Annotated in this window: 56 protein-coding genes, 2 pseudogenes and 1 riboswitch (1 of these 59 cut by a window edge); of the genes and pseudogenes, 29 read left to right on the top strand and 29 right to left on the bottom strand. The window is 65.2% G+C overall.

Annotated elements, in window-relative coordinates; genetic code table 11:
* On the bottom strand, window positions 1–293 hold the beginning of the coding sequence (locus WBG82_RS12300) for an enoyl-CoA hydratase (protein ID WP_424424813.1). The gene continues 496 nt to the left of window position 1, outside the view; only the first 293 of its 789 coding nucleotides appear in the window; it begins with the start codon at window positions 291–293; its stop codon lies beyond the left edge, outside the window.
* Between the two features lie 155 nt (window positions 294–448).
* Here WBG82_RS12300 and WBG82_RS12295 point away from each other — a divergent pair, with 155 nt between their 5' ends.
* Window positions 449–1,027 carry an HdeD family acid-resistance protein gene (locus tag WBG82_RS12295; protein ID WP_424424812.1) on the top strand — a complete coding sequence of 193 codons (579 nt, stop codon included), beginning with the start codon at window positions 449–451 and terminating at the stop codon, window positions 1,025–1,027.
* 15 nt (window positions 1,028–1,042) lie between these two features.
* Here WBG82_RS12295 and WBG82_RS12290 read toward each other — a convergent pair whose 3' ends face one another.
* The 6 genes and pseudogenes from WBG82_RS12290 to WBG82_RS12265 all read right to left on the bottom strand — a co-directional run.
* On the bottom strand, window positions 1,043–1,693 hold the full coding sequence (locus WBG82_RS12290; protein WP_424424811.1) for a class I SAM-dependent methyltransferase: 651 nt from the start codon (window positions 1,691–1,693) through the stop codon (window positions 1,043–1,045).
* 10 nt (window positions 1,694–1,703) lie between these two features.
* Complete coding sequence (locus WBG82_RS12285; RefSeq protein ID WP_424424810.1) at window positions 1,704–2,648, bottom strand: bifunctional riboflavin kinase/FAD synthetase; 945 nt, start codon at window positions 2,646–2,648, stop codon at window positions 1,704–1,706.
* On the bottom strand, window positions 2,648–2,773 hold the full coding sequence (locus WBG82_RS12280) for a hypothetical protein (RefSeq protein WP_424424809.1): 126 nt from the start codon (window positions 2,771–2,773) through the stop codon (window positions 2,648–2,650). The genes WBG82_RS12285 and WBG82_RS12280 overlap by 1 nt, the downstream gene beginning before the upstream one ends.
* Window positions 2,774–2,876: 103 nt before the next feature.
* Entirely contained in the window at window positions 2,877–3,746 is an 870-nt protein-coding gene (locus WBG82_RS12275) for a TIGR01459 family HAD-type hydrolase (protein WP_424424808.1), read from the bottom strand.
* An 11-nt stretch (window positions 3,747–3,757) separates the two neighbouring features.
* Window positions 3,758–4,330, bottom strand: a complete 573-nt coding sequence (gene rsmD, locus WBG82_RS12270; RefSeq protein ID WP_424424807.1) for a 16S rRNA (guanine(966)-N(2))-methyltransferase RsmD — start codon at window positions 4,328–4,330, stop codon at window positions 3,758–3,760.
* Between the two features lie 148 nt (window positions 4,331–4,478).
* Window positions 4,479–5,243: pseudogene (locus WBG82_RS12265) on the bottom strand (pseudouridine synthase); the annotation flags it as partial.
* An 88-nt stretch (window positions 5,244–5,331) separates the two neighbouring features.
* Between WBG82_RS12265 and WBG82_RS12260 the strand changes: the two are divergent.
* The 3 genes from WBG82_RS12260 to WBG82_RS12250 all read left to right on the top strand — a co-directional run bounded on the left by WBG82_RS12260 (window position 5,332) and on the right by WBG82_RS12250 (window position 7,956).
* The gene (locus WBG82_RS12260) at window positions 5,332–5,811 is read left to right on the top strand and encodes a nucleoside deaminase (RefSeq protein ID WP_424424806.1); all 480 of its coding nucleotides are present in this window, start codon (window positions 5,332–5,334) and stop codon (window positions 5,809–5,811) included.
* A 140-nt stretch (window positions 5,812–5,951) separates the two neighbouring features.
* Window positions 5,952–7,190: an acyl-CoA dehydrogenase family protein gene (locus tag WBG82_RS12255; RefSeq protein ID WP_324297158.1), complete on the top strand. Its 1,239-nt coding sequence runs from the start codon at window positions 5,952–5,954 to the stop codon at window positions 7,188–7,190.
* A gap of 121 nt (window positions 7,191–7,311) precedes the next feature.
* Complete coding sequence (locus WBG82_RS12250) at window positions 7,312–7,956, top strand: glutathione S-transferase family protein (RefSeq protein WP_424424805.1); 645 nt, start codon at window positions 7,312–7,314, stop codon at window positions 7,954–7,956.
* A gap of 8 nt (window positions 7,957–7,964) precedes the next feature.
* Here the strand turns inward: WBG82_RS12250 and WBG82_RS12245 are convergent, their stop codons facing one another.
* The 5 genes from WBG82_RS12245 to WBG82_RS12225 all read right to left on the bottom strand — a co-directional run bounded on the left by WBG82_RS12245 (window position 7,965) and on the right by WBG82_RS12225 (window position 13,256).
* Window positions 7,965–9,914 (bottom strand): PAS domain-containing protein, encoded by a 1,950-nt coding sequence (locus WBG82_RS12245; RefSeq protein ID WP_424424804.1) that lies wholly within the window; start codon window positions 9,912–9,914, stop codon window positions 7,965–7,967.
* A 170-nt stretch (window positions 9,915–10,084) separates the two neighbouring features.
* Window positions 10,085–11,149 carry a phosphotransferase gene (locus tag WBG82_RS12240; RefSeq protein WP_424424803.1) on the bottom strand — a complete coding sequence of 355 codons (1,065 nt, stop codon included), beginning with the start codon at window positions 11,147–11,149 and terminating at the stop codon, window positions 10,085–10,087.
* A gap of 96 nt (window positions 11,150–11,245) precedes the next feature.
* Window positions 11,246–12,268, bottom strand: coding sequence for a fatty acid desaturase family protein (locus WBG82_RS12235; protein ID WP_424424802.1), 1,023 nt, complete (start codon window positions 12,266–12,268; stop codon window positions 11,246–11,248).
* Window positions 12,265–12,918: a TetR/AcrR family transcriptional regulator gene (locus WBG82_RS12230; RefSeq protein ID WP_424424801.1), complete on the bottom strand. Its 654-nt coding sequence runs from the start codon at window positions 12,916–12,918 to the stop codon at window positions 12,265–12,267. Before WBG82_RS12230 ends, WBG82_RS12235 begins: the two co-directional genes overlap by 4 nt.
* Window positions 12,919–13,076: 158 nt before the next feature.
* Window positions 13,077–13,256, bottom strand: a complete 180-nt coding sequence (locus WBG82_RS12225) for a hypothetical protein (RefSeq protein ID WP_424424800.1) — start codon at window positions 13,254–13,256, stop codon at window positions 13,077–13,079.
* A gap of 216 nt (window positions 13,257–13,472) precedes the next feature.
* Between WBG82_RS12225 and WBG82_RS12220 the strand changes: the two genes are divergently transcribed.
* Complete coding sequence (locus tag WBG82_RS12220; RefSeq protein ID WP_424424799.1) at window positions 13,473–14,717, top strand: MFS transporter; 1,245 nt, start codon at window positions 13,473–13,475, stop codon at window positions 14,715–14,717.
* Here WBG82_RS12220 and ubiA read toward each other — a convergent pair.
* Together ubiA and WBG82_RS12210 are read right to left on the bottom strand one after the other, a co-directional pair.
* Window positions 14,714–15,631 carry a 4-hydroxybenzoate octaprenyltransferase gene (ubiA, locus tag WBG82_RS12215; protein WP_424424798.1) on the bottom strand — a complete coding sequence of 306 codons (918 nt, stop codon included), beginning with the start codon at window positions 15,629–15,631 and terminating at the stop codon, window positions 14,714–14,716. The two genes, WBG82_RS12220 and ubiA, sit on opposite strands and share 4 nt — an antisense overlap.
* 4 nt (window positions 15,632–15,635) lie before the next feature.
* Window positions 15,636–16,130, bottom strand: a complete 495-nt coding sequence (locus WBG82_RS12210) for an NUDIX hydrolase (RefSeq protein ID WP_424424797.1) — start codon at window positions 16,128–16,130, stop codon at window positions 15,636–15,638.
* 100 nt (window positions 16,131–16,230) lie between these two features.
* Between WBG82_RS12210 and WBG82_RS12205 the strand changes: the two genes are divergently transcribed.
* The 4 genes from WBG82_RS12205 to WBG82_RS12190 all read left to right on the top strand — a co-directional run bounded on the left by WBG82_RS12205 (window position 16,231) and on the right by WBG82_RS12190 (window position 19,551).
* A complete protein-coding gene (locus WBG82_RS12205; protein WP_424424796.1) occupies window positions 16,231–17,022 on the top strand; it encodes a 16S rRNA (uracil(1498)-N(3))-methyltransferase in 792 nt (263 codons plus the stop codon).
* Window positions 17,023–17,035: 13 nt separating this feature from the next.
* Window positions 17,036–17,626 (top strand): NAD(P)H-dependent oxidoreductase, encoded by a 591-nt coding sequence (locus tag WBG82_RS12200; RefSeq protein WP_424424795.1) that lies wholly within the window; start codon window positions 17,036–17,038, stop codon window positions 17,624–17,626.
* Window positions 17,627–17,769: 143 nt separating this feature from the next.
* Window positions 17,770–19,140 (top strand): glutamate--cysteine ligase, encoded by a 1,371-nt coding sequence (locus tag WBG82_RS12195; RefSeq protein WP_424424794.1) that lies wholly within the window; start codon window positions 17,770–17,772, stop codon window positions 19,138–19,140.
* A gap of 12 nt (window positions 19,141–19,152) precedes the next feature.
* Window positions 19,153–19,551, top strand: coding sequence for a VOC family protein (locus WBG82_RS12190; RefSeq protein WP_424424793.1), 399 nt, complete (start codon window positions 19,153–19,155; stop codon window positions 19,549–19,551).
* A gap of 641 nt (window positions 19,552–20,192) precedes the next feature.
* Here the strand turns inward: WBG82_RS12190 and WBG82_RS12185 are convergent.
* The 3 genes from WBG82_RS12185 to WBG82_RS12175 are packed head-to-tail and all read right to left on the bottom strand — an operon-like array spanning window position 20,193 to window position 22,703.
* Window positions 20,193–20,804, bottom strand: a complete 612-nt coding sequence (locus WBG82_RS12185) for a hypothetical protein (RefSeq protein WP_424424792.1) — start codon at window positions 20,802–20,804, stop codon at window positions 20,193–20,195.
* A gap of 26 nt (window positions 20,805–20,830) precedes the next feature.
* A complete protein-coding gene (gene tldD, locus WBG82_RS12180) occupies window positions 20,831–22,264 on the bottom strand; it encodes a metalloprotease TldD (RefSeq protein WP_424424791.1) in 1,434 nt (477 codons plus the stop codon).
* A 40-nt stretch (window positions 22,265–22,304) separates the two neighbouring features.
* A complete protein-coding gene (locus tag WBG82_RS12175; RefSeq protein WP_424424790.1) occupies window positions 22,305–22,703 on the bottom strand; it encodes a hypothetical protein in 399 nt (132 codons plus the stop codon).
* A gap of 535 nt (window positions 22,704–23,238) precedes the next feature.
* Between WBG82_RS12175 and coxB the strand changes: the two genes are divergently transcribed.
* The 11 genes from coxB (at window position 23,239) to WBG82_RS12120 (ending at window position 36,842) form a co-directional block, all read left to right on the top strand.
* On the top strand, window positions 23,239–24,090 hold the full coding sequence (coxB, locus tag WBG82_RS12170; RefSeq protein ID WP_424424789.1) for a cytochrome c oxidase subunit II: 852 nt from the start codon (window positions 23,239–23,241) through the stop codon (window positions 24,088–24,090).
* A gap of 56 nt (window positions 24,091–24,146) precedes the next feature.
* A complete protein-coding gene (ctaD, locus tag WBG82_RS12165) occupies window positions 24,147–25,754 on the top strand; it encodes a cytochrome c oxidase subunit I (protein WP_424424788.1) in 1,608 nt (535 codons plus the stop codon).
* Window positions 25,755–25,770: 16 nt separating this feature from the next.
* Complete coding sequence (cyoE, locus tag WBG82_RS12160) at window positions 25,771–26,745, top strand: heme o synthase (RefSeq protein ID WP_424424787.1); 975 nt, start codon at window positions 25,771–25,773, stop codon at window positions 26,743–26,745.
* A 2-nt stretch (window positions 26,746–26,747) separates the two neighbouring features.
* Window positions 26,748–26,960, top strand: coding sequence for a hypothetical protein (locus WBG82_RS12155; RefSeq protein WP_424424786.1), 213 nt, complete (start codon window positions 26,748–26,750; stop codon window positions 26,958–26,960).
* 50 nt (window positions 26,961–27,010) lie between these two features.
* On the top strand, window positions 27,011–27,850 hold the full coding sequence (locus WBG82_RS12150; RefSeq protein ID WP_424424785.1) for a cytochrome c oxidase subunit 3: 840 nt from the start codon (window positions 27,011–27,013) through the stop codon (window positions 27,848–27,850).
* A gap of 109 nt (window positions 27,851–27,959) precedes the next feature.
* The gene (locus WBG82_RS12145; protein ID WP_424424784.1) at window positions 27,960–28,703 is read left to right on the top strand and encodes an SURF1 family protein; all 744 of its coding nucleotides are present in this window, start codon (window positions 27,960–27,962) and stop codon (window positions 28,701–28,703) included.
* Between the two features lie 7 nt (window positions 28,704–28,710).
* Window positions 28,711–30,222 (top strand): carboxypeptidase M32, encoded by a 1,512-nt coding sequence (locus WBG82_RS12140; RefSeq protein ID WP_424424783.1) that lies wholly within the window; start codon window positions 28,711–28,713, stop codon window positions 30,220–30,222.
* Window positions 30,223–30,333: 111 nt separating this feature from the next.
* Entirely contained in the window at window positions 30,334–31,737 is a 1,404-nt protein-coding gene (gene thrC / locus WBG82_RS12135) for a threonine synthase (protein WP_424424817.1), read from the top strand.
* Window positions 31,738–31,755: 18 nt separating this feature from the next.
* Window positions 31,756–33,027: a M16 family metallopeptidase gene (locus WBG82_RS12130; protein ID WP_424424782.1), complete on the top strand. Its 1,272-nt coding sequence runs from the start codon at window positions 31,756–31,758 to the stop codon at window positions 33,025–33,027.
* A 97-nt stretch (window positions 33,028–33,124) separates the two neighbouring features.
* Window positions 33,125–33,712 carry a GNAT family N-acetyltransferase gene (locus WBG82_RS12125; RefSeq protein WP_424424781.1) on the top strand — a complete coding sequence of 196 codons (588 nt, stop codon included), beginning with the start codon at window positions 33,125–33,127 and terminating at the stop codon, window positions 33,710–33,712.
* A 112-nt stretch (window positions 33,713–33,824) separates the two neighbouring features.
* Window positions 33,825–36,842, top strand: a complete 3,018-nt coding sequence (locus WBG82_RS12120; RefSeq protein ID WP_424424780.1) for an EAL domain-containing protein — start codon at window positions 33,825–33,827, stop codon at window positions 36,840–36,842.
* Window positions 36,843–36,844: 2 nt separating this feature from the next.
* Here WBG82_RS12120 and WBG82_RS12115 read toward each other — a convergent pair whose 3' ends face one another.
* A complete protein-coding gene (locus WBG82_RS12115; protein ID WP_424424779.1) occupies window positions 36,845–37,465 on the bottom strand; it encodes a YqgE/AlgH family protein in 621 nt (206 codons plus the stop codon).
* Window positions 37,466–37,690: 225 nt separating this feature from the next.
* On the opposite strand from WBG82_RS12115, the gene WBG82_RS12110 reads away from it, so the two are divergent.
* Both WBG82_RS12110 and WBG82_RS12105 read left to right on the top strand, forming a co-directional pair.
* Entirely contained in the window at window positions 37,691–38,518 is an 828-nt protein-coding gene (locus WBG82_RS12110; RefSeq protein WP_424424778.1) for a protein-disulfide reductase DsbD domain-containing protein, read from the top strand.
* A gap of 126 nt (window positions 38,519–38,644) precedes the next feature.
* A complete protein-coding gene (locus WBG82_RS12105) occupies window positions 38,645–39,130 on the top strand; it encodes a peroxiredoxin (protein ID WP_424424777.1) in 486 nt (161 codons plus the stop codon).
* Between the two features lie 88 nt (window positions 39,131–39,218).
* Here the strand turns inward: WBG82_RS12105 and rnhA are convergent, their stop codons facing one another.
* From rnhA to ispH, 3 genes are read right to left on the bottom strand one after another with little or no spacing between them, the layout of a single operon-like run.
* Window positions 39,219–39,698 carry a ribonuclease HI gene (gene rnhA, locus WBG82_RS12100; protein ID WP_424424776.1) on the bottom strand — a complete coding sequence of 160 codons (480 nt, stop codon included), beginning with the start codon at window positions 39,696–39,698 and terminating at the stop codon, window positions 39,219–39,221.
* The gene (locus WBG82_RS12095) at window positions 39,695–40,660 is read right to left on the bottom strand and encodes a homoserine kinase (protein WP_424424775.1); all 966 of its coding nucleotides are present in this window, start codon (window positions 40,658–40,660) and stop codon (window positions 39,695–39,697) included. Before WBG82_RS12095 ends, rnhA begins: the two co-directional genes overlap by 4 nt.
* 12 nt (window positions 40,661–40,672) lie before the next feature.
* Window positions 40,673–41,629, bottom strand: coding sequence for a 4-hydroxy-3-methylbut-2-enyl diphosphate reductase (gene ispH, locus WBG82_RS12090; protein ID WP_424424774.1), 957 nt, complete (start codon window positions 41,627–41,629; stop codon window positions 40,673–40,675).
* A 276-nt stretch (window positions 41,630–41,905) separates the two neighbouring features.
* Between ispH and WBG82_RS12085 the strand changes: the two genes are divergently transcribed.
* The 7 genes from WBG82_RS12085 (at window position 41,906) to WBG82_RS12055 (ending at window position 48,816) form a co-directional block, all read left to right on the top strand.
* Window positions 41,906–42,520: a hypothetical protein gene (locus WBG82_RS12085; RefSeq protein ID WP_424424773.1), complete on the top strand. Its 615-nt coding sequence runs from the start codon at window positions 41,906–41,908 to the stop codon at window positions 42,518–42,520.
* Window positions 42,521–42,659: 139 nt separating this feature from the next.
* Window positions 42,660–42,750: riboswitch (glycine riboswitch) on the top strand.
* Between the two features lie 178 nt (window positions 42,751–42,928).
* Entirely contained in the window at window positions 42,929–44,083 is a 1,155-nt protein-coding gene (gene gcvT / locus WBG82_RS12080; protein WP_424424772.1) for a glycine cleavage system aminomethyltransferase GcvT, read from the top strand.
* Between the two features lie 12 nt (window positions 44,084–44,095).
* Entirely contained in the window at window positions 44,096–44,473 is a 378-nt protein-coding gene (gcvH, locus tag WBG82_RS12075; protein ID WP_424424771.1) for a glycine cleavage system protein GcvH, read from the top strand.
* Window positions 44,474–44,558: 85 nt separating this feature from the next.
* Window positions 44,559–45,905 (top strand): aminomethyl-transferring glycine dehydrogenase subunit GcvPA, encoded by a 1,347-nt coding sequence (gene gcvPA, locus WBG82_RS12070; RefSeq protein WP_424424770.1) that lies wholly within the window; start codon window positions 44,559–44,561, stop codon window positions 45,903–45,905.
* Window positions 45,905–47,482 (top strand): aminomethyl-transferring glycine dehydrogenase subunit GcvPB, encoded by a 1,578-nt coding sequence (gene gcvPB / locus WBG82_RS12065; RefSeq protein WP_424424769.1) that lies wholly within the window; start codon window positions 45,905–45,907, stop codon window positions 47,480–47,482. Before gcvPA ends, gcvPB begins: the two co-directional genes overlap by 1 nt.
* 28 nt (window positions 47,483–47,510) lie before the next feature.
* A complete protein-coding gene (locus WBG82_RS12060; protein WP_424424768.1) occupies window positions 47,511–48,074 on the top strand; it encodes a nucleotidyltransferase family protein in 564 nt (187 codons plus the stop codon).
* A gap of 139 nt (window positions 48,075–48,213) precedes the next feature.
* Entirely contained in the window at window positions 48,214–48,816 is a 603-nt protein-coding gene (locus tag WBG82_RS12055; RefSeq protein ID WP_424424767.1) for a D-sedoheptulose 7-phosphate isomerase, read from the top strand.
* Window positions 48,817–48,825: 9 nt separating this feature from the next.
* On the opposite strand, the gene WBG82_RS12050 is transcribed toward WBG82_RS12055, so the two are convergent.
* The 8 genes and pseudogenes from WBG82_RS12050 to WBG82_RS12015 all read right to left on the bottom strand — a co-directional run.
* Window positions 48,826–49,608 carry a dienelactone hydrolase family protein gene (locus tag WBG82_RS12050; protein WP_424424766.1) on the bottom strand — a complete coding sequence of 261 codons (783 nt, stop codon included), beginning with the start codon at window positions 49,606–49,608 and terminating at the stop codon, window positions 48,826–48,828.
* A 12-nt stretch (window positions 49,609–49,620) separates the two neighbouring features.
* Window positions 49,621–50,352, bottom strand: a complete 732-nt coding sequence (locus WBG82_RS12045; RefSeq protein ID WP_424424765.1) for a class I SAM-dependent methyltransferase — start codon at window positions 50,350–50,352, stop codon at window positions 49,621–49,623.
* Between the two features lie 144 nt (window positions 50,353–50,496).
* Window positions 50,497–50,988, bottom strand: a complete 492-nt coding sequence (locus WBG82_RS12040) for an ATP F0F1 synthase subunit B (RefSeq protein WP_424424764.1) — start codon at window positions 50,986–50,988, stop codon at window positions 50,497–50,499.
* 4 nt (window positions 50,989–50,992) lie between these two features.
* Complete coding sequence (locus WBG82_RS12035) at window positions 50,993–51,610, bottom strand: F0F1 ATP synthase subunit B (RefSeq protein WP_424424763.1); 618 nt, start codon at window positions 51,608–51,610, stop codon at window positions 50,993–50,995.
* A gap of 101 nt (window positions 51,611–51,711) precedes the next feature.
* Window positions 51,712–51,936, bottom strand: a complete 225-nt coding sequence (locus WBG82_RS12030) for a F0F1 ATP synthase subunit C (protein ID WP_324297116.1) — start codon at window positions 51,934–51,936, stop codon at window positions 51,712–51,714.
* Window positions 51,937–52,040: 104 nt separating this feature from the next.
* Window positions 52,041–52,820 carry a F0F1 ATP synthase subunit A gene (locus WBG82_RS12025; protein WP_424424762.1) on the bottom strand — a complete coding sequence of 260 codons (780 nt, stop codon included), beginning with the start codon at window positions 52,818–52,820 and terminating at the stop codon, window positions 52,041–52,043.
* 6 nt (window positions 52,821–52,826) lie between these two features.
* Window positions 52,827–53,069 carry an AtpZ/AtpI family protein gene (locus WBG82_RS12020; RefSeq protein ID WP_424424761.1) on the bottom strand — a complete coding sequence of 81 codons (243 nt, stop codon included), beginning with the start codon at window positions 53,067–53,069 and terminating at the stop codon, window positions 52,827–52,829.
* A 424-nt stretch (window positions 53,070–53,493) separates the two neighbouring features.
* A pseudogene (locus WBG82_RS12015) lies at window positions 53,494–54,934 on the bottom strand (chromosome segregation protein SMC); the annotation flags it as partial.

Genomic DNA, 54,934 nt, shown 5'->3' with positions numbered 1-54,934 from the left:
TCGGCGGTGGCGAGATTTTCGAGAAAGCGCGTGACATGCGGCTTCTCATTGGGCTGCCTGTCGACGGGCGTTGCCCCGGCGGCGGCGAAATCGGCGAGATCGTTTCCGGCCGTGAAAGCATCGCCATTGGCCCTGATGAGCGTGACGCGGATCGAGGCATCGCGCTCCGCCCGCTCCAGCCCGTCCGCAAGCGCGCCATACATGGCGGCGGTCAGAGCATTCTTCTTGTCCGGACGGTTGAGGGTGAGCGTCAGCACGCCCTTGTCCATGGCGGCGAGAACATGGTCGGTCATGGGGACTCCGCTTGGTATTACAGATCCTGGTGTAGCTGGTGGCGAGCCTGCCGGAGGCGTGCCCCATCCGCAAAGCGCAATTTTGAACAGGCCGGTCTTCGATTCCGGGCGGCGGAGGATGTAGACTGGGGCGGCCGGGATCGACGGAGGATGGCATGAGCGATCGAAGCCGTGATGAGGGCCTTGCGGGGACCATCCGCCGCTTCAGGATCGGCTATCTGATAGCGGGCGGCATCCTGATGGCTGGTGGCGTGCTCGCCATCGCCTTTCCCTTCTTCGGCACGCTGGCCACGGCCATATTCGCCGGCTGGATCCTCGTCATGTCCGGCATCGTCGAAATCCTCCACGCGCTGAGCGCCCGGGGCGCGCCTGCCATCGTCCTCAATCTGCTGGCGGGTCTGCTCAGCCTCGGCGTCGGCGTGCTCATCATCATGGATCCGCTCGCCGGCGCGCTCAGCCTGACGCTGCTTCTGGGCGGCTTCCTCGCGGCAGACGGGGTGATCCGCATCCTCTCGGCGGCGCAGATCGGCCGCGTGCCGGGGCAGGGTCTCGTAATAATGAACGGGATTTCAAGCCTTGCGCTTGCGGCGGTGCTGCTCTGGCTGCTGCCGGGTGCATCGCTCTATGCGCTCGGCATCCTGCTCGGGGTCGACCTGCTGGTCGCGGGCGCCACGCTGATGCTTCTGTCGAGCGCGGCAGGGGTCATCGAGGACACGCTTCACCAGAAGAAGTGAATTGGGGTTCCGTTTTTAAAAGACCCGCCAGACGCTCGTGTTGCGGACATCCGTGTCCTCAAGCTCGCGCGTGGTCTTCACGGCATAGGAGACGAGCTTCTCCAGACCGGATTTCGGCAGATAGGTTCGGCCGGGATCGCCGATCAGCGCCAGCGCCCCGTCAGCGACCAAATCATGAACCCATATTTCTATTCTTTCCGCCAGCGGGCGCTCATAGCACATATCGCCGACAAGGATCACGTCCCAGCCGCCATCGGGCGCGCCGACAATATCCTCGGTCTCGATAAGAAGTGAAACATTGTTCACTTCTGCGTTGAGTTCGATGGCGGCGGCGGCGAAAAGGTCGATATCGGCGGCGAGTGCCGAGCTTGCCCCGGCCTTCATCGCCGCGATGGCGATGAGCCCCGAACCCGAGCCGAAATCGAGCACGCGCTTGCCGCGTACTGTTTCCGGATGGTCGAGAATGTAGCGCGCGAGCGCCTGGCCGCCCGCCCAGGCAAAGGCCCAGAAGGGCGGCGGCAGGCCCGTCTTCTCCAGCTCCTCCTCGGTCATCTGCCATATGGGCACGACCTCTGTGGCGAGATGGAGCCGGACTTCCGGGACGAGGGGCGGCTCGTGAAGCGCGGTATTGGCCCGGATGAAGGCGCGCGCCTCCTGCCTGTTCATGGCGCCCCGTTCATGGCACGAGAGCGGCCAGAACCTGCCGGGCCTTCTCGCTGTCTCTGGCGATCTGCGCCTTCAGGCTTTCGAGCCCGTCGAATTTCATTTCCGGCCGGATGAATTCGATGAAGGAGACGGCGGCGTGGCAGCCATAAATGTCGCCCGCGAAATCGAGGATATGGACTTCGAGCAGGACTTCCTTCTTGTCGAAGGTCGGTCGGCGGCCGAGATTGGCGACCCCGTCATAGACGCCCTTGTGCGGCCCGTCCTCGATCTCGATCCGCACCGCATAAACACCGAGCGCGGGCTCGACATGATCCTCGAGCGCGAGATTGGCGGTCGGAAAGCCGATGGTCCGCCCGCGCTGGTCGCCGCCGCGCACATGCGTTTCGACCGTCCACCAGCGGCCGAGAAGCCGCGCCGCGCCGCGCGGGTCGCCAGCACCGAGAAGTTCGCGGATGCGCGTCGAGGAAAACGCCTCGCCATCCTGCGCCACCTCATCGACGATCGAAACGCCGAAGCCTTCCATCTCGCCCATATAGGAGAGGACAGCCGCATCGCCCGCGCGCCCCTTGCCGAAGCGGAAATTGTAGCCCGCAACGACATGGATCGCGTGGAGGCCGTTCACGAGCACATCGAGCACGAATTCCGGCGCGAGCTTCTTCGACATGGCCGCGTCGAAGGGAAGCGCGGCGAGAATGTCGACGCCGAGCCGCTCCAGCGCGCGCGCCTTGGAGCGGAAGGGCGTGAGGCGGAAGAACGGCTTGTCGGGAAAGAAGAACTGCTTGGGATGCGGCTCGAAGACGAGCACGCCGAGCGGCGCGCCGAGCTCTTGCGCGATGCTGCGCGCCTTCGCGATCACCTGCTGGTGGCCTAGATGCACACCGTCGAAATTGCCGAGCGCATAGACGCCGCCCTGAAGCGGGGCCGGCACATTGGCGTAATGGCGGAGGATCTGCATCAGCGGCCGAGGCTCATCGCGCCGCGCATGGCGGAGGCGAGATCGAAGGCGGCACGAAGCGCCATCCCGGCGAAGGGGGCTTCCATGCTCCTGGCGGATTTCTCGAAGCGGCTTCTGCTGAACACGGCCATGACTGCTCTGTGCGCTGGGGGTACGGGCAACAAGCGGGCGCACTCTATCGCGTGCGCCAGCGAAATCACAAGATGTGAAGCCCGGTTCATTCGCCTGTCACCAGACGAGGCGGGGGAGCGCCGCGACGGGCCGTATGCCGGCCTCCTCGCAGAGGCGCGCCACGAGATCGGCCTGCGGCTTTTCCGGATCGGGTCCGCACTTTGCCGCCGCGATGCCGCCGGTCACGAAGAGCGCGTCGATGCCCTGCGTATCGGCGCCCTTCATGTCGGTCGCCATGCCGTCGCCGATGGCGAGAATATGCGTATCGGGAATGGCCTTGCCCGAGATCTCGATCAGATGCTGGCGCGCGACCGAATAGATCGGCCCGTGCGGCTTGCCGAAATAGGTGACGGCGCCGCCCAGCTCCTCATAAAGCGCCGCCAGCGCGCCCGCGCAGTAGATATGCTTCGGCCCGCGCTCGACCACGATGTCGGGATTGGCGCAGATGAGCGGCAGCCGCCGCTCGACGAGCCGCGTGAACTGCTCGCGGTAGTCCTCCGGTCCCTCGACCTCGTCGTTGAACGGGCCGGTGACGAGGATGAAGGCCGCGCGATCTTCCTCGACCCGCGTGACATTGGTTCCATCGAAAAGGGCAAGGTCGCGGTCAGGTCCGATGTGATAGCAGTCGCGCCCGAATGTGTGCCTGGTGAGGCATTCGCGCGTCGCATCGCCAGAGGTCAGGATGCCGTCATAGGCCGTATCGGGGATGCCGAGCCTTCCGAGCATTGCCGGAAGCTCCGTCGAAGGGCGGGGCGCGTTCGAGAGCAGCAGCACATGGCCGCCCCTGTCGCGGAAGGTGCGGAGCGCCGCCGCGACGCCCGGATAGGCGTCCCTGCCATTATGCAGCACGCCCCAGACATCGCAGATGAGCGCCTCATAGCGATCGGCAATGGCGGAAAGTCCGGCAATGAGGGGCACGGATCTCATGTCACCTCGATTCATGATTTCGCGGGTTTCAGGAAGATGATTTCGGCGATGCCGTATTTGCGGCGGTCGATTTCCTCGAAGCCCTCCGGCGCCGCGAACTTCGCATCCGCCGCCTCCTCGACGACGCAGAGCGCATCATCGCCGAGCCAGCCTCCTTCCAGCGCCGAGACGAGCGCGAGCAGGGCGAGGCCCTTGCCATAGGGCGGGTCGATCAGGACGAGGCCGAAGGCGGGGCCGACGCTTCCCGGCCGGGGGCCGAGCTTCGTCGCATCGCGCTTGTAGATCTTGGCGTTGCCGGTCAGATGCAGCGTCTCGATGTTTTCGCGAATGGCGGCGCGCGCATCGGCATCCTCTTCCACGAAGAGCGCGAAGGAGGCGCCGCGCGAAAGCGCTTCGAGGCCGAGCGCGCCCGTGCCCGCGAAGAGATCGAGCACGCGCACGCCCTCAAGCTCGAAGGCGCCGAAATCGGCATGGGCGAGGATGTTGAAAAGGGCCTCGCGCGCGCGGTCGCTGGTCGGGCGCACCTGGAGGCCGGTGGGCGCCGCTATGGCGCGGCCTCTATGGGCGCCGCCGACGATTCTCATTTGGTCTGTTCACCTTTTGCGGGGTCTGTTTCTTCGGGTTCGCGCCGGGCTTTTTCGGCAGATGGAGCTTGCCGCGCCGGGGGCTCGTGGGCGAGGAGGGGCCTGCGGGCGCGGCGGGCTCGATCCGGCTCTTGAAGCGCTCGCCATGCGGCCCGAGCTGGTCCATCAGCACGCGGTTCGGCACCTGCGCCACTTCGCCTTCCGCGAGATCGCCGATCTGGAAGGGGCCGAAGGAAAGGCGGATGAGCCGGTTCACGGAGAGGCCGAGCGCGCCGAGCACGCGCTTTACCTCGCGGTTCTTGCCTTCCTTCAGGGCGACGGTGAGCCACACATTCGAGCCCTGGACCTTGTCGAGCTTCGCCTCGATGGGGCCGTAGAGGACGCCCTCGACCTCGATGCCGTCCCTGAGCCTGTCGAGTTCTTCCTGCGTGATCTCGCCCCAGGCGCGCACGCGGTAGCGCCGCGTCCAGCCCGTCGAGGGCAGTTCGAGCAGGCGAGCAAGCTCGCCGTCATTGGTAAGAAGGAGAAGCCCCTCCGTGTTGATGTCGAGGCGGCCGACGGAGACGACGCGGGGCATATGCTCCGGCAGGCGCTCGAAGACGGTGGGGCGGCCTTCCGGGTCCTTCGCCGTGGTGACGAGGCCGGCGGGCTTGTGATAGCGCCAGAGCCGCGTCGGCTCGGTCTGCGGCAGCGCCTCGCCATTGACGGCGATCCTGTCGCGGGGGGTCACGTTGAAGGCAGGGCTCTTGAGCACCTTGCCGTTGACGGTGACCTTCCCTTCCTCGATGAGGCGCTCGGCATCGCGCCGCGAGCAGATGCCTGCCCGCGCGATGACTTTGGCAATACGTTCGCCCTCCCTCGTGCCGGAGGCAGGGGGCGTGGGGGTGCGGCCTTGGCCGGATCTGGCATTCATGGCCCCCTCTTTAGCAGGGGTGCGGCAAAGCCGAAAGGCCGCTCCGCCGATCTTGACGGATGGCGATGGGCGCGGGCAGGGTCGGCCCATGACCGAGAGCGCCCCAGACGGGAAAATCATTCAGCCGACCTTCATGGACCTCGCGCTTGCCGAGGCCGAGGCGGCGGCCGCGCGGGGCGAGGTGCCCATCGGCGCCGTCATCGTCGACGGGACGGGCGCGGTCATTGCCGCGGCGGGCAACAGGACGATCGAACTCCGGGACCCGACTGCCCATGCCGAATTGCTGGCGATCCGCGAGGCATGCGCGAAGCTCGGCTCGGAGCGGCTGACGGGCTGCGACATCCATGTGACGCTCGAGCCCTGTCCCATGTGCGCGACGGCCATTTCCTTCGCCCGGATCAGGCGGCTCTATTTCGCGGCGTCCGACGAGAAGGGCGGCGGCGTCGAGCACGGGCCTCGCATCTTCGCGCAGCCGACCTGCCATCATGCGCCGGAGGTCTATGGCGGCATCGGCGAGCGGCGCGCGGCGGAGATGCTTCGCGGCTTTTTTGCGCTGCGGCGAAACTGAACGCGCCGGCCCGGTCAATTTGTCCCGCGATTTGGCGGGTGATTTAGCCCGTGCAACCGGCTACAGTCCTCGCATTCGCCATTGAATGGGGGGGACGCCATGGCGTTTCCCCCGGTCACACGCAATCGGAAGGAATGCACATGGATTTTGAATATTCCGACAAGACGAAGGAGCTCATGGCCCGCCTGCAGCGGTTCATGGACGAGCACATCTATCCCAACGAAAAGACCTATAACGACCAGATGGACGCCTTCCGCAAGGCGGGCAATCCCTGGCAGGTGCCGCAGATCCTCGAGGATCTGAAGCCGAAGGCGAAGGCCGAGGGTCTCTGGAACCTGTTCCTGCCCGAATCCGAGCGTGGCGGCGGCCTGACCAACATGGAATATGCGCCGCTCTGCGAGATCATGGGCCGCGTTGGCTGGGCCTCGGAGGTCTTCAACTGCTCCGCGCCCGACACCGGCAACATGGAAGTGCTGGAGCGCTATGGCAACGAGCGCCACAAGCGCGAATATCTGGAGCCGCTGCTCGAAGGCACGATCCGCTCGGCCTTCCTCATGACGGAGCCCGACGTCGCCTCCTCCGACGCGACCAACATCTCGACCCGCATCGAGCGCGACGGCAACGAATACGTCATCAACGGCCGCAAGTGGTGGTCGTCGGGCGTCGGCGATCCGCGCTGCAAGATCGCCATCGTGATGGGCAAGACCGACCCCAAGGCCGATACCTATCGCCAGCAGTCGCAGATTCTCGTGCCGCTCGATGCGCCGGGCGTCAAGGTCGTGCGCATGCTGCCCGTGTTCGGCTATGACGACGCGCCGCATGGTCATGCGGAAGTGATTCTCGAGAACGTCCGCGTCCCGGCCGAGAACCTGCTTCTCGGTGAAGGCCGCGGCTTCGAGATCAGCCAGGGCCGCCTCGGGCCAGGTCGCATCCATCACTGCATGCGCACAATCGGCGTCGCCGAGCGCGCGCTCGAACTGATGGTGAAGCGTCTGCTCACGCGCGAGGCCTTCGGCAAGAAGGTCGCCGAGCACTCCGTGTGGGAAGAGCGCGTCGCGCGCGCCCGTATCGACATCGAGATGGCGCGCCTGCTGACGCTCAAGGCCGCCTACATGATGGACACGGTGGGCAACAAGATCGCTCGCGCGGAAATCGCCATGATCAAGGTTGCGGCGCCGAATGTCGCGCTCAAGATCATCGACGACGCCATCCAGGCGCATGGCGGCGGCGGCGTGACGACCGATTTCGGTCTTGCCCGCATGTATTCCGGCATGCGCACGCTGCGTCTCGCCGACGGGCCGGATGAGGTCCACGCCCGCACCATCGCCAAGCTCGAGTTCAAGAAGTACTCGAACAAGGTGCGCGCGGCGGCCGAATAAGGTCCGCGAGAGCTAGTCTTGAACGGCCGGCCCGATCGAAAGGCCGGCCGTTCTGCCTTCCGGCGGTGGTTTCGGCTCGCCGGGGTGGCCCGAAAACTGAGTTGGCAGGGGGAGAGGGGGAATGAGGCTTTTCAACTCGCAGCTATCGCCGTATTCGGCGCGGGTAAGGCTCGCTATCTATGCCAAGGGCCTCGACGTCGAGATCGTAGACGGTTTCGGCACGCCGGAACTCGAGCGCGAGCTTGAAGGGCTCAATCCCATGCACAAGGTGCCGACGCTCGTTTGCGACGGCGAGGCGCTGCCCGAATCTGAAATCATCTGCGAATATCTGGACGATGCGGGCCTCGGCGAGCCGCTGCGCCCCGAAGATCCGAAGGCGCGCGCGCGGATGCGCCTCCTTTCGCGCATCGGCGATCTCTATGTCATGGAGCCGATGAACAGGCTCTTCGGCCAGATCAATCCCAAAGGCCGCGACCTGGCGCTGGTCGAGCGCGAGCTTGCCGAACTCGACAAGGGCATGAAGTGGCTCGCCCATTATCTCGACGGGTCGCCCTATGCCGTTGGCGGAAAGCTCTCGCTCGCGGATTGCACGCTCGCGCCGATCCTCTTTTTCTATGAGCAGATCGGGCCGATGTTCGGCTACGCCGATCCCTTCGCGGCGCTGCCGCAGGTCAGGTCCTATTGGGAGGGATTGAAGCGCGATCCGCATTCGGCCCGCGTCCTTGCGGAACTTGGCGCGGCTCTTCAGCGGGTGATGGGACGCTGACGGGGCCGCTACTGCGCGGCGATCGTCGTATGGCGGCGCGGCTCCAGCGGCAGCACTACTTCCACGGTCGTTCCCTGGCCAAGCTCGCTTTCGATCCTGAACGCGCCGCCATGAAGCTCGGCGAGCGAGCGCACAAGCGCAAGCCCGAGCCCCGTTCCCTGCTTGCTGAGGCTCGCATCGCTCGATGCCTGCTCGAAGGGCTGGCCGAGCCTTGATATATCCTCCGCCGGAATGCCCTGGCCGGTGTCGGTCACGCTCATCGAGACGGCGCCGTCGAGCCGCCTGACGGCGACGATGACACGCCCGCCCGCCGGCGTGAACTTGATCGCGTTGGACAGCAGGTTGAGCAGGATCTGCTTCAGCGCGCGCGTATCGGCCTCCAGCGGCAGAGCCGCCGCGTCGGCGGCGATGTCCACATCGAGGAGCAGGCCGCCATCTTCGGCGCGCCCCTGCACGAGCCTTGCCGCGCCCTGCACCACTTCGCGAATGTCGATCCGCTCGTGATGGAGTTCGTATTTGCCCGCCTCGATCTTCGACATGTCGAGAATGTCGTTGATGAGGTCGAGAAGCAGCGCGCCGCTCTCATTGATGAGCTGCGCGTATTCCCGATAGCGCGAGTGGCCAAGCTCGCCGAACATCTGCAGCTTGAGCATTTCCGAAAAGCCGATAATGGCGTTGAGCGGCGTACGCAGCTCATGGCTCATATTGGCGAGGAAGCGCGATTTGGTGTGGCTCGCCGTCTCGGCGCGTTCGCGCGCTTCCATCAGCTCGATCTCGTTGCGCTTGCGCTCGCTCACATCGCGCGTGATGCCGACGATCTCGCTCACCGATCCGTCGGGCCCGCGCACGCCCCGCAAGGTCGACTCGAGCCAGACATAGCTTCCCGCCTTGTGACGCAGGCGGAATTCGACGCGCAGCGTCTCCCGGCTCGTGGAGAGTTCCCTGTAGGTGTTGACCATGCGGTCCCGGTCTTCCGGGTGCAGGATCTCGCCCATATTCGTCATCCGCAGAAGCTCGTCGAGCGGGTAGCCGAGAATTCCTTCCACCGATGGCGAAATGAAGATGATCTCACCCGCAGGCGTCGCATGGTGGACGATGTCGGATGCCTGCTCGGCAAGGAGCCTGTAGCGCGCCTCGCTCTGGCGGAGCGCTTCCTCCGCGTGAACCTGCTCGGTCACATCCTCGACCAGCCCGAACAACGCACCGATTTCCTCGCTCGCGTCGAATTCGGCATAGGCATAGGTCTTGATGTGGCGATAGCCGCCATCGCCCGAGCGGTAGCGCGACACCGCAATGACGGATTCCTTCGTATCGAAGACCTCGAGAAGCTTCGAGAGAAGGGCCTCCTGATCCTCGGGGTGAACGAGATCGCGGTACCAGTCACCGTCCATGGGCATGGATTGGGCCGGCCGGTCCAGGATCTTCGCCGCGCCGTCGGACCAGCGCGGGGCGGGCTCGTTCTTCGCCCAGCGCCAGTGCCCGAAGCGCGCGAGCTGTTCGGCCTCGCGCAATTGCTGCTCGAGCCGCCGCGTCTGCGTGACGTCGCGCGAAATGCAGAGGATGGCGCCGACCTCGGGGTCGTCGAGCATGTTCTTCGCGCGCGCTTCCATCCAGCGCCAGCTTCCGTCGCGGTGCCGGAGGCGGAACGTCTCCATCGACATCCAGTCGGGCGTCCTGGCGCAGATGGCGATGCGTTCGCGCATGCGCTCGCGGTCTTCGGGATGCACGCTGTCGAGAACGGAATGGCCGACCGGCGGAACGACGTCATGGCCCAGAACTTCCATGACGGCGGAACTCTGATAGAGAACGGTGCCTTTGCGGTCGAGCAGGGCAACGATGTCGCCCACATTCTCGATCAGTGTACGGAAGAAATTGCCGCCGCCGGTTGCGGGCACGCGATCGTAGCGCCAGTCAGGCACTGCGTCCGTCGTCGGTTTCGCATTGTTGCGATCGACCATGTCCCACCCCGGTGCCGGTCCCAAGCCGGCCGTCGGCGAGCAACGGCACTTCCTGTGCGCTCGCCGGACGGGGGTTACCTTAGAAGGATTGGATTTAAGATATCTTGAACTGCAGTCGCCGTTCACCGGGCATTAACCATGCCGGCGGACGGACCTGCCCGGAAGCGGCCTCACTCGCCGCGCTGGATGATCTGCCAGGAATGGTCGGCAAGTTGGCGGCAGGCATCGCCGAGCGTCATCGCCCGCTCCGAACTGGCATTGCCGTCGAGCCCGCGCTTGTAGACGCCCTGGCTGATCGAGGCGAGGCGGAACATCGAGAAGGCGAGATAGAAATTCCAGTTCTCGATGCGGTCGCGGCCGGAAAAGCGGCAATAGGCGGCGGCATATTCCGCTTCCGTCGGCACGCCCGGCGTCTTTGTCCGGTCGACCGGGCCGAAACCGCCCGCCACGCCGAGAAGATCGTACATGCAGTTATAGGCAACGTCCGCGAGCGGATGGCCGATGGTGCAGAGTTCCCAGTCGAGGACCGCGATCATGCGGGGCTCGGTCGGGTGGAACATGGTGTTGCCGAGCCGGTAATCGCCATGCGCGATCGTCACCGACTGCTCGTCGGGAATATGGTTCGGCAGATATTTGATGAGTTCTTCCATCGACGGAATGTCCGCCGTCTGTGCGCCGCGATACTGCTTGATCCAGCGCCCGATCTGGCGCTCGAAATAATTGCCCGGCTTGCCGAAGTCGCCGAGCCCCACCTTCTCGTAATCGACCTTGTGAAGTTTCGCAAGATTCTCGGCGAGGTTCGTATAGACCGCACGGCGTTCGGCTTCCGTGGAGCCCGGCATCGTCGGGTCGCGGAAGACGCGACCCTCGAGATATTCCATGACATAGAAAGCCGTGCCGATGACGCTGTCATCCTCGCACAGCGCATACATGTGCGGCACCGGCACGTCGGTTTCCGCCAGCGCCTTCATCACGCGATATTCGCGGTCGATCTGGTGCGCGCTGGCAAGCAGCACGCCGGGCGGCTTCTTGCGCATGACATAGCGCCGCGTCGGCGTGATGAGAAGAAAGGTCGGGTTCGACTGGCCGCCCTCGAACTGGCGAACGGTGAGCGGGCCCGCAAATCCCTCGACGGCATCGTGGCAATAGGCTTCCAGCCGCTTCACATCGAAGCGATGGGCCTCGCGAATTTCGGTGGTTTCCGCGTCGGCGCCGCTCTGCGCTCCATCGGCCATGACCTTCTCTCCCTCGGAATTTCTTGTTGAGCGAGATTTAGCATGGCCGACCGGAGGCGCAAAGCGACGAGCCTTGACGCAAGGGCGGGGCCCGCCTCAGGCGGCCGTTCCGTCGGTCGGCTGGAAGCCTTCGTTCATGGTTCCGGTGACGCGCTGGCGGCGCGCATTGTGAACGAGCTTGCCACGCTGATCCTCGTCGTCGGGGCGCGAAGTCGCCATGCGCAGCACTTCGGCGTAGCTCCCCTTCGTCTCCATGCGGGGGCCGAAGCCATTGGCGATGAGAAAGGCCCGGGTCTTGGGCAGGTTGTAGCAGGGCACCCACATGAGCAGATGGTGCTCGACATGGTAGTTGACCCAGTAGGGCGCGATCAGCGCGCGCTCGATGAAATTGGCCTTGGTCGTGCGCGCATTGCGGAAGTCGTCGCTATTGTCCGGCACCATGGCGTGCTCGGCGATGTTGCGAATGCGCGTGATCGCCTGCTGCCAGGTGAGGAAGGGCAGGAGCCAGAGCACGAAATAGAGATACCAGTGACCGCTGGCCGCAAGGATCGCGAAGATGACGGCCTGGGCGATGGTGGGGCGGCCGAGCTTGTTCCAGTAATTCTCGAGGCGGCGCGAAAGCGTCCAGTCCGATGGGCCGAGCGCGTTCAGGATCTGCGCCCTGCGCTGCTGGTAGCCCGTCTGACCCGTCAGGTCACGGATCATCTTGCGGCGGAAGCTCTTCCTCGTGATGGGGAAGGGCGCCGAGAGAATGAGATCCGGGTCTTCGGGCTGTTGCGTGTTTGCGTGGTGCTTGAGGTGATAGCGCCGATAGGCGCCCGTCTCGGCAAGCATTGGGTAGGCGCAGAGCCACTGGCTCAGGAACATGTTGAGCCTTGGATTGTGGCAAAGAATGCCATGCGCGCCGTCATGCATGAGGATGGCGAGGCCGAGCTGGCGCGCGCCGATCACCGCCACGGCGACGAGAAAGGTGATGGGATTGGGAAACCATACGAAAACCGCCATGGCGCCGAAAATCACGGCCCAGGCGTGAAACACCACCCAGAGCCCGCGCAGGTCCGAGCGCTTGCGCACTTCGGCAAGCTGCTGGGGGGTCAGAAGTTCGCTGGCGCCGATCATGCCGTCATCCTCCGAAGATCATTATTCTTGTTATGGGGCTGGCCCGCGCCGACGGCTGCAAGGCAGAAATGCACGATTTCATCGACCACCCTGTCGGCGTTCTCCTCGAGCTCGTGCGACTGGGGGGCGAGCGGGCCGATAAGGGCGGTGGGAATCGCGCCTGCAATGCAGGCGGCCGCGATCTTCACGTCGAGCGGCGCGATCTCGCCGCTCGCGATGCCCTCTTCGAGAATGCCCGCGAAAATCTCGCCATGGGTGCGGCGGAAGCGGCCCCGCTCCTCGGCAAGGCCGACATCGACCGGCTCGGCGAGCAGCGCATAGGCGAGCCGGCGTCCGCGCACGGCGCGGGTGGCGAAGGTCCGCAGAGCCTTGTCCAGCCGCTCGCGCGCGGAGCCCTCGCCCTGCGCGATGCCGACAAGCAGGTTCATCTCGCGGGCCGACACCTCGCGAAAGACCTGGCGGCAGAGTTCTTCCTTGGAAGGAAAATATCGATAGAGGGTGCCGGTCGCGACGGCGGCCTTGCGCGCCACCTCGGTCATCTGGGCGGCGCTGAATCCGCCTTCAGCCACAAGCTCGCGAGCGGCGTTCAGAATGCGCCGGCGCGTGTCGGCGAGGCGGGCGGAGACATGATCGGTGCGTCGATAGGCCAAGACGTGAACCTCCATTCCATTTGAGGAATGAACCACTGTTCACGCCGAGTCGTCAAGCCGCAATGAAGGCTAGGCTGAATGGCGATTTCGCAATGCAGCATAATCGCCATTCATTTATGCGTTATAGAAGTGAATAAACATTCACTATTGTGAGCGCGTCAGGCCGCGGCGCGGGAAATCGCCGATCCACGGGGGGCGGAGGCCTCGATCGGCTTCGATACCGCCTTCCTGGCCGGGAGTTTCCGGCGCTGCTCCTCCATGATCACATCCGCCCAGGCAGACATGCCGCAGAAGGCCGCCGTCGTGATGGCCGCTGCATGAAGCCATTGTCTGAACATGGATTTCTCCTTCCGATGTGATTGCCATGCTGCAACGCAACATATTTAGGTGTTGCAGCACAACATCTCAAGCCCTGAACACTGCGTCATATTTGCACGGGGGGCGGGGGCCCCCGCTGGTGCCGCCCGCAAGCGCAGGCGACTTCGGCCCGTGTTTCGGTCATAAATGTCGCCCGCAGGGGCTCCGCCCGGCGCTTCGGAGGCCCGTTGCAAAATATGTCCTCAGTTTCCCCGACTTCCCTTCAAGGCGTTCTGCGCGTCCGGGATTTCAGGCTGTTCCTGTCGGGGCGGTTTCTCGGCACGCTCGGCGCGCAGGTGCAATCGGTCGCCGTCGGCTGGCAGATCTACGACATCACGTCGAGCCCGATGGCGCTGGGTTTTGCCGGGCTCGCGCAGTTTCTCCCCATGGTGCTGCTCATGCTGCCGGCTGGCGACATTGCCGACCGCGTGGACCGGCGCATCATCGTGGCGACGAGCTACGGTCTTCAGACGCTCGCCATCGCGCTTCTCATGGCGCTCACGCATATCGAGGCGCACACGGCCTGGCCCTTCTATGTGGTGCTGGTGCTGACGGGCGTTTCTCGCGCCTTTGCCGGGCCTGCGCTTCGCGCCTTCGTGCCGCTTCTCGTGTCATCGGCGCAGCTTCCGCGCGCCATTGCGATCTCGTCGTCCTCGTTTCAGGTCGCCGTCATAGGCGGCCCGGCGCTTGGCGGCCTCCTCTATATTTTCGGCCCCGAAGCGGCCTATGGCGCCTGCCTTGTCTTTTTCTTCGCCGTCACCCTCATCTTCATCGCCGTCCGCACGCGCCATGAACAGGTGCCGGTCGATCCTGCGCTTTCAGCTTTCGGGCGGCTCACGGCGGGCATCGCCTATATCCGCACCCGGCCGATCATTCTCGGCGCGATCTCGCTCGATCTCTTCGCCGTTCTTTTCGGCGGGGCGGTGGCGCTGCTGCCGATCTATGCGCGCGACATCCTGCATGTGGGGCCCGAGGGCCTCGGCCTCATGCGCTCGGCGCCTGCCATAGGCGCGGTGCTCGTGAACTTTCTTCTCATCTGGATGCCGCTCAATCGCCGCACGGGGCTTGCCATGTTCGGCTGCGTGGCGATCTTCGGCATGGCGACGATCGTCTTCGGCCTGTCGGAGAATTTCGCGCTGTCGCTTGCCGCGCTCGTCATCATGGGTGGGTCGGACATGATAAGCGTCTATGTGCGCTCGACGCTCATTCCGCTGGCGACGCCCGCCGACAAGCTCGGGCGGGTGAGCGCCGTCGACCTCCTCTTCATCAGCGCCTCGAACGAGCTTGGCGAGTTCGAGAGCGGCGTCACGGCCGGATGGTTCGGCACCGTGCCCGCCGTCGTCATTGGCGGCGTCGGCACGCTGGGCGTCGTGGCGCTCTGGATGTGGCTTTTCCCCGATCTTCGCAAGATCGACCGGCTGAGCGATGTGAAGCCCGTCTAGATGAGCCGCCCGGCGACGATCGCCGCCAGAACGATGAAGCCGAAATCGCGGTTGGAGCGGAAGAGGGCGAGGCAGCGCGCCGGGTCGTCAATGTCGAGCCGGAGGATCTGCGAGACGAGATGCGCGGCGGCGAGCGCGACGCCGGCATAATAGGCAAGGCCGAGATCGGCGACGGCCCCGGCCGCGACGAGCCCAAGCGTCATCGCGCCGTAGAAGCCCCACATCCAGCGATGCGTCATGGGGCCGAAGCGCAGCGCCGTCGACTTGACGCCAATGAGCGCGTCATCGTCCTTGTCCTGATGGGCGTAGATCGTGTCGTAGCCGATGGTCCAGGCGATCGAGGCGAGATAGAGAAGCACCGGCGCGAGCGTGAGCCGGTTCGCCGCCGCCGCATAGCCCATGAGCGCGCCCCAGTTGAAGGCGAGGCCGAGCACGAACTGGGGCCAGTAGGTGACGCGCTTCATGAAGGGATAGATGGCGACGAGACCGAGCGAGGCGAAGCCGAGCAGGATGGCGAGGGGCGAGAGCATCAGCAGGATGCCGAGCCCGGCAAGAAGCTGCACGGCGAGAAAGACCCATGCCGCGCGCAGGCTGACCGCGCCGCTCGGAATGGGGCGGAGCCTCGTGCGCTCGACCTTCGCGTCGAAATCGCGGTCGACGATGTCGTTGAAGGTGCAGCCAGCCCCGCGCATGACGAGCGCGCCGATGGCGAAGAGGAGCATGAGGAGCGGGTCGGGCCAGCCTTCCGCGGCAAGCGCGATCGACCACCAGCAGGGCAGGAGAAGCAGCCAAGTGCCGATGGGGCGGTCGAGCCGCATCAGCCGCATATAGGGCCGCGCAAAGGCGGGCGCCCATCGGTCGACCCAGTTCTGAGGCGGCGCGTCGGCGACGCGGAATTGGCTGGCGGTGGTCATGGCTTCACGTTTCGATGCGGAGCGGGCTCTCAGGGTAGCGCCCTTCGAGGAGGGGCGGCAGATGCTCTCTGAGCGAGGTGGGAAAGACGAGCGCGTCGCTTCGCAGGAGCGCTTCGGGCTCCCACCATTTCAATTCCTTCACGACGGCGCGTTCCGTATCGGTCCAGTTCGCGCCCGAAATCTTGTCGTCCCCGGTGAAGGCGACGAAATATGTCTCCTGAAGGAGACGCGGCTCGCCTCTTATCACAAGCACATGCTCGCCATACCAGATGGCGGGCCCGAGCTTCACATCGCTCTGGCCCGTTTCCTCCGCGATCTCGCGCCGCGCGCCCTCGGCCAGTTCCTCGCCGGGTTCCACCTCGCCGCCGATCGTGACCCAATAGGAGCGCTTCAGCACCCGGCCGTCCGCGCCCGCCACATCCGGGTCGTGCATATGCATGAGAAGGAGCCGCCGCGCCTTGTCGAAAAGCAATATGCGGGCCGTGCGTCTGATGTGCATGGAGCCGATGTTTTGGTTTGTCGTCCCTTCGTTCCTACCATACATCTGTTGCGTCCGGTGCAATCAATCCGCGCCGGATCATGAAGGGCCGGGAGTGGCGATGGAGCACGATGTCGAAGACGAGGGCGGCCCCGCGCATTGCGCCACCGGCAAGACGCGCCTCCATGTCGATGCGCCGCTGGGCGAGGGCGGCGAAGTCGCGCTCGGCAAGGATCAGTCGCACTATCTTCTCCATGTGCTGCGCATGGGCGAGGGCGAGCGCGTTCTTCTCTTCAACGGGCGCGACGGCGAATGGGCAGCCGAGATCGCGGAGGCAACGAAGAAGAGCTGCCTTCTTCGCGTGACCGGGCGGACGCGGCCTCACATCGCGCTGCCGGACATCTGGCTTCTTTTCGCGCCGGTGAAGCGCGCGCGTCTCGATTTCATCGCCCAGAAGGCGACCGAAATGGGAGCGGGCCTCATCCAGCCCGTCATCACGCGGCGCACAATCGTTTCGCGCGTCAAGGATGCGCGCCTTCAGGCCAATGTCATCGAGGCGGCCGAGCAATGCGGGCTCGTGGCGCTGCCCGAAGTGCGCGAAGCGGAAAGCCTCGATCGCCTGCTCGACAGATGGAGCGAGGAAGCAGGCGGGCGCCGCATTCTCTTCTGCGACGAGGCGGCGGCGCCGGGCGGCGCGAAGGCGGCGCTCGAACGTCTCGCGGGAGAAATCGGGCGGGGCGCGCCGCTCGCGCTTCTCATCGGTCCCGAAGGCGGTTTCGACGCGGGCGAGCGTGCGCGCCTCCATGCGCGCGCCGATACGCTGGCGCTTTCCCTCGGTCCGCGTATCATGCGCGCCGATACGGCCGCGATCGCGGCGCTCGCCGCCGTGCAGCTTTTCCTTGGCGATTGGTAGGAGGCGATGAAGGATGAAAGTGCTCGTCGTCTATTGCCATCCGGTGGCGGAGAGTTTCTGCGCCGCCATGCGCGATGCGGCGCTTCGTGGCCTTGCGCGCGCGGGCCACGAAACGCGACTGCTCGATCTCTATGCCGAGGAATTCGAGCCGCGTCTCAGCCGCGCTGAACGCATCGTCTATCAGGACGAGGTGAGGAACGCGGCGAGCGTCGCCGATCACGTCGCGCATCTCCAATGGGCGGAAGGGCTCGTCTTCGTCTTTCCGACCTGGTGGTACGGGCTCCCGGCCATGCTCAAGGGCTGGTTCGATCGCGTCTGGCTGCCCGGCGTCGCCTTCCACATGCCCGAGAGCGGCAAGGTCATCCGCCCCGGCATGACGCATATCCGGGCGCTTGCCGGCATTACGAGTTGCGGCTCGCCCTGGTGGTGGGCGAAATGGGTGGGCGAGCCCCATCGCCGCATCATCATGCGGGGGCTCGGCGCGCTCTGCCGCCGCGGCTGCACCAGGGTCTGGATGACGCTTTACGAGATGGATACGGCGAGCGCGAGCAAGCGCGAGCGCCACCTGCGTCGGATCGAGGCCCGCATGGCCCGTTTTGCGTGACGTTCGCAACTTCTTAGTGCTTGTCAGGGGAGAAACGCGCCCCTACATGTTTCCGACGCCAGATCAAAAGACCGGACGGGGACGGCACGGCAAGCGGCTCGACCGGAAACGGCACGGTCTTAAAGTAATGCCAGGGGGCTCTCATGAGCGTACTCGTTGCAGGGCCCGAGCCCATCACGAGCCGGAACGATCTCGTCGCCGCGCTGGAGCGCGGCTCGAAGCCGCGCGAGGAATGGCGCATCGGCACCGAGCACGAGAAATTTCCCTTCTTCATCGCCGACAGATCGCCGGTTCCCTATGAGGGGCCGCACGGCATCCGCGCGCTGCTCGAGGGGCTGATGCGTTTCGGCTGGCTCGGCGTCTATGAAGGCGAGACGCTGATCGGCCTCGAGAGCCCGAAGGGCGGCGGCAATATTTCGCTGGAGCCGGGCGGCCAGTTCGAGCTTTCGGGCGCACCGCTCGAGACGCTGCACCAGACCTGCGCCGAGCTTCACGATCATCTGGCACAGGTGAAGGAAGTGGGCGGCGAGCACGGCGTCGGCTTTCTCGGCCTCGGCTTCACGCCGAGCTGGCGGCGCGACGAAATTCCGGTCATGCCCAAGGGCCGCTACAAGATCATGACCGAGTACATGCAGAAGGTCGGGACCATGGGGCTCGACATGATGTACCGCTCATGCACCGTGCAGGTGAACCTCGATTTCGCGTCCGAGGCCGATATGGTGAAGAAGCTGCGCGTCGCCGTCGCCCTGCAGCCTGTCGCCACCGCGATCTTCGCAAATTCTCCGTTCACGGAAGGAAAGCCGAACGGCTATCTCTCCTACCGCTCGCATGTCTGGACCGACACAGATCGCGCGCGCACGGGCATGATCCCCTTCATCTTCGAGGATGGCTTCAGCTTCGAGCGCTATGTCGACTATGCGCTCGATGTGCCGATGTATTTCATCTTCCGCAATGGCCGCTATATCGACGTGACGGGCCAGTCCTTCCGAGACTTCATGGAAGGAAAGCTCAAGGGCGCCGAGGGCGAGACGCCGACGCGCGGCGACTGGATCAATCATCTGACGACGATCTTCCCCGAGGCGCGGCTCAAGAACTATATCGAGATGCGCGGCGCCGATGGCGGCCCGTGGGCGCGCATCTGCGCGCTGCCTGCCTTCTGGGTCGGCCTCACCTATGACCAGTCCTCGCTTGATGCCGCCTGGGATCTCGTCAAGGACTGGAGCGCGGAGGAGCGCCAGCAGCTTCGCGACGACGTTCCGCGTCTCGGCTTCGCGACGCCCTTCCGCAAGGGCACGCTGCTCGATGTCGCGCGCCAGGCGGTCGAGATTTCGCGCGCCGGACTGCGCGCGCGCGCTAGAGGCGACGGCGCGGGCACGGCGAACGAAACCGTCTTTCTCTCCGCCGTCGAGGACATTGTCGGCAAGGGCAAGTCGCCCGCCGAGGAAATGCTCGAGGCCTATCACGGCCGCTGGGGAGGCAAGGTCGATCCTGCCTATACGGAATATGCGTTCTGACCGGCGCAGCTCATGAGCGGAGGAGAGATGTTCAGCCACGTCACCATAGGGGCGGACGATCCGCAGAAGCTCGAAGCCTTCTATGACGCGGTTCTGGCGACGCTCGGCATCGCGCCTTTCTTCAAGATCGAGGGCACGCTGAGCTATGGCACGGCGACCGGCCCCAAGGTGTTCGTTCTGAAGCCCTTCGATGGCAAGCCGCATGTGCCGGGCAATGGCGGGCACGTCGCCTTTCTCGCGCCGAGCCGCGCCGCGGTCGATGCCTTCCACGAGGCGGCGCTGAAATTCGGCGGCACGAGCGAGGGCGCGCCGGGCCTGAGGCCCCAGTACCACCCGAACTATTACGGCGCCTATGTGCGCGATCCGGCGGGCAACAAGCTGCAGGCCGTCTGCCACAGCAAGAATGGCTGAGGCGAGGGCGGCGGCCGCTGGACCCCGGGACAAGCCCGGGGTGACAGCTTTGTGCTGGGGCGTTTGCCCCGTGATTGCCACCCCGGCTTTCATGCCGGGGGACACAGAAGCTGTGAACCGGAATTCACCCCGCCGTCATGCCGGGCTCGACCCGGCATCCATCTTCTCCTGCACCGTGGCCTAAAGGTGGACCCCTGGACAAGCCCGGGGTGACAGCATTGCGTTGGGGCCGGGTGCATCACGATTGTCACCCTGGCTTTCATGCCGGGGGGCACAGAAGTTGTGAAGTGACATTCACTCCAACGTCATGCCGGGCTCGACCCGGCATCCATCTTCTCCTGCGCCGTGGCCTAAAGGTGGACCCCGGGACAAGCCCCGGGCTGACAGCTTTGTGCTGTGGCGCTTGCCCCGTGATTGCCACCCCGGCTTTCATGCCGGGGGACACAGAAGCTGTGAACTGGAATTCACCCCGCCGTCATGCCGGGCTCGTCCCGGCATCCATCTTCTCCTGCGCCGTGGCCTAAATGTGGACCCCGGGACGAGCCCAGGGTGACAGCATTGCGTTGGGGCCGGATGCCCCATGATTGTCACCCCCGGCTTCATGCCGGGGTCCAGGGCCGCGAAGACGGAGCGCGGGCGCTTCATCGGCGCTCTGCCGTCTGGTCTTTCCGGTAGCCGGCTGCGCCCCTCATGCGCCTGACATCGGGGAGGATCGGCACGCCGAGCCGCGCGGCATAGAGCTCAAGCTCCGCCTGTCCGGCCCATGCGCCGCGACGCACATAAAGGGGCAGCGTCCTCGTTCCCTCGCGGTTCACGAGTTCGATGATCTGATGAAGCGTCGTTCCGTTGCGCGCCGCTTGCGCGATTTCGAGGCGGCGGACGCCCGCCATGTCCTGATATCTGGCGCGCCACTCTTCGCCATCGGCTTCCGTCACCCGCACGTCGAGCGGGCCGAAAAGCACAATTCGGCGCGTGGCAAGAACGCTCCACGCCTGAAGCAGAAGGAGCGCGACGGGAAGCAGCGCCGCAAGCGCCGCGTAGAGCGCGGCGCCTTCGAGCGGCCGGTTCCGAATGACGAAGAGGGCAAGCCCCGCAGCGAAGAGGCCGGCGCCCGCCAGCGATGCATAGCCCGCCATGCGCGACGGCGAAAGATCGACCTCAACCGGCAGCGCGGCGAGATCGGCCTGAAACGGCCTGAGCCCCGCGAGCAGCGTCGGATCGCCCGACCGCATTCTGAAGCGGCGCCAGCTCATGTCTTCCCTCGCGGCTCCGCGCCCGGTCAGGCCGCCTGCGCGGTGCCGCCGACCGTCAGCCCCTTTACGAGCAGCGTCGGTTGGCCGACGCCGACGGGCACGCCCTGTCCCGCCTTGCCGCAGGTTCCGATTCCGGGATCGAGCCGCATGTCGTTGCCGATCATGGCCACGCGGGTGAGGACATCGGGGCCGTTGCCGATGAGCGTCGCGCCCTTGACCGGCGCGCCGATGCGGCCGTTCTCGATGAGATAGGCCTCGGTGCAGGTGAAGACGAACTTGCCGCTGGTGATGTCGACCTGCCCGCCGCCGAAATTGACGGCGTAAAGGCCCTTCTTCACCGAGCGGAGGATTTCGTCGGGCTCGTGGCGGCCGGAGAGCATGTAGGTGTTCGTCATGCGCGGCATGGGCTGGTGGGCGTAGGATTCGCGCCGCCCGTTACCGGTCGCGGCCATGCCCATGAGGCGCGCATTGAGCCGGTCCTGCATGTAGCCCTTGAGGATGCCGTCTTCGATGAGCACCGTGCGCGAGGTCGGCGTGCCTTCGTCATCGACGGTGAGCGAGCCGCGCCGGTCGGCGAGCGTGCCATCGTCGACGACAGTGACGCCGGGCGCCGCGACGCGCTGGCCGAGCAGGCCCGAAAAGGCGGAGGTTTTCTTGCGGTTGAAATCGCCTTCGAGCCCGTGGCCGATCGCTTCATGGAGCAGGATGCCGGGCCAGCCCGGCCCGAGCACCACATCCATTTCGCCCGCGGGCGCGGGCACCGATTCCAGATTGACGAGCGCCTGGCGCAGCGCTTCGTCGACCTGTGCCTGCCATTGCATCGGGTCGATATAGACCTCATAGCCCGTGCGCCCGCCGACGCCATAGCTGCCGGCCTCCTGCCGGTCGCCCTGGCCCGCGATGATCGAAACATTGAGGCGGACGAGGGGGCGGATGTCCCGCACGACATTGCCGTCGGGCCGCATGATCTCGACGGCCTGCCATTCGCCGACAAGCGAGGCCGAAACCTGGCGCACGCGCTCGTCCTTCGCGCGCGCATAGGCGTCTATATCGGCGAGAAGTTTCACCTTCTCCTCGAAGCTCTGGGCGCCGAGCGGGTTTTCGTCCGTATAAAGATGGATGTTGGTGCGCTTCGGCCCTTCGGCGAGGCTGAAGCTGCGGCCCTGCTTCACCGCCTGCACGGCCTCGCCAGCGCGCCGGATCGCCTCTTCCGAGAGGTCCGAGGCGTGCGCATAGCCCGTCGATTCGCCTGCGACGCAACGAAGCCCGAAGCCTTGCGTCGTGTCGAAGCTCGCCATCTTCAGCCGCCCGTCATCGAAGGCGAGGGCTTCCGATTGCCTGTATTCGAGAAAGAGTTCTCCGTCCTCGGCGCCATGCAGCGCCTCGCCGACAAGGCTTTCCACGCGCGACCGGTCGAGGCCGCTGGCGGAGAAGAAGAGATCGTCTGCGGAGCTGCTCATCTGGTCCTGGCTTTCGTCAAACGCGGGCGTCAAACGCGGGTTACTTCTGGCCGAGCCATTCTTCCACCGGCACGAGCCGGCGCGGCAAGCCCGAAAGATCGCAGCGCACCACCTGCGAGCCGCAGCTATAGAGCGGAAACTGCACGACGCGAAGGAGCTTCAGGTCCACCAGGAACACGCCGTTGATCCGGCCGAACCAGTCGTCCCACTGCGCAAAGCGCCAGCTCTGCCAGCCGGGCGGAGGAGGGGCGACGATGTCGTCGACCATATCCGGGTGGCAGACGCAGAACCCGACCGCCGAGCGGCCGGGATTGCGCGGATTGAGATAGGGCGCGGCCTCGCTGATGAGTTCGGGCGCCGCCGATCCGTTGGCCGTCAGCACGAGACCGGCCGAGATCTGCGAACCGTAATGAAAGTGGATGAGGGCCTCGTCGCGCATCGCTTTTTCCCGCCTTCCGGCTCCAAGCCTCCGGTTTGAGATTAAGTCTTACTCTAGGCTTTTTTGCCGCCGTGAGAAGTGGCGGCCGTCTGACGTCGCGGAATCCGGTAAAATCATGGCGGCTGCGTGATCCTGCCGGGATTGTCCTTGTGGCAAAACGTCGCAAAAGGCCCTGAACATCTGTGGCCGATGGCCGCAAGGTGTCTATACTCAATCCCGCGAGTCGTGCCGGGTCTCCGATGGTCCCCGGAAGGCGGTTCGTGCCGAGGGGATGCGGCTTGAGCGGGGATTTTCCGCCGTCTGGATGCTTGCGGCGGATTACGGATTATGATTTTTGACGCCCGAGATTGATTTTCATGTGCTCCGCCGGAATGCGGGGCGCTGACCCCGACCGGGTTGAACGCGGCCGGGAAAACGGCGGGAGGGGAGCTGCGACGCCCTTGCGGCGCAAGCGGACCTTCCTACGGACAAGAACTCTGCGTCGGCAGGAAGACACTCTGCGTCGGCGGGAAGACACTGGGAGCTGGGAACAAGCATGCGGTTTCTGATCGGTATGGGGCTCTTCGCGATTGCTTTCGCGATCGGGCACTTTGATGGCGGCCTCGTCGCCTCGGCATGGGCGGATGGCATGGCTGTGGACGGCCAGCTCGGCTTGCAGGCGGCGGCGACGCCAGTGATGGAAGACATCCGCGCCTTCCATGATCTGCTTCTCGCCGTAACCGGCGGCATCGTGATCTTCGTGACGCTGCTGCTGCTGATCGTGATGGTTCGCTTCCGTCACAAGAAGAACCCGACCCCCTCCAAGACGACCCACAACACCCTCGTCGAGGTCGCATGGACGGTCATTCCGGTGATCCTTCTGGTCGTCATCTCCATCCCCTCCTTCCGGCTCCTCTACAAGCAGGTCGTCATTCCCGAGGCCGAGCTGACCATCAAGGCGACCGGCTATCAGTGGTACTGGGGCTATGAATATCCCGACCATGGCGACATTTCCTTCGACGCCAACATCGTCGCCGATGCCGATCTGAAGCCGGGCCAGCCCCGCCTTCTCGCCACCGACAACGCCATGGTCGTTCCCGTGGGCACCACCGTCCGCGTGATCGTGACGGCGGCCGACGTGATCCATTCCTGGGCGGTGCCCTCCTTCGGCGTCAAGATCGATGCCGTGCCGGGCCGCCTCAACGAGACCTGGTTCCGCGCCGAGAAGACAGGCAGCTACTATGGCCAGTGCTCCGAACTTTGCGGCCCCAGCCACGCCTTCATGCCCATCGACATCAAGGTCGTGACGAAGGAGGAATTCGCTGCATGGATCGCCGAGCAGCAGAAATCGGCCGATGCAGGGCAGTCGAACCTTGTGAAGACCGCCGCGGTTTCTGTCGCCCGCTGAGCGGACGGCCGGATCAATTACAGAATATTTGAAAGACAGAGCGAAGGGTTAGACAGATGGCAGGGCAAGCTCAGACTGCGCACGCCGGTCACGCAGACCACCCGACCGGATGGAGGCGCTATCTCTATTCGACCAACCACAAAGACATCGGGACGATGTATTTCATCTTCTCCATCGTGGCCGGCCTGATCGGCGGCACGATGTCGGTGATGATCCGCATGAACCTGATGTATCCGGGCGGCGGAATCCTCCATCTCGATCACAACCTCTATAATGTGCTCGTCACCGCCCACGGCCTGATCATGATCTTCTTCGTGGTCATGCCCGCGATGATGGGCGGGTTCGGCAACTGGTTCGTGCCGCTCATGGTCGGCGCGCCGGACATGGCCTTCCCGCGCATGAACAACATCTCGTTCTGGCTGCTGCCCGTCGCCTTCGCGCTCTTCATCATTTCGATGTTCGTTCCCGGCCAGCCGGGCGGCGATGGCGTCGCAGGCGGCTGGACGATCTATCCGCCGCTCTCGACGACCGGCACGCCCGGACCGGCGATGGACTTCGCGATCCTCTCGATCCACATCGCGGGCGTCTCGTCGATCCTCGGCTCGATCAACTTCATCACCACCATCTTCAACATGCGCGCCCCGGGCATGACGCTGCACAAGATGCCGCTCTTCGTGTGGTCCGTGCTCGTGACCGCGTTCCTGCTGCTGCTCTCGCTCCCGGTTCTCGCCGGCGCGATCACCATGCTGCTCACGGACCGCAACTTCGGCACCACCTTCTTCAAGCCTGAAGGCGGCGGCGACCCGATCCTCTACCAACACCTCTTCTGGTTCTTCGGCCACCCCGAAGTCTACATCATGATCCTGCCCGGCTTCGGCATCGTCAGCCAGGTGGTGTCCACCTTCTCGCGCAAGCCCGTCTTCGGCTATCTCGGCATGGCCTATGCCATGGTCGCGATCGGCGTCGTCGGCTTCGTCGTCTGGGCGCACCACATGTACACGGTGGGCCTCTCGGTCAACACGCAGGCCTATTTCGTCGCCGCGACGATGGTCATCGCCGTGCCGACGGGCGTGAAGGTCTTCTCGTGGATCGCGACCATGTGGGGCGGCTCGCTCGAGTTCAAGACGCCGATGCTCTGGGCGATCGGCTTCATCTTCCTGTTCACGATCGGCGGCGTCACGGGCGTCGTGCTCGCCAATGCGGGCGTCGACCGGGTGCTTCAGGACACCTACTACGTGGTGGCGCATTTCCACTACGTGCTCTCGCTCGGTGCCGTCTTCGCCATCTTCGCGGGCTGGTACTACTGGTTCCCGAAGATCACGGGCTACATGTACAGCGAGCTGATCGGCAAGCTGCACTTCTGGGTCATGTTCATCGGTGTGAACATCGTCTTCTTCCCGCAGCACTTCCTCGGCCTTGCCGGCATGCCGCGCCGCTATGCGGACTATCCGGACGTCTATACGTTCTGGAACCACATCTCCTCGATCGGTTCCTACATCTCGGCCTTTGGCGTGCTGATCTTCCTCGTGGGCGTCGTTCACGCCTTCGCGAAGAAGCAGAAGGCGGCGGACAATCCGTGGGGTGAGGGCGCGACGACGCTCGAATGGACGCTCTCGTCGCCGCCTCCGTTCCACCAGTTCAACGAACTGCCGCGCATCAGGTAAGCGGCCAGGACCGGATATGTCTGACACTTCGATCGCAGATCGCCATCTCGGAAACGAGGCCATGCCGCAAATCGGCATGGCCTCGCCCGGAGACTATTTCGAGCTTCTGAAGCCGCGGGTGATGTCGCTCGTGATCTTCACGGCGCTCGTCGGTCTCGTGGTCGCGCCAGGCGAGATCAATCCGGTCATCGCCTTCACGGCGCTTCTCTGCATCGCGGTCGGCGCCGGTGCCTCGGGCGCGCTCAATATGTGGTACGACGCCGACATCGACGCGAAGATGGCGCGGACAATCAACCGGCCCGTGCCGGCCGGCCGCATCACCTCGCGCGAGGCTCTCGGCTTCGGGTTGACGCTTTCGGTGGGCTCCGTGCTGATGATGGCGCTTGCCGTCAACTACACGGCGGCCTTCCTTCTCGCCTTCACCATCTTCTTCTATGCCGTCATCTACACGATGGGTCTGAAGCGCCGCACGCCGCAGAACATCGTGATCGGCGGCGCGGCCGGCGCCTTCCCTCCGATGATCGGCTGGGCGGCGGTGACGGGCACGGTATCCGTCCCCTCGGTCATTCTCTTTCTCATCATCTTCATGTGGACGCCGCCGCATTTCTGGGCCCTGGCGCTCTTCCGTTCTGACGACTACGAGCATGCAGGCGTGCCGATGCTGCCGGTCGTCGCGGGCGAGGCGGAGACGCGCCGCCAGATCCTCATCTATTCGGTGCTTCTCGTGCCGGTGACGCTGGCGCCGGGCTTCCTCGGCTTTGCGGGCGTCTTCTACACGGTGTTCGCGGCCATTCTCGGCGCTCTTTTCCTCGTCTTCGCCTACCGCGTGTTCAGGACGCGGGCGGATACGGCGGATGAGAAGAAGGCGCAGGACAAGGCGGCCAAGCAGCTTTTCGCCTATTCCATCCTCTACCTCTTTCTCGTGTTCAGCACGCTGCTCGTCGAGCAGGGCTTCGGCCTTGCGCGGCCGCTGCTGGAGCTGTGGGGATAGGCATGGCGGAAGGCAACAACCATGGCGGGCAGGAACAGCCGCGCCAGTGGAGCGAAGAACAGTTGAAACGCCGCCGTCAGCGCAGTGTGGCGCTGGCCCTGGTACTCGGTGCGCTGGTGACGCTCTTTTTCATCGTCACCATCGCCAAACTCGGCGGCAATGTCGCCAAGCGGCCCGTCGTTGGCGCCGTGCTTGGCATGGAGCAGGTTGTATAAGAAATATTCCGGCGCAGTGACTGCCGGATTGGAAGCGGAGAAGAGGGGACATGGCTGACGCTCACGCCAAACATCACGATTATCATCTCGTAGACCCGAGCCCCTGGCCCATCGTCGGCTCGGTGGGTGCGTTCGTTCTCTGCGTCGGCGCGGTGATGTATTTCCACGGCTCGCCGATCTGGTACATGGCGCCCGGCTTCGCCATCGTGATCTACACGATGATCGGCTGGTGGAGCGATGTCGTGCGCGAGGCCAATCGCGGCGACCACACGCCGGTCGTGCAGCTTCACCTGCGCTACGGCATGCTGCTCTTCATCAGCTCCGAGGTGATGTTCTTCGTCGCCTGGTTCTGGGCCTTCTTCGATGCGAGCCTCTTCACCGGCGAGCCCATTCAGGCCGCCCGCGCCGCCTTCACCGGCGGGCATTGGCCGCCCCAGGGCGTCGAGGTCTTCGATCCCTGGCACATTCCGCTGCTGAACACGCTGATCCTGCTCACCTCGGGCACGACCGTCACCTGGGCGCACCACGCGCTTCAGCATGGCGATCGCAAGGGCCTCGTTCAGGGTCTCGTTCTGACGGTGGTGCTGGGCATCATCTTCAGCGCGCTTCAGGCCTATGAGTACGTCCACGCGGAGTTCTCCTTCGCCGGCAACATCTATGGCGCGACTTTCTACATGGCGACCGGCTTCCACGGCTTCCATGTGTTCGTCGGCACCATCTTCCTCGCAGTCTGCCTCGGCCGCGCGATTGCCGGGCAGTTCACGCCGAAGCAGCATTTCGGCTTCGAGGCTGCCGCCTGGTACTGGCACTTCGTCGACGTGGTGTGGCTCTTCCTCTTTGCCTGCATCTATGTCTGGGGCTCTCACGGCGCCGTCATTCATGCGGGCTGATCGAAGAAGCTCTTCGAATTGAATGGAGGAGGGCGGGTTCGCGAGCGCGGTCCCGCCCTTCGTTTTTGACAATGGAGAAGCCGGCGCTGCGCCGCCGGTTCGGCATGGAATGCTCGCTAGCAACCGTTTTTTCCGCCCGCTTCTGTGGCCGACCGTCGCCACGGCCGCGATGTTCGCGCTGCTGGTCGGGCTCGGCGTCTGGCAGCTTCACAGGCTCGACTGGAAGCTCGCTCTCATCGCGAAGATCGACGAGCGCATGTCGGCACCCGCCGCCGATGTGCCGCCAGCGGCGAGCTGGCCGGCGCTCGATGTCGCCGCGCTCGAATATCGCCATCTCCGCCTGACCGGCACGTTCCGCCACGACAGCGAATTCCACTACTTCACGCAAGCCGACAAGGGAACGCCGGGCTACGATGTCATCACGCCCATGGTGCTTTCATCGGGCGGCATCGTGCTCGTCGATCGGGGCTTCGTGCCGGAGGAGCGCAAGGACCCGGCGACGAGAGAGGCAGGCCAGATCGCGGGTGAGGCGACGGTCGTCGGCATCGTCCGCATGCCGCAAAGGCGCGACACCTTCACGCCGCCGGACGACATCGAGAAGAACCTCTGGTTCACGCGCGATCCGCAGGCGATGGCCGCGGCATCGCATCTCGGCCCGGTCGCGCCCTTCTTCGTCGAGGCGGACGCGACGCCCAATCCCGGCGGCTTGCCGAAGGGCGGGCGCACGCATGTGGATATACGCAACGAGCACCTGCAATATGCGCTCACCTGGTTCAGCCTCGCGGCGGCGCTGCTCGTCATCTACTATTTCTATCATCGCGGCCGCGGGCGCGTCGGCCGCCCGAAGTCCTGATCCGATCATGAGTGAAAGCAATTCGATCTCGGCCTATGAGGCGCTGAAGGCGCGCTTCCACCGCCTTTCCGCGCTTCAGGGCGCGCAGGCGGTCTTGCATTGGGACCGCGCCACAATGATGCCGGAGGGTGGCGCGCGGGCGCGCGCGGAGCAGCAGGCAGCGCTCGCGCTCGTCGCGCATGAACTCATCACCGCGCCGCAAATGGCCGACCTTCTGGCGAGCGCGCGGGAAACGGCCGCCTCGCTTACCGAATGGGATCGCGCCAATCTTGAGGAGATGGCGCGCATCCACGCCCATGCGACGGCAACGCCCGCCGATCTCGTCGAGAAGCTGTCGCACCAGAAATCCGAAACCGAGATGATCTGGCGCGGCGCCCGCGCGGCGAACGATTATGCGCGCCTCGCGCCCGCGCTCGACGCGCTGATCGCGCTCATCCGCGAGCAGGCCGCCGCCAAGGCCGACGCGCTCGGCCTCTCGCCATATGATGTGCTGCTCGACAGCTACGATCCCGGCCGCCGTTCCGGCGAGATCGACCGTCTTTTCGACGAGATCGAGAGCTTCCTGCCGGACCTCCTCCGGCGCGTCATGGACGCGCAGGGCGCGCGTCCCGCGCATCTGCCCATTTCCGGCCCCTTTCCCGTCGCGCTTCAGGAGAGACTCGGCCGGGAGGTGATGGATGCGCTCGGCTTTGATTTCAGGCATGGCCGGCTCGATGTGAGCCACCATCCCTTCACCGGCGGCGTGCCGGAGGACAGCCGCATCACCACCCGCTATGACGAGGCGGACTTCACCGAAAGTCTGATGGCCGTCATCCACGAGACGGGACATTCGCTCTATGAGCGCGGGCTTCCGGCCGAATGGCGCGGCCAGCCGGTCGGGCGCTCGCGCGGCATGACGATCCATGAAAGCCAGTCGCTGCTCTTCGAGATGCAGGCGGGCCGCTCCGCGCCCTTCATCGCCTTTCTGAGCCCGCGTCTGAAGTCGATCTTCGGCGGCGAGGGGCCCGAATGGTCGCCGGAGAACCTGCTTGCCCATTATCGCCGGGTGCGGCTGAGCCTCATCCGCGTGCAGGCCGACGAGGTGACCTATCCGCTCCACGTCATCCTGCGCTATCGCCTCGAGCGCGCGATGATCGCCGGCGATCTCGGTGCCGCCGATCTCCCCGCCGCGTGGAACGAGGGCATGGAAAAGGCGCTCGGCATCCGCCCGCCGGACGACGCCTCGGGCTGCATGCAGGACATTCACTGGCCGTCCGGGTCGTTCGGTTATTTTCCCACTTATACGCTCGGCGCGCTCGCGGCCGCGCAGCTCTTTGCCGCGGCGAAAAGGGCCGATCCGGCCATTGAGCCGGCGCTGGGGAAGGGCGATTTTTCGCTTCTTCTTCAGTGGGTTAGAGGCAATGTCCACGGCCATGGCTCGCGCCTTTCGCCTGATGGCATTGTCCTTGCGGCGACCGGCGAACCCCTTGGCACGGCGGCCTTCCGGCGCCATATAGAGGAGCGATATCTCGGCTGTTAGGCCGGTCCGGCGCGCTCTTCGCTCAATTCGAATCGCATGTTTGCCTCGTCCCCTCGCCGGGGTTAGGTTACCCCGACCGGCCGCATGGACCCGGCTATCCTGGAGATTATGGTGAAATACGTCAGCACAAGGGGCCAATCCCCGGCGCTTGAATTCGAAGAAGTATTGCTCGCCGGCCTCGCCCGCGATGGCGGGCTCTACGTGCCCGCGGAGTGGCCGCAGCTGAGCGAGCGCAAGATCAAGGCGCTGGCGGGGCTCTCCTATCAGGAAGTCGCGCTCCGGGTCATGAGCCCCTTCATCGGCGGCGCAATCGCCGAGGCGGACCTTGCGCGGATGATCGGCGAGGCCTATCGGGGCTTCGGCCACAAGGCGGTGGCGCCCCTGAAGCAGATCGACGTGAACGACTGGCTGCTGGAGCTCTTCCACGGGCCGACGCTCGCCTTCAAGGACGTGGCGATGCAGATCCTCGCCCGGCTCTTCGATCATGTGCTGGCGAAGCGGGGCGCGCGCATTACCGTGGTCGGGGCGACCTCGGGCGACACCGGCTCGGCGGCGATCGAGGCTTTTCGGGGCCGCGAGACGAGCGACATCTTCATCCTGCATCCGAAGGGCCGCGTCTCCGACGTGCAGCGCCGCCAGATGACAACGGTGCCCGACACCAACGTCCATAACATCGCCATCGAAGGCTCCTTCGACGATTGTCAGGCGCTGGTGAAGGCGATGTTCAACGACCACGGTTTCCGCGACGAGGTGGCGCTTGCGGGCGTCAACTCGATCAACTGGGGCCGGGTCATGGCCCAGATCGTCTATTTCTTCACGAGCGCGGTGGCGCTCGGAAGCCCGGCGCGGCCGGTGTCCTTCTCGGTGCCGACCGGCAATTTCGGCGATATTTTCGCCGGCTATGCGGCGAGCCGCATGGGCCTCCCGGTCGGAAAGCTCATCGTGGCGACGAACCAGAACGACATTCTCGCGCGCACGCTCGCCAGCGGGCGCTACGAGGTCGGCGAGGTCGTGCCGACCATGAGCCCGAGCATGGACATTCAGGTCTCGTCGAATTTCGAGCGCCTCGTTTACGACGCCTATTCGCGCGACGGCGCGGCGGTGAGCCGCCTGATGCAGAGCCTCGCCCAGGCGGGCTCCTTCACCATCGAGCCCTTGCGGCTCGAGGCGATCCGCACGCTCTTTTCCGCCCGCCGTGTCGATGAGGCGGAAACGGCCGAGACGATAGCAAGGACGCTTGCCGAGACGGGCGAACTCGTCGATCCGCATACGGCCGTCGGTCTCGCGGCGGCGCGCGCGCAGCGCGGCGACGGCGCGACGCCCATGGTGACATTGGCGACCGCGCATCCGGCGAAATTCCCGGACGCTGTGAAGAAGGCTTCCGGCATCCATCCCGAATTGCCGCCTCGCATGCGTGATCTTTTCGAGCGGGAGGAGCGCCTGAGCGTGCTCCCCAATGACCTTCACGCGGTCGAGTCCTTCATCAGGGAGCGGGCGCGAGCAGTAGTGGCGTAAGCAAGTCAGGAGATTTCCATGTCCGTCAACGTGACAAGGCTCGGCAACGGCCTCACCGTGGTGAGCGATCACATGCCGCATCTGGAAACCACGTCTGTCGGCGTCTGGGTCAATACCGGCGCGCGAAACGAAAGCGCGCGCCAGCACGGCGTGTCGCATCTTCTCGAGCATATGGCCTTCAAGGGCACGGAGCGGCGCTCGGCGCGTGCCATCGCGGAGGAAATCGAATCCGCCGGCGGCCACCTCAATGCGCATACGACGCATGAGGCGACGGCCTATTATGCGCGCGTCCTGAAGAACGACCTGCCGCTCGCCGTCGATCTCCTTGCCGACATTCTTCAGAACTCGGTCTTCGAGCCCTCCGAACTCGAGCGCGAACGCGGCGTCGTGATCCAGGAAATCGGCCAGTCGCTCGACACGCCCGACGATCTCGTCTTCGACCATCTGCTCGAAGCCGCCTATGTGGACCAGCCGCTCGGCCGCTCCATTCTGGGCACGGTCGATACGGTCAGGGCCTTCGGCCGCGAGGCGCTGAGGGGCTATATGGAGGAGCGCTATCACGCGCCGAGCATGGTGCTCGCGGCGGCTGGCGCCGTCGATCACGAGCGCCTTGTCGGTCTTGCCGAAGAGAGTTTCGGCGAGCTGCCGCGCCGCCTGAACAATGGCGCCGAGCCTGCGAATTTCAGCGGCGGCGAGAAGCGCGAGACGCGCGATCTCGAGCAGGCGCATGTGGCGCTGGCCTTCGAGGGCCCCGCTTACGGCGATCCCGACTACTACACGGCCCAGATCTACTCGAGCATGCTCGGCGGCGGCATGTCGTCGCGCCTCTTCCAGGAGGTGCGCGAGAAGCGCGGCCTTTGCTATTCGGTCTTCTCCTATGCCTGGTCCTTCGTCGATACGGGGCTCCTCGGCGTCTATGCCGGCACCTCTCCCGACGATCTGGCCGAACTCATGCCCGTCATCGCAGGCGAGATCGGCCGCATGGCCGAAGATGCCAGCGAGGAGGAAACGGCCCGCGCCCGCGCGCAGATGAAGGCGGGGCTGATGATGAACCTCGAATCCTCTTCTTCGCGCGCCGAGCAGATCGCGCGGCAATATTCGGTTCACGGCCGCATCCTGCCGATCGACGAGATCATCGCGAAGGTCGACGAGGTCGATGCCGCGGCCGTCCGGCGCTTCGCCGGCCGCATATTGTCGAAGCCGCGGCCTGCGGTTGCGGCGGTGGGCCCGCTCGATGGGGCGGGCGGCGGACTTGAATCCTACGACCGTCTCGCGGCAAGATTTGTCTGACGACGTGTGAGATACGCCGGCGGTCCGGTGTACCGCCCTCGCGGGGTTCCGGCAGAAGGCCCGGCGGAATGGCTTGCGCGTAGGGAGCCGCGCATCCATGGCCTTTCTCAGATCCATATCCAGACCCGAGCCCGCCCCCCTCATCATCGGCGACGGGGTGCGCCTGCGCAGCCCGCAGATGGGCGACTACGAGGAATGGGCGGCCTTGCGCGAGAAGAGCAGGGCCTTTCTCACGCCCTGGGAGCCGACCTGGCCCGAGGACGATCTCAGCAAGGCATCCTATCGCCGCCGAATTCGCCGCTACCTGCGCGAGATCAGGGCCGACCGCGCCTACCCATTTTTTATCTTTCGCGAGCAAGATGGGGCTCTTGTCGGCGGATGTACGCTGTCGAACGTCCAGCGCGGGGTTCAGCAATCATGCGCACTCGGCTATTGGGCGGGGGAGATCCATGCGGGGCGGGGCTATGTTACCCGGGCGGTGCGAGCGCTGATTCCCTATGTGTTCGAGGAATTGAAACTTCATCGCCTGCAGGCGGCCTGTCTGCCGGAGAATGAGCGCTCCAAGGCCGTGCTTCGCAAATGCGGCTTCCGCGAGGAAGGATATGCGCGGGGCTATTTGAGGATAAATGGGGTGTGGCGCGATCATCTCGTCTTTGCCATTCTGCGCGACGACCCGCGGCCGTGAGATTTTGAGAAGGGGGACCGATGCGGCAAGTAGGCCTTGGGGCATGAACTGGAAAGTCGGGGGCTTTCCGGGCACGTCATGCCCCGGAAGTTTCATTCAGCCGGGCGCGATCTTGTCGCAATTTCGTCTGCTCCGCCGCGTGCCACGCATGAGGGCCATGCGCGCGGTCGGCGCCTTCATGGTGCTGCTGTCCTGCGTCGTCTTCATGCCGTCCGCCGCGCGCGCTCTCGACGCGGTGGTGCTCGACGATCATCGTCCGGTCGTCAATCTGACGCCCTTCATGGAGCGCTATGAGGAGAAGGGCCGCAAGCTCACCATAGAAGCGCCAGAAGCCGCGCCCGTCGAGGAGGAGCCCGGCGCCGCGCAGAAGGTGCCCCTGCCGGCCGCGCCCGCCGAAAAGGAGGCGGCGCCCGACGCCGATGGCGGCGACGCGGTGGACGACGGCCGGATCACGCTCTCGGATGGTTCCGAAGAGGCGAACGGCATCTGGCTTGCCGCCGCGCTCCGCAATCGCGGCGAGGAACCCGCGACCCGCTATCTCATCGCCGATACGCGCGGCAAGGGGCTTCTCAACTTCCTCTGGCCCGTGCCCGCGCCGGGCGTCGACCGGGCCTATACGGCGGGTGCGGAAGATCCTCTTCGCATGCCCTCGGACGAGCGGCCGGGCTTTGCCGTTTTCTCGCTGACGGTCGATCCCGCAACGAGCGTCACCGTTGCGCTTCATTCCGACCGCCCGGAGCCGTCCTCGCTCTATATGTGGAGCCCGGATGCCTGGCAGTCCTTCAACCGGCGCCTGTCGCTCATCGAAGGCGGCATGCTCGGCGTCATCGCCGCGCTCGCCATCTATCTCGCGGCGCTCGCCGTTCTGACGCAGACGCCCGCGACGCGCGCGACCGCGCTTCTGCTTGGGGCGGGTTTTCTCGTCGAACTGGCGGAATTCGGCTATCTGGCGACCATGACGGGCGCATCGGCGCGCTGGGATTCGGTGATGCGAACGGGCGCGCTCGCACTCTTTGCGAGCGCCGTCTTCTCACTCGAACGCCATTTCCTCGATCTAGAGCGCCATGCCCGCTGGCAGTCGCAGCTTGCGCGCCTCCTCGCGCTCGCCGCGCCAGTGACGATCCTCATCGCCATGCTGAGCCCGCCTGCCGGCGCGCTCGTCGTCAGGCTCGGGCTCATGCTCGCTCTCTTCGGCGGCGGGCCGCTTCTCGTCCTCGCGGCGCTTCGCGGCGTTCGCCCGGCCCAGCTTCTCATTCCGGGTACGGCTCTTTTTGGCGTTTCGGGATTGGTCGCGGCCTTCAATGCCTTCGGCTGGCTGCCGGGCTCCTTCATCGGCACGCCGCTCGCCATCGGCCTCTTCACCATTGCGCTCATTCTCTTCGCCTTCGCCGCCGCCTATCAGGCGCAGGGCGGCAGGCGTCGCGCCGATGTGGGCGCCGTCCGCAGCGAGCAGCGCAATGCCTTTGCGCTTTCGGGCGCGCGGCAGGGCGTCTGGGACTGGGATATCACCGCCGACACGCTCTATGTCTCGCCGTCGGTCGAGGCGCTTCTCGGGCTCGATCCGGGCGCGCTTGGCGGCACGGAGGTCGCCTGGCGCGAGCACATGCATCCGGCGGACCGCGAATCCTACAGAAACGCGCTCAACAGCTATATCGGGCGCGGCAATGTCGCTTTCACTCTCGAATTCCGCATGCGCCATTCCGATGGCGCGTTCCGCTGGATCGCGCTCAATGCGAGCTGCGTTGCCGGCCCCGAAGGCTTCGCCAATCGCTGCGTCGGCACGGCAAGCGACATCACCGCGCGCAAGCTCGCGGAAGAGCGGCTCTTCCACGACGCCGTACATGACAGCCTGACCGGCCTTCCCAATCGCGCGCTCTTCATGGACCGGCTCGACCGCGCGATCCGCCGGACGAGCATGATGGATCGCCCGCGCGCGGCGCTTCTTCTCGTCGATCTCGACCGCTTCAAGACGGTGAATGACAGCCTCGGCCATTCCGGCGGCGATGCGCTTCTGATCGCGGTGGCGCGGCGGATCGAATCCCTCGTCACCCAGGAGGACACGGTCGCCCGCATAGACGGGGACGAATTCGCAATTCTCCTCACAACGCGAACGCATCGGGACGATGCGTTTGCCTTTGCCGAGGCGCTGGCCGAGTTCCTTTCCCAGCCGATCGAGATCGCGGGCCATGAGGTTTTCCCGACCTCCTCCATCGGCGTCGCCATTTGCGAGGACAGCCACGAACGGCCCGAGGAACTGCTGAACGAGGCCGAGATCGCCATGTTCCGCGCCAAGCGGGCGGGCAAGGCGCGCATCGAATTCTACGAAACGGGCATGCGCGGCGAATCCGAGGACCGGCTCGGATTCGAGACGGATCTTCGCCATGCGCTCGAGCGGCGGGAACTCGAAATCTATTACCAGCCCATCGTTTCGCTGATGGATGGCAGCGTGCGCGGCTTCGAGGCGCTGGTGCGCTGGAACCATCCCCAGCAGGGCGTGCTCACGCCGGATCTCTTCGTGCCGCTCGCCGAGGAGCTTGGCCTCATCCACGATATCGGCCGTTTCGCGCTGCGCGCCGCGAGCGAGGAGCTTGCAACCTGGCAGCGGCTCTTCCCTCTGGAGCGCCCCCTCTTTGCGAGCGTGAACGTGTCGAGCCGCCAGCTTCTCCGCCACGATCTCATCGAGGATGTGAAGCGCGTGCTGCGCCGCATCGACATCGTGCCGGGATCGCTGAAGCTCGAGGTCACGGAATCGCTCGTGATGGAAAACCCGGAATTCGCCGCGCAGGTTCTTGCCCGCGTGAAGGGACTCGGCGCGGGTCTGTCGCTCGACGATTTCGGAACCGGCTATTCGAGCCTGTCCTATCTCCAGCGCTTCCCCTTCGACACGCTGAAGGTCGATCGCTCCTTCGTCGCCGGCATGGCGGCGGATCGCGAGACGCCGATGATCATCCGTTCCATGGTCACGCTGGCGCATGACCTCGGCATGGAGGTCGTGGCGGAGGGAACCGAAAGCGAGGAGCAGGCGCGCGATCTCGCCGCCATGGGCTGCGACTATGGGCAGGGCTATTATTTCGGCCAGCCGATGCGCGCCGCCGAGGCGCTCGACTTCATCGCCCGCAATTCACGCTGATCTCAGGCGTGCCCGGCCTCGCCGGAGAGAAGCGACAGGTCGATGCCGAGCTTCGCCAGCGCGCGGTGATATTTGTCATCGAGGTCGGGGCCGAAGAGCAATTCCGTGTCGGGATCGCAATGGAGCCAGCCATTGGCCTGAATTTCGGCTTCGAGCTGGCCGGGGGCCCAGCCCGCATAGCCGAGCGCGAGAATGGCATGGCGCGGCCCGCGCCCATGGGCGATGGCGCGCAATATGTCGACGCTTGCGGTGAGGCCCACATCCTCATCGACGGGCAGGGTCGAATCCTCGGAGAAATAGTCCTGCGTGTGGAGCACGAAGCCACGTCCCGCCTCGACCGGCCCGCCGACGAGAACAGGGCAGTCGCTGCGGCCAGGACGGCGCAGCGGGCTCTCATTCGGCAGCGGAATGGAAAGCTGATCGAGAAGTTCGGGAAGCGTGATGTTCGGCGCGGGCTTGTTGACGACGATGCCCATCGCGCCTTCGGCATTGTGCACGCACATATAGATCACCGTGCGCTCAAACCGGGCGTCGCCGATCGAGGGCATTGCGATGAGCATCTTGCCTTCGAGGAAGCCGTCCTCTCCGGCCTTATAGCTCAGGTCTGACGACAATGGGCTCATGAAGAATATGTAGCTCCCGCCGTGCTGCGCTCAAGGACCTTGCGAACATTTATATTTTCGCCTCTTGCGGCGTCCCTGTCACGTCCCAATAGGAGGAGAAACGCTCCATTCCGAGTAAGATGAAAAATGCGCGCATCCTCATTTTTGGTGAGAAGCGCGAAGCGATATCCCTCTCCGGCAATGCCGAAGGTGACGAAGATGCTCGAAGCGTGTGATCGGCCCGCAATGCTACGCACGATCCTTTCCCGTTTCTTTTTTGCGGGCCTCATTCTCGCCGCATTGTCGGCGCCTGCCCGTGCGGCTAATGGCGCGACAGGCGGCGCGGATGGCGTGGCGCTGCTCCGCCTCGTCGCGGCCGAAACGGGCCATGCGGGCCAGCCCTTCCTTGCCGGTATCGAGATGCGGCTTGCCGATGGATGGAAGACCTATTGGCGCCGGCCCGGAGATTCAGGAATCGCGCCGCGCTTCGACTGGTCGAAATCGGAAAATGTCGGCGCGGTGGAAATCGGCTGGCCCGCGCCGCAACGCTTCGACGTGCCGGGCGACATCACCTTCGGCTATGAGCACGAAGTCGTCTGGCCGCTGCTGGTGACGCCGAAGGACGCCGCGAAGCCCGTAACGCTCGCGCTCTCCATGAGCTATGGCGTGTGCAGGGAGGTATGCCTGCCGGGCGAAGCCGGGCTTTGGCTGACATTGCCGGCCGCATCGAAGCCGCGGCCATCGGCTGAAGGCGAGCGTATTCGCGCCGCGCTTCGGCGCGTGCCGGTGGTGGAAGCGGCCGCGAAGCCCGCGGCGATTTCCGTGCGCTTCGAGGCGGAGCCGTCGCCCCGTCTTCTCGTCGATTACGGGGTTGAGGGTGCGGTGCCGCAGCTCATCGTCGAAGGGCCGGACGGCTTCTGGTTCGGAACGCCTGAAACCGCGCGGAGCGGCGGAACGGTCGCCTATGCCGTTCCGGTCGAACTCGAAAAGGGCGCCGTGCCTCATGGCGCCAGCGTCACGCTCACATTTTCGACGCCGGATATGGCATTGGAGGCGAAGCGCCGGATCCCCTGACCGGGGCTCACGAGCGCGTGAATTATGGAAGGCAGGCTGGCGGCTGGCTGTGATTGGCGCTTTAATGCCCGCGAATACGCGCCGCTCCCGAGCTTCGGGAGCGCATCACAAAAATTGGAGGCAAGAATGGCGATCAATGTCGGAGACCGGATTCCGGATGCCACGCTGATGAAGCTCGGCGACAAGGGCCCCGTGCCCGTCAAGGCGTCGGATTTTTTCAAGGGCCGCAAGGTCGTCGTCTTCGCGCTGCCCGGTGCTTTCACGCCGACCTGCTCGAACCAGCATCTGCCGGGCTTCATTCAGAAAGCCGGTGATATCAAGTCGAAAGGCGTCGATGAGATCGCCTGCATCTCCGTCAACGACGCCTTCGTGATGGGCGCCTGGGGCAAGCAGCAGGGTGCCGAGGGCAAGGTGACGATGCTCGGCGACGGCAATGGCGAGTTCACGAAGAAGCTCGGCCTCGACTTCGACGGTTCGGGCTTTGGCATGGGCACGCGCAGCCTGCGTTACTCGATGCTCGTCGAGGATGGCGTGGTGAAGAGCCTGAACAAGGAAGCGAATCCCGGCGAAGCGAAAATCTCCGGCGCGGAAAACATGCTTTCGCAGCTTTGATCGCCGCACGCAGCACCTGAGAAGAATTGCGCCCCGGATGTTCGATCCGGGGCGTTTTCGTATCCGGGCCGAGGCGCTGCCGGGGCGGCTATTTTTCCGCCGCGCGTTTCTGGAACGGCTCCATGCCGCGCCGCGCCAGCTCATCCGCGCGCTCGTTCTCCGCATGACCGGAATGGCCCTTGATCCAGTGCCAGCTTATGTCATGCGTCTCGATAGCAAGCTCCAGCCGCTTCCAGAGTTCGGCGTTCTTCACCGGCTTCTTGTCCGCCGTGCGCCAGCCATTGCGCTTCCAGTTGTGGATCCATTTCGTGATCCCGTCGCGCAGATAGATGGAATCTGTATGGAGCCGCACATGGGAGGAGCGCTTCAGCGCCTCGAGCGCCATGATCGCCGCCATGAGTTCCATCCGGTTGTTCGTGGTCTGAGCTTCGCCGCCGCAGATTTCCTTCTCATTGCCCTTGTAGCGGAGCACGGCGCCCCAGCCGCCGGGGCCCGGATTTCCCGAGCAGGCGCCATCGGTGAAAATGTCGATCGTGTTGGCGTGCGGCGTGTCGGCGTGCGGCGTCATGCATCGAGCCCGTAGGAGGCAGGCGAGGTGACGCCGCGATGGAAGCGCAGCCGTTTGAGATATTCGAGCGGGTCCTTGGGCTTCACGAAGGCGCCCGCCGGATGGTTGAGCCAGTCATAGAGGCGGGTGAGGAGAAAGCGCATGGCGCTGCCGCGCGCAAGCAGGGGCAGGGCGGCAAGCTCCGCCGCATCGAGCGGCCGCACGGCGTTATAGGCCTGAAGCAGCGCCCGCGCCTTGGTGATGTTGAACGAGCCGTCGGCCTCGAAGCACCACGCATTGAGGCAGATGGCGAGGTCGTAGGCGAGCGCATCGTTGCAGGCGAAATAGAAGTCGAAGACGCCGGAGAGCTTTTCGCCGATGAAGAACACATTGTCGGGAAAGAGATCGGCGTGAATGACGCCTTGCGGCAGTGCGCCCGGCCATTTGCGCTCGAGGATTTCGAGTTCCGCTTCAAGCTCCGCGCCGAGCCCTTTCGCCACCTCATCGGCCCTGGCGCCGCAGGCTTCGAGGAGCGGCCGCCAGCCGGAAACGCCGAGAGCATTCTCCCGCGTAAGCGAGAAATCACGGCCCCCGATGTGAAAGGCGGCGAGCGCTCCACCAAGCTCGGTGCAATGGCGCGGCTGCGGGCGGCGGATCGAAACGCCTTCGAGATAGCTGATGAGCGCGGCCGGCCGGCCCGCAAGCTCGCCGAGCATTTCGCCGTGCCGGTCGCGCAGCGGCACCGGGCAGGCGATGCCCTTGGCCGCGAGATGGTTCATGAGCCCCAGAAAGAAGGGAAGGTCCTGCCTCGCCACACGCTTTTCGTAGAGCGTCAGAAAGTAGATGCCCTTGTCGGTGTGGAGCATGAAGTTCGAGTTTTCGACGCCCTCGGCGATGCCCTTGTAGGAGAGCAGCCGGCCAAGGCCATAAGGTTCGAGAAAGGCTTCGAGTTCGTCGTCCGCGACTTCCGTATAGACCGCCATCCCGAAACCCCGTCAGCCCGCGAGCGAGCGTGGCAGCTTGAACTGCATGGACTCGCGGGCCACCGCGACATCCTCGATGGTCACATCGAAACGGTCGTGAAAGGCGGCGATGACCTCCCTGACGAGAATGTCGGGCGCGCTCGCGCCTGCCGTGAGGCCGACGGCGCGCGGTTCGCCGAGCGCCTGCCAGTCGATATCGGCCGCGCGCTGCACCAGAAACGAGCGGGGGCAGCCTGCGCGCTCCGCCACTTCGACGAGTCGCATCGAATTCGATGAATTGGGCGCGCCGATGACGATGAGCGCGTCCGCGCGCGGCGCGATCGCCTTCACAGCGTCCTGGCGGTTGGTCGTCGCGTAGCAGATATCTTCCTTGTGCGGACCGACGATGCTGGGGAAGCGGCGCTGGAGCACGGCGACGATCTCGGCCGTGTCGTCGACCGAAAGGGTCGTCTGGGTGACGAAAGCGAGCTTCTCCACGTCGCGCGGGCGATAGGCTTCGGCGTCCGCCACCGTTTCGATGAGCCTCACCGCGCCCTCGGGAAGCTGGCCCATCGTGCCGATCACCTCCGGGTGCCCCTGATGCCCGATAAGGATGATCTCGAGGCCGCGTGCATGAAGCCTCTCCGCCTCGATATGGACCTTGGAGACGAGCGGACAGGTCGCGTCGAAATAGATGAGTTCGCGCCTCTTTGCTTCTTCGGGCACGGATTTCGGCACGCCATGCGCCGAGAAGATGACGCGCGCCCCCTCGGGCACCTCGTTCAGTTCCTCGATGAAGATCGCTCCCTTGCGTTCCAGCGCCTCGACGACGAAGCGGTTATGCACGATCTCATGACGCACATAGACCGGCGGGCCGAATTTCTCGAGCGCCATTTCGACGATCTGGATGGCCCGGTCCACGCCCGCGCAGAAGCCGCGGGGGCTCGCCAGGATCAGCGTGAGCTTCGGCTTCGGGGAAGGGTCGGTCATGGGCAACTCGTGCGGGTGTTCATCTCTGCCCCTTGAGGCCGCAAGGGCCGGGCGCCTCGCGGGGAGGCCGCCAGCTTGTGGCCCGGCGGACACTCCGATAAAGTGCCCGCGCCGCGTCGAGCGGCCCTGCTGCCATGCCTAACCGCATGAAAAGCAAGGCTTTCAGGGGGCCAATTCTGATCGGTAATAGAGGGGGCCTCACAATGAAAGTCAAGAAACCAGGGCCGGGCGGCATCGGGGAGATTGCAACTCTTAATCGAGGCGAGTGACACGACGATGGCGTTTCCGATCGAACCGGCCGGCCAGGCGCGCCGCCTTGGCATTCCCTCTCCCCGGCGCATCGGCCTTGCCGCGCTGCTCATCGCGCCGCTGGCGCTGGGCGGTTGCAGCTGGCTCGGCATGGGCAGCGACGATGAGGCAGACGTGCTGGCGGCCGCGCCGAAGCCCTGCCCGACCATAGGCGTGCTCGACGGGGCCGACCGCATCACCATGTTCAACGGCAGGGGGCTCGACCTCACCGATGTCGTCGTCCGCGGCGAAATCCGCAAGGCCGTGAGCAAATGCGAATATGACGATGGCGAAATCGCGGTCGATGTCGCCTTTGACGGCCAGGCCGATCTCGGGCCCGCCGCGACCTCGCGTGAGCTCAATCTCAAGGGCTTCATGACGGTCGTTCGCAATGGCCGCATCAGCGACAAGCAGGTCTTTGACATTCCGGTCGTCTTCGAGGGCGCGGCGCGCACCGTGCGTTTCCTCAAGACGATCGAGGACACGAAGCTCGCCACTGACGGCAGGCTGGATGGCTCGGCCTATGAGCTTCTCGTCGGCTTCCAGCTCTCGCCCGAGGAGCTTGAATACAACCGCAAGGTGCCCTCCACGCCCCTGAAATAAGGGCTAAGGCGGGGAAGCGCCGATTTCCGTGGAAAACGCCCGATTCGGCCCTGGACCCTGTCAGGCCGAGATTGACTCCCTTGGGCCCCTCCATATGATCTGCGCTGGCTTCACGGGTCGAAGCCTGGACGTCATACAGATGAACCCTGCGGGAGAGACCGGAGAAAGCCTCCGGCGCCGAAGGAGCAACCGCCCCGGAAACTCTCAGGCAACCGGACCGCAGGGGGATGAAACTCTGGAAAGCAGGCGCCCGCCATATGGGGCGCCTCACCGAAGGGCGTAAGCGGACGGGTTGAACCCGAACCCGCGAAATCTCTCAGGTTCCGCGACAGAGGGGGCGCCGACGGCGAATTTCGTCGTGCAGCAGCCTTTGATGATTCGCGCGTTGAACCGAGAGACCGGAGCCCGATGACTACCCAACAGGACCATACCGAAGCCTTGAAGGTCACGCCCCTGCATGCGCTCCATGTCGAGCTGGGGGCGAAGATGGTGCCCTTCGCCGGCTACGACATGCCGGTGCAATACAAGGACGGCGTCCTTGCCGAGCATCTTCACACGCGCGCGGCGGCCGGCCTTTTCGACGTGTCGCATATGGGTCAGGCCTGGATCGAGGGGCCGGATTTCGAGACGGTCGCCCGCGCGCTCGAGGCGCTGGTTCCGGGCGATCTTCTGGGCCTTGCGCCCGGCGCCATGCGCTACACGCTGCTCCTGAACGACGAGGGCGGCATTCGCGACGATCTCATGGTGACGCGCCCCATCGAGCCCGAGCGCGCCAATGCGCTCTTCGTCATCGTGAATGCGGCCTGCAAGGAGCGGGACTTCGCCCATATCGCGGCGAACCTCGCCCCCGGCATCGCGCTGAAGCCTGTCACGGACCGCGCGCTTCTCGCCTTGCAGGGGCCGAAGGCGGAGGAGGTGCTGACGCGCTTCGCGCCGGCCGCTCCCGCGCTCGATTTCATGCATGCGCGCGTGATCGAGGTCGCAGGCATTCCCTGCTATGTCAGCCGCTCGGGCTATACGGGCGAGGACGGATTTGAAATCTCCCTGCCCGAGAAGGACGCCGTGGCGCTGACGCGAAAGCTGCTCGCGGAACCGGAGGTGAAACCCATCGGGCTTGGCGCGCGCGATTCGCTGCGCCTCGAGGCGGGCCTCTGCCTCTATGGCCATGACATCGACGAGACGACGACGCCCATCGAGGCGGGCCTTGGCTGGACCATCGGCAAGCGCCGCCGCGAGGAAGCGAATTTCCCGGGCGCGAAGATCATTCTCGATCAGATCGCGAACGGCGCAGGCAGGAAGCGCGTCGGCCTTCTGCCCGAAGGCAAGGCGCCCGCGCGCGAAGGCACCGAGATCGTCGACAAGAGCGGCGGGAAGATCGGCACGATCACCAGCGGCGGCTATGGGCCGACCGTCGGCGGCCCCATCGCCATGGGTTACGTCGACACGGCAGAGGCGAAAACCGGCACAGAAGTCGAATTGATGGTGAGAGGAAAGGGACGTCCGGCAAGGATCGTCGCCATGCCTTTCATAGCGAAGCGTTTCCATCGAACGGAAAAGAAATAACAGGGGATAGTGATGAGCGAGATCCGCTTTACCGATCAGCATGAGTGGGTGCGTGTCGACGGCGACATCGCCACGATCGGGATCACAGACTACGCGCAGGAACAACTCGGCGACGTCGTCTATGTCGAGCTGCCGGAAGTCGGCAAGTCCATCGCACAGGGCGACGAGGCGGCCGTCGTCGAGAGCGTCAAGGCGGCGAGCGAGGTCTATGCGCCCGTCTCCGGCGAGATCGTCGAGGTGAATGCCGAGCTCGAAGCCGCGCCCGGCGGCGTCAATGAAGACGCGATGGGCAAGGGCTGGTTCGTGAAGCTCCGGCTTGCCGACAAGGCCGAATTCGAAAAGCTCATGGATGAAGACGCTTACAAGAGCTTCATCGAAGGGCTCGCCTGACACATCAATTTCGCCGTCATGGCCCGCTCGAACCGGGCCGTGGCGGAACGGGAAACGGTGAACTCCGAACGATTGGTCTGAACCCATGCGTTACCTGCCACTGACCGATGCCGATCGCCGCGACATGCTTGGCGTCATCGGCGTGAAGAGTGTCGATGATCTTTTCCGCGACGTGCCCGAACGCGCGCGGCGCGACGGCCTTGTCGATCTGCCGCGCCGGCAGGGCGAACTCGAGGTCGAGCGCGCGCTGTCGAAAATGGCGGCGAAGAATATTGCGGCAGGCTCCGTTCCCTTCTTCATCGGCGGCGGCGCCTATCGCCATCATGTGCCCGCGACCGTCGATCATCTGATCCAGCGTTCGGAGTTCCTCACCTCCTACACGCCCTATCAGCCCGAGATCACGCAAGGCACGCTGCAATATCTTTTCGAGTTCCAGACGCAGGTGGCGATGCTGACCGGCATGGATGTAGCAAACGCCTCCATGTATGACGGCTCGACGGCCTGCGCCGAGGCGGTGCTGATGGCGCATCGCGTGACGAAGCGCAAGAAGGCGGTGCTGTCGGGCACGCTTCATCCGCACTACCGCGCCGTTGTCGAGAATCTCTGCGAGGCGGGCGGCGATCCCGTCGAGGCGCTCGGCGCGGCGCTTCCCGATCGCGCGGAAGACATCATCGCGCGCATTTGCGACGACACGAGCTGCGTCGTTGTGCAGTCGCCGTCCTTCTTCGGCGAGCTGATCGATCTGGCGCCGATCGCCGAGGCCGCCCATGCGAAGGGCGCGCTCCTCATCGCCGTCGTGCCGGAGGTCGTGTCGCTCGGCCTCGTCACGCCGCCCGGCGAGATGGACGCCGACATCGTTGTCGGCGAGGGGCAGTCCATCGGCAACGGCCTCAATTTCGGCGGGCCCTATCTCGGCCTCTTCGCCACGCGGGCCAAATATGTCCGCCAGATGCCGGGCCGGCTTTGCGGCGAGACGGTCGATGCCTCGGGCAAGCGCGGCTTCGTGCTGACGCTTTCAACGCGCGAACAGCATATCCGCCGCGAGAAGGCGACATCGAACATCTGCACCAATTCCGGGCTCTGCTCGCTCGCCTTCACGATCCATCTCTCGCTTCTGGGCGAGGAGGGCTTCAAGCGCCTGGCGCGCATCAACCATGCGAACGCGGTGAGGCTTGCCGAAGGGCTCGCATCGGTGAAGGGCGTCGAGGTGCTCAATTCGGCCTTCTTCAACGAGTTCTCGATCCGCCTGCCGAAGCCGGCCGCTGCCGTTGTCGATGCGCTGGCCGACAGGGGCGTGCTTGGCGGGCTGCCGGCGAACCGCCTCACCCCCGGCGATGCCTCGCTCGAAAATGTTCTGATCGTCGCATTGACCGAAGTGAACACGGATGACGACCGCGCGCAGTATGTGGCCGCGCTGAAGGAGGTGCTGTGATGTCGGTCATGAACAAAAAGGGCCGGCCCACCACGCCGGGCGAGGTGACGCATGCCGAGGTCGAGACTTTCACCGGCAACAGGGGCCTGCGTCTCGAAGAGCCGCTGATCTTCGAACTCGACAATCCGGGCGCCTCGGGCGTCGATTTCGACGAGCCCGCGCCTGTCGCCTCCCGCCTCGGCGCGTTCGAGCGCAAGGGACGCATCGGCCTTCCGGGCATTTCGGAGCCAGATGTGATGCGCCATTACGTGCGCCTGTCGCGCATGAACTATTCGATTGATGCCGGGCTCTATCCGCTTGGCTCCTGCACGATGAAGCACAATCCGCGCCTCAACGAGAAGATGGCGCGGCTGCCGGGCTTTGCCGACGTGCATCCGCTCCAGCCGCAAAAGACTGTGCAGGGCGCGCTCGAACTCATGGATACGCTTGCCCACTGGCTGAAGGAGCTGACCGGCATGCCCGCCGTCGCCATGTCGCCCAAGGCGGGCGCGCATGGCGAGCTTTGCGGCATGATGGCGATCCGCGCCGCTCTGGTGGCGCGCGGCGAAGGCGAGACACGCACCCGTGTGCTCGTTCCTGAATCCGCACACGGAACGAACCCGGCCACCGCCGCGCTTCTTCGCTACAAGGTCGATGCGATCCCCGCGACCGAAGACGGCCGCGTCGATCTCGCCGCCTTCAAGGCGAAGCTCGGGCCCGACGTCGCCGCGATCATGCTCACCAATCCGAACACATGCGGGCTCTTCGAGCGCGACATCATCGAGATCGCGGATGCGGTGCATGAAGCGGGCGCCTATTTCTATTGCGACGGCGCGAATTTCAACGCCATTGTCGGCCGCGTGCGTCCGGGCGATCTCGGTATCGATGCGATGCACATCAACCTGCACAAGACCTTCTCGACGCCGCATGGCGGCGGCGGTCCGGGCGCGGGGCCGGTCGTGCTCTCCGCCGCGCTCGCGCCTTTCGCGCCGCTTCCCTATGTGGTGCATGACGATGAGGGCTTCCGCTTCGTCGAGACGGATGAGGAGGCGAAGGCTGATGGCACGAAGCCGCTTGGCCGCATGGTCGCCTTCCATGGCCAGATGGGCATGTTCGTGCGCGCGCTCGCCTATATGATGAGCCACGGTTCGGACGGGCTGAGGCAGGTCGCCGAGGATGCGGTGCTGAACGCGAACTATGTTCTCGCCTCGCTCAAGGATCATCTCTCCGCGCCCTTCGAGGGCCCGTGCATGCATGAGGCGCTTTTCGACGATCGCTTCCTCAAGGGGACCGGCGTCGAGACGCTCGATTTCGCCAAGGCGATGATCGACGAGGGCTACCACCCGATGACCATGTACTTCCCGCTGGTCGTGCATGGCGCGCTTCTCATCGAGCCGACGGAAACGGAATCGAAGCACACGCTCGATCAGTTCATCGGCACGCTGAAGCATCTGGCGCAGGCGGCGAAGGGCAACGACAAGTCGCGCTTCACCGGCGCGCCGCATTTTGCCCCGCGCCATCGGCTCGACGAGACGCAGGCGGCCCGCAGTCCCGTGCTGCGCTGGCAGGCACAGGCGCCGAAGCAGGCGGCCGAGTAGGGCGGAGAGCAGGCGGGCGCGACGCAGGATGGATGAGGCGGCCTTTCTCGACCTCGCGCTTCGCAACCCGGTCAACCGGGAGATCGCGGCGCGTCTCCCGGCACTCGACCTTCCCGATGCCTGGCTCGTTTCCGGCTCGCTCTTCCAGTCCGTCTGGAACGGGCTCACCGGCCGCGACGTGCTCCACGGCATCAAGGATTACGACGTCTTCTATTTCGATCCGGACACATCATGGGAGGCGGAGGACAAAATCATCCGCCAGTGCGCCGCCCTCCTTGCCGATCTCGGCGCACCGGTCGAGGTTCGCAATCAGGCCCGCGTCCACCTCTGGTATCCGCAGAAATTCGGCAGCGCCTATCCGCCGCTCTCGAGCGCGACGGAGGGGATCGACCGCTTTCTCGCTCCGGCGTCAATGGTCGGGCTTTCGCTTTCCGGCGCCGCGCGGCGGGTCTACGCGCCGCATGGTCTCGCGGATGTCGGCGCGATGATCGTCCGCCCGAGCGGGGTCCCGAATTTCAGCGCGGAGCGCTATGCGGAAAAGGCCGCCCGCTGGAAGGCGTCCTGGCCGGAAGTGACCGTGATCCCGGCCTGAGCTACGGCGAGGTCCGATGGGCGGGCGCTCGCCCGCGGAAAATCTTCCGCTATATGAGCGGCCGCTTTTGCGGCTAAAGTGCGGACACGGCGCGGGGCTTCCGTGACCGCCGCAAGGTTAATCCCGAAGGATTTGAGGCATGGGCATGACGGGCCGGAATTTCGTGGAAGCGTATCTCTCCGACTCGCTCGCCACGCTCGACGCTTTCGCCAGGGATGGGGCAGCGGTGCAGAATCTGAACGCCATGGCCGATGTCATCGGCGATGCGCTCGAAGCGGGAAACAAGGTGCTGATCGCGGGCAATGGCGGCAGCGCGGCCGACGCGCAGCACATTGCGGGCGAGCTGCTCTCGCGCCTCTTCTTCGACCGCAGCCCGCTGCCCGCCATCGCGCTCACCACGGACACGTCGGTCCTCACCGCGATCGGCAACGACTATGGCTATGAGAAGATATTCGAGCGGCAGGTGCTGGGCCTCGGCCGTCCGGGCGATATTTTCCTCGGCATCTCGACCTCCGGCAAATCGCCCAATGTGATGCTGGCGCTCGATGCCGCCAAAGCGCGCGGCCTCGTCACCATCGGTTTCACCGGCGCCGCCGGCGGCGAGATGGAGGACAAGTGCGACCATATTCTCAAGGCGCCCTCGGCCAAGACCTCGATCATCCAGCAGATCCACATCGTCGCGGCGCATATCGTCTGCGCGCTGGTCGAGGAGAGACTGTTCGGCGCGGCAAGGCGCGGCTGACGCAGGCGGTCAGGGCGCCCGGAGGCGCTCCACGAAAAAGGCGATGACGCGCTTCGCCGCTTCCTTTGTTGGCTCGCCATCCCGGTCGATGAGATCTTCCGTCAGCACCGAATGTGGCCGCGGCTCGGGCGATTGCGGATTGGCGAATCTGTCGTCGATCTCGATGCCCTCGAATGCGTCGCCGAGCTCGCGCCGCAGTGTCTCGAACCTCTCGGCGGGCGAGGTGACGTCGCCCTTGAAGCGAAGGCCGAGCACCTTGTCGCCTTTCGCGCAGCGCTCCTTCAGGCATTGGAGTTCGCCGGGCGAGACGTGAAGGGCGGCCTTGCGCTCCGCGCCGAAGGGGAAGGGCAGCGAGGGCTGCGACAGCACGGGCGCCATCAGCGCGGGCTCCATCATCATGGAGAGCGCGAAATTGCCCGAGAAGCACATGCCTATGGCGCCGACGCCCTTTCCTCCCGCCTCTTCATGTGCGTGGCGCGCGAGCGCCCTCAGCCATTCCGTCACGGGGCTCGAGCGATGGCTGGCGAGAACGTGGAACTCGCGGCTGATGCAGATCCTGGCGAGCGACTTCAGCACATAGCCCGCGGAGACGGGGCGGTCCGCCTCGCCGACAAGGAGCGGCATATAGACCCGGAAACCCGCATCGACGACCCAGTCGGCAAAGCGCACCACATTGGGCGTAATGCCCGGCAGCTCGTGGATGACGATGACGGCCGGTCCATGACCGCGCGTATAGACGGGCTTCGTCTCGCCCGCATGAGTGAACTCGCCGGGCGTATAGTTCTCGAGCATCCGTTTCCCCCTTCATCCCTTCTTGATGGCGCGGAATGCACGTCTGCGCGGAAGCAGCGCCATTCCTCCATAGCGATCCGCCACGTTCACGCTGAAGCCCGCCTCGCGCAGCGCGGCAAGGACGTCGGCCTGCGGATAGAGAAATTGCACATGGCGCTCCTCGCTGCGTCGCCAGCCCTTGCCCGTGGCGCGAAAGGTGATGATGTCGCGCGTGATGCGCCGCGCTTTCCGATCCTCGCGCGCATCGGTGAGAACGGCCCAGTCCTCGCCCGCGCGCCAGCCACGCGCGGTAAGGCTCGGCGTTCGCGCGGGCATGATGAGATCGAAAAGAAAAAGCCCGCCAGCGGGCAGCGCCCTTGCAACGCGGCGGAAGAGGGGGAGGAGGGGAGGCGCCTTCCGCGCCCCCTCGGCAGCGTAATTCAGCACCTCGCCAATGGCCGTCACCGCATCGCATGGCGGGATCGGCGCGCCGCGAACGGGCGCGAGCCGGAACCGCGCGGCGGGCGCGGTCCTTTTGGCCAGCCGCAGAAAGGTGGGCGACTGGTCAATGCCGAGGCCGCGAAAGCCCGCCGCCGTGATCTCGCGCAGAAGCTCGCCGCTGCCGCAGCCGAGATCGACGACGAGGCCTCCCGGCCGCCCCGCTTTCCTCAGCGCCGAGACGACTTCGAGCGCGGCCGCGTGGCCGCCGGAGCTGAAGCCCGCATGGTGGATGAACGCCAGATCTTCGCCATAGGTCTTGGCCATAAAGCCCCCCGATGCTGCCCGGGGCCGAGTCTAGATCAATTCTCGGGCCTGCGAAGCGCTTCGTACCGTGAAAGGGCAGGGCCCGAAAAGCAGAAAGCCCCGCCTTTTCGGGCGGGGCTTCCGGTTGATCCTGTGCGAGGCCGCTCAGTGCAGCTTCGAGGGCAGTTCCGAGATCGACTTCTCGATGAGGGACGCGTCCTTCGCCGTATCGACCTTGCCGGCAATGAGCTCCTTCGCGGCGGTGACGGCGACATCGGCCGCTGCCGCGCGCACTTCCTGCAGGGCCTGCGTTTCGGCCTGGCGGATCTTGTCTTCCGCCTGCTTCTGGCGGCGCTCGACCTGGGCCTGCATGTTGGCCCGCATCTCGACGGCGAGGCGCTCGGCCTCGACCTTCGCCTGGGCGATGATCGCTTCGGCTTCCTTCATCGCTTCCTCCTGCTTGCGCTTGTAGGAGGCGAGAAGTTCCTGGGCTTCCTCGCGCAGGCGGCGCGCCTGATCGAGTTCGCCGGCGATTTCGTTCGAGCGCTTGTCGAGCTGGGCGGCAAGCATTCCGGGGACCTTCAGGTAGATCGTGATGCCGAAGAAAATCAGCACCGCGACCAGAACCCAGAACGGACCGGTGGCAAGAATTTCCATGACCCTAGCTCCGTTTCAGCGCGGCATCGACCGCACGTTCGGTCGCCGCCTTGTCGGCGTCTTCGCCCAGAAGCCGGGCCACGACCGCGCCTGCCACATCGACCGCCACGCTGCGGACATTGGCGAGCGCCGCGGTCTTCGTCGAGGCGATGCTGGTTTCGGCCTGGGCGATTTTCTCGGCGAGCTTCGCCTCGATATCGGCCTTCTGGCGTTCGGTCTCGGCCGCAAGCGTATCGCGCGTGTCCTGCGCGATGGCGTGGGCTCTGGAGCGCGCTTCCGCCAGCGCCTTCTCGTAGGCGGCGATGGCGCTGTCCGTCTCCTGCTTTGCCGCCGCCGCCGCTTCGAGGTCGGAGGCGATGCGGGAGCGACGGGCCTCGATCACGCTGGCGAAGCGGGGAAGCGCGACACGCGACATCACCACATAAAGCACGCCGAAGACGATGACGAGCCAGATGGCCTGGGAAGAGAAGGTTTCCGAATTGAAGGGCGGAAACCCGGTGCTGTGCTGTTCCTGCGGGACGCCGGTTTCGGTCGTCACCTGATCGGCGGCAAGCGTCGCCGGCGCAGTGTGCGCGTCGACATGCGTTGACGTGCCGCTATTGATCGCCTCGTCTTGGGCCATCTGAGACTCCAGTTTGGCACTTCAGCCAATCGAAAACCGGTGAGCGGAAAGCCTGCCGGCCGCACGGCGTGCGCGCGGCCAGCAGCCGGTCGAAAAGCAGATCAGGCGAACAGGAGGATCAGCGCGACGAGCAGCGAGAAGATGCCGAGCGCTTCCGTCACGGCGAAGCCGAAGATCAGACGGCCGAACTGGCCGTCGGCAGCCGAGGGATTGCGCAGCGCGCCGGCGAGGTAGTTGCCGAAGATCGTGCCGAGGCCAATGCCCGCGCCGCCCATGCCGAGGCAGGCGATACCGGCGCCAATGAACTTTGCTGCTTCTGCGTCCATAACCAATGCTCCTTCAGGGGTTGTCTGGGTAGTCCTTGGGAGCGGCCCGACGCCGCTCCAAACCTTGTTGTGTCAGCCTTTGCGGCTTCCGCTCGGGTTCCGGCTCAGTGCTGCGGATGCAGCGCGTCGCGCAGATACATGCATGTCAGAATGGCGAAGACATAGGCCTGCAGCGCGGCAACGAGCAGTTCCAGCGCCACGAGAGCCACGATCATGGCGAGCGGCAGGATCGCGCCGAGCCAGCCGGCAGCGCCCATCGCGCCGAAGCTCAGAACGAAGCCGGCGAAGACTTCGAGCGTGATGTGGCCGGCGAGCATGTTCGCGAAAAGACGGACCGAGTGGCTGATCGGCCGCGAAATGTAGGAGATGACCTCGATCATGACCACGAGCGGCAGCAGCAGCGCGGGCACGCCCTGCGGCACGAAGAGGCCGAAGAACTTGAAGCCGTGCAGATAGATGCCCGTGAGCGTCACGCCGACGAAAACGACGATGGCCAGCATGAAGGTGACGATGATGTGGCTCGTCACGCTGAAGCCATAGGGGTTCAGCCCCACCAGATTGGCGAAGAGGATGAACATGAAGAGCGTGAACACGAAGGGGAAGAAGCGCATGGCGTCGTGTCCCGCCGAGTCGCGCACCATATCGACCACGAAGTCGTGGAGCATTTCAGCCGCGGCCTGGAAGCGGCCGGGAACGAGCGCCTTCTTGCTGATTCCGAAAACCGTGAAGCCGATCACCAGAAGCCCGGTGATGATCATCCACAGGCTCGCATTGGTGAAGGAGACGTCGATGCCGCCGATCTGCAGAGGCACGATCTTCTGAACCACGAACTGATGCAACGGGTCGACCGGAAAACTTCCCTGCGCGTGCTCGGCTGTAGCCACGATGCCTTACCTTTTGTCGTCGGGCTTCTGCCCGGCCTGATCCTGCTTCGCCTCGCCCGACTGCCGGGCCTTGTCCATTTCCCGCGTCGCGCGAAGCACGTTCCTTACTCCGGCCACCGTACCGAGCCCCATGAAGATGATGAGGCCGATGGGCGATATGCCGAAAACCCGATCGATCCCCCAGCCAATCGCCGCGCCGACAAGCACGCCTGAAACCATCTCCGAGGACAATCGGAGGGCAACGCCCATGTCGGACGGCCTGCTGGAGGCCGCTACTTTCTCCGGCTCGCTGCGGGCCCACTTCGCAGATTTGCGCGCCGCCTGGATCCGTTGACCCAGATCGGCAAGCGCCTCCTCGTCGGCCTTTGAGGGGCTGCTGCCGTGTCGAGTTCCATGACTCTCTTCGTCAGCCAAACTCTCGCTCCGCCGTCCAGAAGGCCCAGTAAAACTGCGTCGAAACTGCGTGAGCCCCGCCTTAAGCCGGGCGCACCCTACTTGTGGGGCTTTTGCCTGTCAAGAACCGGGTAATGCTTCCTAACCTCTTGTCTTGAAAGGGGAATTTAGCGCTTTGTGGCGATGCGGCAATCGGCTCCGCCGCAAAGGCGAGTCGCAGGCTGCAAATAGAGGGAAAAGGCCCCTCCAAAGGAGGGGCCGCCAGCCCGATTCCCGGGCCTCAGGAGGCCTCCCGGAAGCGCTCCGCGCCTTCCAGATCGACCGAAACCAGCGTCGAGACGCCGCGCTCCTGCATGGTCACGCCGAAAAGGCGGTTCATCCGCGCCATGGTGAGGGCGTGGTGGGTGATGATGAGGAAGCGCGTATCGGTCGTGCGCGTCATCTCTTCCATGAGGTCGCAGAAACGCTCGACATTGGCGTCGTCGAGCGGGGCGTCGACTTCGTCCAGCACGCAGATCGGCGAAGGATTGGTCAGGAAGACCGCGAAGATGAGCGACATGGCCGTCAGAGCCTGCTCGCCGCCCGAAAGCAGCGACATGACCTGGAGGCGCTTGCCCGGCGGGCGGGCGTAGATTTCGAGGCCCGCCTCCAGCGGATCTTCCGATTCGGTGAGCTTCAGATGCGCCTCGCCGCCGCCGAAGAGATGGGTGAAAAGGCGCGAGAAATTCGCGTTCACCTTCTCGAAGGCTTCGAGCATGCGCTCGCGGCCCTCGCGATTGAGGCTGCCGATGGCCTGGCGGAGCTTCGCGATGGCGCTGACGAGGTCCTCGCGCTCCGTGGTCATGGTGGTGAGTTGTTCGGTCAGTTCGCGGGCTTCTTCCTCAGCGCGCAGATTGACGCCGCCGAGCCCCTCGCGTTCCCGCTTCAGCCGCTCGAACCTGGCATCGATCTGCTCGATGGTCGGCAGTTCCGCGCCTTCCTCGAGATTGGCCTGGGCAAGCGCGGCGGCGGGCTCGCATTCGAGCGCCTCGCGAACCCGCTCCTCGGTTTCCCGCAGCCGCTCGCGCGCGCCTTCGACAAGGCCGTCGATGCGGGCGCGATCCTCGCGCGCCTCGCCGAGATGCGCCTGGAATTCACGGGCGAGCTTCGCGCATTCCGAAAGCCGCGCATCGGCGGCCGCGAGCGCGTCGGCCGCGCTCGAGCGAGCGGCTTCCGCTTCGGCGATATGGTCGATGAGGGTGATGCGCTTGGCCTCGATCTCGGCGGGAATGCCCTCGACGAGCTGCAACTCGCCCAGCGCTTCATCCTGCCGCGTCTCGAGCGTTGCGATCTGGTGTTCGGCGTTGGAGGCCCGAAGCACCCATGCCTCGCTCTCCTGCGCGATGGCGGCGAGCCGGCGCGTGCGCGCCTCCGCCTCGCGGCGAATGCTCTCATGCTGCGCGCGGGCCTCGGCAAGTTCGAGGCGAAGCGAGGACACATGCTCGCGAAGTTCGTTCGCGCGCAGGCGGAGGTTCTCGTCGGACGGCAGTTCGGAGAGCGCGACTTCCGCTTCCTCCTGCGCGCGGGTCGCCTCCTTCATGTCGCCTGTGAGGCGCTCATGCGCTTCAGCGAGGGCGGCAAGCCGCGTCAGCTGCGCGGATGCCGCGCGTTCGGCGGCGGCCAGAGCTTCGCGGATGCGGTTCTGCTCGGCCTGCGCGTCGCGCTGGGCGCGCCGCGCGTCC

Origin of the sequence: Parvibaculum sp. (genome assembly GCF_049671045.1) — a bacterium.
In the GTDB taxonomy this organism is placed as follows: Bacteria; Pseudomonadota; Alphaproteobacteria; order Parvibaculales; family Parvibaculaceae; genus Parvibaculum.
This window is presented reverse-complemented; position numbering and strand designations above follow the sequence as displayed.

Excerpts from the sequence above, each read along its gene's own strand:
- WBG82_RS12295 (WP_424424812.1), top strand. The coding sequence starts at position 449 with ATGAGCGATCGAAGCCGTGATGAGGGCCTTGCGGGGACCATCCGCCGC.
- WBG82_RS12290 (WP_424424811.1), bottom strand. The coding sequence starts at position 1,693 with ATGAACAGGCAGGAGGCGCGCGCCTTCATCCGGGCCAATACCGCGCTT.
- WBG82_RS12285 (WP_424424810.1), bottom strand. The coding sequence starts at position 2,648 with ATGCAGATCCTCCGCCATTACGCCAATGTGCCGGCCCCGCTTCAGGGC.
- WBG82_RS12275 (WP_424424808.1), bottom strand. The coding sequence starts at position 3,746 with ATGAGATCCGTGCCCCTCATTGCCGGACTTTCCGCCATTGCCGATCGC.
- rsmD (WP_424424807.1), bottom strand. The coding sequence starts at position 4,330 with ATGAGAATCGTCGGCGGCGCCCATAGAGGCCGCGCCATAGCGGCGCCC.
- WBG82_RS12260 (WP_424424806.1), top strand. The coding sequence starts at position 5,332 with ATGACCGAGAGCGCCCCAGACGGGAAAATCATTCAGCCGACCTTCATG.
- WBG82_RS12255 (WP_324297158.1), top strand. The coding sequence starts at position 5,952 with ATGGATTTTGAATATTCCGACAAGACGAAGGAGCTCATGGCCCGCCTG.
- WBG82_RS12250 (WP_424424805.1), top strand. The coding sequence starts at position 7,312 with ATGAGGCTTTTCAACTCGCAGCTATCGCCGTATTCGGCGCGGGTAAGG.
- WBG82_RS12245 (WP_424424804.1), bottom strand. The coding sequence starts at position 9,914 with ATGGTCGATCGCAACAATGCGAAACCGACGACGGACGCAGTGCCTGAC.
- WBG82_RS12240 (WP_424424803.1), bottom strand. The coding sequence starts at position 11,149 with ATGGCCGATGGAGCGCAGAGCGGCGCCGACGCGGAAACCACCGAAATT.
- WBG82_RS12235 (WP_424424802.1), bottom strand. The coding sequence starts at position 12,268 with ATGATCGGCGCCAGCGAACTTCTGACCCCCCAGCAGCTTGCCGAAGTG.
- WBG82_RS12225 (WP_424424800.1), bottom strand. The coding sequence starts at position 13,256 with ATGTTCAGACAATGGCTTCATGCAGCGGCCATCACGACGGCGGCCTTC.
- WBG82_RS12220 (WP_424424799.1), top strand. The coding sequence starts at position 13,473 with ATGTCCTCAGTTTCCCCGACTTCCCTTCAAGGCGTTCTGCGCGTCCGG.
- ubiA (WP_424424798.1), bottom strand. The coding sequence starts at position 15,631 with ATGACCACCGCCAGCCAATTCCGCGTCGCCGACGCGCCGCCTCAGAAC.
- WBG82_RS12210 (WP_424424797.1), bottom strand. The coding sequence starts at position 16,130 with ATGCACATCAGACGCACGGCCCGCATATTGCTTTTCGACAAGGCGCGG.
- WBG82_RS12205 (WP_424424796.1), top strand. The coding sequence starts at position 16,231 with ATGGAGCACGATGTCGAAGACGAGGGCGGCCCCGCGCATTGCGCCACC.
- WBG82_RS12200 (WP_424424795.1), top strand. The coding sequence starts at position 17,036 with ATGAAAGTGCTCGTCGTCTATTGCCATCCGGTGGCGGAGAGTTTCTGC.
- WBG82_RS12195 (WP_424424794.1), top strand. The coding sequence starts at position 17,770 with ATGAGCGTACTCGTTGCAGGGCCCGAGCCCATCACGAGCCGGAACGAT.
- WBG82_RS12190 (WP_424424793.1), top strand. The coding sequence starts at position 19,153 with ATGAGCGGAGGAGAGATGTTCAGCCACGTCACCATAGGGGCGGACGAT.
- WBG82_RS12185 (WP_424424792.1), bottom strand. The coding sequence starts at position 20,804 with ATGAGCTGGCGCCGCTTCAGAATGCGGTCGGGCGATCCGACGCTGCTC.
- tldD (WP_424424791.1), bottom strand. The coding sequence starts at position 22,264 with ATGAGCAGCTCCGCAGACGATCTCTTCTTCTCCGCCAGCGGCCTCGAC.
- WBG82_RS12175 (WP_424424790.1), bottom strand. The coding sequence starts at position 22,703 with ATGCGCGACGAGGCCCTCATCCACTTTCATTACGGTTCGCAGATCTCG.
- coxB (WP_424424789.1), top strand. The coding sequence starts at position 23,239 with ATGCGGTTTCTGATCGGTATGGGGCTCTTCGCGATTGCTTTCGCGATC.
- ctaD (WP_424424788.1), top strand. The coding sequence starts at position 24,147 with ATGGCAGGGCAAGCTCAGACTGCGCACGCCGGTCACGCAGACCACCCG.
- cyoE (WP_424424787.1), top strand. The coding sequence starts at position 25,771 with ATGTCTGACACTTCGATCGCAGATCGCCATCTCGGAAACGAGGCCATG.
- WBG82_RS12155 (WP_424424786.1), top strand. The coding sequence starts at position 26,748 with ATGGCGGAAGGCAACAACCATGGCGGGCAGGAACAGCCGCGCCAGTGG.
- WBG82_RS12150 (WP_424424785.1), top strand. The coding sequence starts at position 27,011 with ATGGCTGACGCTCACGCCAAACATCACGATTATCATCTCGTAGACCCG.
- WBG82_RS12145 (WP_424424784.1), top strand. The coding sequence starts at position 27,960 with ATGCTCGCTAGCAACCGTTTTTTCCGCCCGCTTCTGTGGCCGACCGTC.
- WBG82_RS12140 (WP_424424783.1), top strand. The coding sequence starts at position 28,711 with ATGAGTGAAAGCAATTCGATCTCGGCCTATGAGGCGCTGAAGGCGCGC.
- WBG82_RS12130 (WP_424424782.1), top strand. The coding sequence starts at position 31,756 with ATGTCCGTCAACGTGACAAGGCTCGGCAACGGCCTCACCGTGGTGAGC.
- WBG82_RS12125 (WP_424424781.1), top strand. The coding sequence starts at position 33,125 with ATGGCCTTTCTCAGATCCATATCCAGACCCGAGCCCGCCCCCCTCATC.
- WBG82_RS12115 (WP_424424779.1), bottom strand. The coding sequence starts at position 37,465 with ATGAGCCCATTGTCGTCAGACCTGAGCTATAAGGCCGGAGAGGACGGC.
- WBG82_RS12110 (WP_424424778.1), top strand. The coding sequence starts at position 37,691 with ATGCTACGCACGATCCTTTCCCGTTTCTTTTTTGCGGGCCTCATTCTC.
- WBG82_RS12105 (WP_424424777.1), top strand. The coding sequence starts at position 38,645 with ATGGCGATCAATGTCGGAGACCGGATTCCGGATGCCACGCTGATGAAG.
- rnhA (WP_424424776.1), bottom strand. The coding sequence starts at position 39,698 with ATGACGCCGCACGCCGACACGCCGCACGCCAACACGATCGACATTTTC.
- WBG82_RS12095 (WP_424424775.1), bottom strand. The coding sequence starts at position 40,660 with ATGGCGGTCTATACGGAAGTCGCGGACGACGAACTCGAAGCCTTTCTC.
- ispH (WP_424424774.1), bottom strand. The coding sequence starts at position 41,629 with ATGACCGACCCTTCCCCGAAGCCGAAGCTCACGCTGATCCTGGCGAGC.
- WBG82_RS12085 (WP_424424773.1), top strand. The coding sequence starts at position 41,906 with ATGGCGTTTCCGATCGAACCGGCCGGCCAGGCGCGCCGCCTTGGCATT.
- gcvT (WP_424424772.1), top strand. The coding sequence starts at position 42,929 with ATGACTACCCAACAGGACCATACCGAAGCCTTGAAGGTCACGCCCCTG.
- gcvH (WP_424424771.1), top strand. The coding sequence starts at position 44,096 with ATGAGCGAGATCCGCTTTACCGATCAGCATGAGTGGGTGCGTGTCGAC.
- gcvPA (WP_424424770.1), top strand. The coding sequence starts at position 44,559 with ATGCGTTACCTGCCACTGACCGATGCCGATCGCCGCGACATGCTTGGC.
- gcvPB (WP_424424769.1), top strand. The coding sequence starts at position 45,905 with ATGTCGGTCATGAACAAAAAGGGCCGGCCCACCACGCCGGGCGAGGTG.
- WBG82_RS12060 (WP_424424768.1), top strand. The coding sequence starts at position 47,511 with ATGGATGAGGCGGCCTTTCTCGACCTCGCGCTTCGCAACCCGGTCAAC.
- WBG82_RS12055 (WP_424424767.1), top strand. The coding sequence starts at position 48,214 with ATGGGCATGACGGGCCGGAATTTCGTGGAAGCGTATCTCTCCGACTCG.
- WBG82_RS12050 (WP_424424766.1), bottom strand. The coding sequence starts at position 49,608 with ATGCTCGAGAACTATACGCCCGGCGAGTTCACTCATGCGGGCGAGACG.
- WBG82_RS12045 (WP_424424765.1), bottom strand. The coding sequence starts at position 50,352 with ATGGCCAAGACCTATGGCGAAGATCTGGCGTTCATCCACCATGCGGGC.
- WBG82_RS12040 (WP_424424764.1), bottom strand. The coding sequence starts at position 50,988 with ATGGAAATTCTTGCCACCGGTCCGTTCTGGGTTCTGGTCGCGGTGCTG.
- WBG82_RS12035 (WP_424424763.1), bottom strand. The coding sequence starts at position 51,610 with ATGGCCCAAGACGAGGCGATCAATAGCGGCACGTCAACGCATGTCGAC.
- WBG82_RS12030 (WP_324297116.1), bottom strand. The coding sequence starts at position 51,936 with ATGGACGCAGAAGCAGCAAAGTTCATTGGCGCCGGTATCGCCTGCCTC.
- WBG82_RS12020 (WP_424424761.1), bottom strand. The coding sequence starts at position 53,069 with ATGGGCGTTGCCCTCCGATTGTCCTCGGAGATGGTTTCAGGCGTGCTT.